This is a genomic window from Ulvibacterium sp. (assembly GCF_028285715.1).
GTDB lineage: Bacteria > Bacteroidota > Bacteroidia > Flavobacteriales > Flavobacteriaceae > Ulvibacterium.
Genome location: NZ_JANQOO010000017.1, coordinates 403,701 through 461,371, shown reverse-complemented (window position 1 = coordinate 461,371; position 57,671 = coordinate 403,701). Strand labels below are relative to the sequence as shown.

Below are 57,671 nucleotides of genomic sequence, written 5' to 3'. Positions count from 1 at the left end.
CCGTCTGGGTGATAACGCGGATATGGCCATGATAGAGTTGGTCGACTTCAATGAGCTCTATAATGCCGGTAAACCGAAGAAAAAATCCACCCGTAGGAGTAGAAGGGGTAAAGGAAGTAAATCCGAAACACCGCCCGTAGCCGTGATGGAGAACCCTACGGAATCAGAAGAAGTAATAGGAGCTGAAACCAAAGCGGATGATTCTGAAGAGTAAAATGTTAGTATATTTTAATATTTACAAAAGGATAGACTTTATAGTTTATCCTTTTTTTATGTTTATTTGTGAAACTAAAATAGAGCAGCACATATGAAGTACACATCCAGAAAAAAGGCATTATTGATATTGGCAGATGGAACCATTTTCCACGGAAAGGCAGTCGGTGATAAGGAAGGTACGGCATTTGGTGAAGTATGTTTCAATACAGGTATGACGGGTTACCAGGAAATATTTACGGATCCCTCCTATTTTGGACAGCTCATGGTTATGACCAACGCCCATATTGGAAATTACGGGGCGCATAGCGATGAAGTGGAATCCGATACAGTAAAGATAGCCGGTCTTATCTGTAAAAATTTTAGCTACGAATATTCCAGACCCGACGCCGATATGGGCTTGGAAGAGTTCTTGGATAAGAGTGACTTATTCGCAATTTCGGATGTGGACACTAGGGCACTGGTTAGTTACATTAGGGATAATGGTGCCATGAATGCCGTAATTTCCACGGATGTCGGAAATGTGGAAGCTCTTAAAAGTAAGTTGGCGGAGGTGCCAAGCATGGAAGGCCTGGAATTGGCTTCCCGGGTTTCTGCCAAGGAGGCCTACTACTACGGGGATGAGAATGCCGGCTATAGGATATCTGCCTTGGACATTGGTATTAAAAAGAATATTCTAAGGAATTTGGCAAAACGGGATGCCTATATAAAAGTGTTTCCTTACAACACCTCATTTGAGAAGATGGCCGAATGGAATCCCGATGCCTACTTCATTTCCAACGGGCCCGGAGATCCCGAACCGTTGACTGAGGCCATCGCTACGGCAAAGGAAATCATTAAAACGGATAAACCCCTCTTTGGCATTTGCTTGGGCCATCAGGTTATTGCCTTGGCCAATGGGGTATCCACCTATAAAATGCACAATGGACATCGGGGAATTAACCACCCTATCCTAAACTTACTTACCGGTAAGGGAGAGATTACCTCCCAAAACCATGGGTTTGCCATCAACCGGGAAGAAACCGAGAAAAACCCTGATCTGGAAATTACCCACGTGCATCTCAACGATCAGACCGTAGCGGGAATACGAATGAAAAATAAGGATGTTTTCTCCGTACAATACCATCCGGAAGCCAGTCCCGGACCTCACGATGCCGACTATCTTTTTGACCAATTTTTTGAAGTAATCAAGAAAAAATCACAACAAGCGGTATAGATTAAATAATAGTTATTTCATTTAGAATATTGCACTTTAAAACCTTAGGATAAGGGCTCCGTTTCGTATCTTTGCATTTTCAAAATCAATCCTAAAAACTAAAGAAAAATCAAATGAGTATCATCCTTAGTGTACATGCAAGACAAATTCTGGATTCAAGGGGAAATCCAACTGTAGAAGTAGATGTAATTACGGAGAATGGTGTTCTGGGAAGGGCTGCCGTACCTTCAGGAGCATCTACCGGTGAACATGAGGCAGTGGAGTTACGTGATGGGGGCAGCTCATTTATGGGAAAAGGTGTTAGCAAGGCCGTTGACAATGTAAATTCCGTAATTGCGGAAGAAATTTTGGGAACGTCTGTTTTTGAACAAAACGCGATCGATCAGGCAATGATGGCCTTGGATGGTACTTCCAATAAATCAAAATTAGGGGCCAATGCCATTTTGGGGGTTTCCCTTGCGGTGGCCAAGGCCGCGGCTAATGAATTGGGAATACCGTTATACAGATATGTCGGGGGGGTAAGTGCAAATACATTGCCTGTTCCGATGATGAATATCATCAATGGAGGCTCTCATTCCGATGCTCCTATTGCATTCCAGGAGTTCATGATAATGCCGGTAAAAGCCAAGGACTTTTCCCATGCCATGCAGATGGGGACCGAGATTTTCCATAATCTGAAAAAGGTACTACACGATAGGAATTTAAGTACGGCCGTTGGGGACGAAGGAGGATTTGCCCCTACTTTGGATGGTACCGAGGATGCCTTGGATACCATTGGCAAGGCCGTGGAGAATGCAGGATATAAATTTGGGGACGATGTAATGATTGCCTTGGACTGTGCTTCTGCGGAGTTCTATGAAAATGGCACATATGATTATACGTTATTTGAAGGCGATAAGGGAGCAAAACGCAGCTCAGGGGAACAAGCGGAGTATCTTGCCGAACTCTGTTCCAAATACCCTATTATATCCATAGAGGATGGAATGGATGAAAACGACTGGGACGGTTGGAAGCTTCTTACCCAAAAAGTTGGGGATAAGGTACAACTGGTCGGGGACGATCTTTTTGTAACCAATGTGGAACGACTTTCTCGTGGAATCGAAAATGGGATCGCCAATTCTATTTTGATCAAAGTAAACCAAATAGGAACACTTTCGGAGACAATAGCCGCGGTAAACATGGCCAAGAATGCGGGATATACTTCTGTAATGAGCCACCGTTCCGGGGAAACCGAGGACAATACCATTGCAGATTTGGCGGTAGCATTGAACACGGGCCAGATAAAAACGGGCTCCGCTTCCCGATCGGATAGAATGGCAAAATACAATCAGTTGCTTCGTATAGAGGAAGAGCTGGGAGATGTGGCCTTTTATCCACAGGAAAAAGCATTTAAGGTAAAATAAATTACCTTTTGTTAACCTAAGAAAAGCCTTCCAAACTGGGGAAGGCTTTTTCTTTGCAGTTTATGACCAATCTCATTACATATCTAATTCGCATTGCGTATATTTTGGCCTTATAATTTTTTTTAAATGAACAACTTCCTTTTTGTTGCTGCGGAGAACGATGCCATAGCCAATTGTAAGGCCGGCGGTATGGGTGATGTTGTTAGGGACGTCCCACGGCAGATTTCCGAAAGAGGGGACAAAGTACATATAATAGTCCCTTCTTATTCCAGACTTCATAGAGATGGAGGAACCTTAAAAACACGCCTTACTTTTCATCTGAGGGGAACCACTTATTCGGCAGAGTTGTATGAGGTAATTCCAAAGAAGGAGTTTAATAACCTTCACCATTACGTAATACATCATCCTGAAATAGAGGCGGGAGACATTGCACATATTTATCATAACAATCCCGTTGAACCCTTTTATACAGACTTCATCAAATATGCCATATTCTGTACCGCAGTATCCGAGGCCATTAAAGAGGATGCCTTTGGTAGTTTGGATATTATACATATGCATGATTGGCATTCTAGCCTAATGGTGTTCTTAAAGACCTACCATCCTGCCTATGAGACTCTAAAAAGGATACGATTTGTATATACCATTCACAACTTGGCGATACAGGGAATACGACCATTTGGTGACAATTATTCGTCACTGCAAAACTGGTTCCCTGATATTCCCATAGATTACGACAATTTAAAGGATTATCGATATCAGGATTGTGTTAACCTCATGGCCCTGGGCATTCGTCTTTCCGATGCCGTACATACGGTATCCCCATCTTACAAGGAGGACGTACTTTTGCCGAGTTCTCCCCCTGAATTTATAGGAGGTGAGGGTTTGGAAAAAGATTTAAGAAAGGCAGACGATGAAGGCAGGCTTTTTGGAATTTTAAATGGATCTAACTACAAAAACATCCGCACGGCCAAAAAAGGGAACATCTATCGCAATACGGTAAAGGCGCTCTTTAGATGGTTGCAGCAAGAATCGAAAAAATACAAAGCGGATTTCTTGGCACATACGGGGGAAAAGGTAATGGAGTTGGTCGATAATAGACCCAAATTCATCGTCTCCAGCGTGGCCCGTTTAACAGAACAAAAGTTCTATTTCTTTAAACGTTCGCCAGAAGCATTCATCGAAATCCTAAAGAAGTTGGAAAAGGTAGATGGTATCTTTATGCTTTTGGGGACCGGGGCTCCTGAGTACGAGGAACTGTTTAGGGGATTGAGCTATGAGTATAAGAATTTCATCTTTACCAATGGCCAATCGGAAGATCTGATCGATTCCATTTATTTGGAGACCGATCTGTATTTTATGCCCAGTCTTTTTGAACCTTGCGGTATTAGTCAAATGCTGTCCATGCGTAATGGAAATCCCTGTTTGGTACATGGAACGGGAGGCTTAAAGGATACCGTGGAGCATATGAGGACCGGATTTAGTTTTGGCGGTGATTCCTATGATGATAAAATCAATAATATGTTGCTGAGCTTTGATCAGGCTTTGGATGTCTTTCAGAACGATAAACCCAAATGGAAAAAGATGCAATCCGCGGCAAAAAAAATGAGGTTTACCTGGGAAAAATCCGTCGATGAATATTACAAGGTGCTCTATTTACTTTAGGCTTTTCCTCAGGTTTTTGATTTACTAAATGGGCTATGTTAATAATCTCCTAAAGGGAAAACCTTAATTGTTAAGATTCTCTCTTTTTCTTAAATTTACGGTCCTTTCTAATAATACTTAAATCAATCGAATGTCAGATAAAGCTACTCTGGAATATAATGGTAAAAAATATGAATTTCCGGTAACCGAAGGTACGGAAAATGAACTTGCGATAGACATTAAAACACTACGGTCCGCCACCGGGGGAATCATTACCCTAGATCCGGGATACAAAAACACGGGGTCTTGTGAAAGTGCCATTACTTTTCTGGATGGTGAAAAGGGTATTTTACGGTATCGAGGTTATTCCATAGAAGAGCTTGCCGAGAAGGCCGATTTTCTTGAAGTGGCTTATTTATTGATTTTTGGGGAGCTACCCAATAAAGAGCAACTTTCAAAATTCCACAATGACATTCGGGAAGAGTCCCATGTAGATGAGGAAATGAAAAAGATTTTGGATGGTTTTCCAAAATCCGCACACCCAATGGGAGTACTTTCTTCGCTCACCAGTGCTTTGGTTGCCTTTAACCCCTCTTCCGTGGATGTCTCTTCGGAGTCGGAGATGTACAAGTCCACAGTTAGGATTTTGGCAAAGTTTCCCGTACTTGTGGCATGGGCCATGCGAAAGAAAAAAGGATTGCCTTTGGACTACGGGGACGATACCTTGGGTTATGTGGAAAACATCCATAAAATGATGTTCAAACGGCCTAACAAAGAATACAGCAAAAATAAGATTGTAATTGATGCCTTGGACAAACTATTGATATTACATGCGGACCATGAACAGAACTGTTCTACGTCTACCGTACGTATTGTGGGTTCTTCCTTCGCCGGATTGTTCGCTTCAATATCCGCTGGTATCTCCGCGCTTTGGGGCCCATTACATGGAGGTGCAAATCAAGCGGTCCTGGAGATGTTGGAAGCTATTGAGGCAGATGGAGGCGATACCAAAAAATATATGGCCAAGGCCAAAGACAAAAGCGACCCGTTTAGGCTAATGGGTTTTGGGCATAGGGTATACAAGAATTTTGACCCTAGGGCAAGGATTATAAAAAAATCCGCTGATGAGGTCTTGGGCGATTTGGGAATCGAAGATCCTATTTTGGAAATCGCCAAAGGGTTGGAAAAGGAAGCTTTGGAAGACCCATATTTTGTGGATAGGAAATTATATCCCAATGTGGATTTCTATTCCGGGATTATCTACCGCGCCTTGGGTATTCCTACGGAAATGTTTACTGTAATGTTCGCTTTGGGTAGATTGCCCGGTTGGATTGCCCAATGGAGGGAAATGCGTTTAAAAGGAGAGCCTATTGGTCGTCCCAGACAGGTTTATATCGGCGAGAACCACAGACCATTTGTTGCCGTTGATTTAAGGTAATAGCTATTAATAGTTTCATAAGAGATAACCCTTATCGATTTCTTTGATAAGGGTTTTTTTATTGATTCCCGCTATCTGGGAATTCCTATATTTGCCAAAAATTATACAATGCTCCATCTTAATGTAAACGATGAAACCTCCCGGTTAAGGGCAGTGCTTTTAGGAACGGCAAGGAACAATGGTCCAGTGCCCAGACCAGAGAGTGCGTATGACCCAAAATCCCTTCAGCATATATTGGATGGTACGTACCCCAAGGAAGAGGATATGATAATGGAAATGGAGGCCTTGGCAAACGTTTTTAAGGCATACGATGTTGAGGTATTTAGGCCAGAGGTATTGGAGGACTGTAATCAAATTTTCTCTAGGGATATCGCTTTCGTCATAGAGGATAAACTGATAAAGGCCAATATACTTCCGGATAGGGAGGAAGAGTTTGACGCTATTTTACACGTATTGGAGTATATCCACCCGGATAATATTCTATATCCCCCTGAGGAGGTACATATTGAAGGTGGGGATGTGATGCCCTGGAACGATTATATTTTCATCGGCACCTACACGGGTCATGACTATCCGGATTATATCACCGCAAGGACCAACTGGGAAGGCGTGGAGTATATAAAGCAGATGTTTCCACATAAAAAAGTGAAGTCCTTTGAGCTTCGGAAATCGATTGCAAACCCAAAGGAAAATGCACTTCATTTGGATTGCTGTTTTCAACCTGTTGGAAAGGATAAGGCCATCATCCATAAAAATGGATTTTTAGTGGAAGAAGAATACCTTTGGTTGATGGACTATTTTGGAAAAGAGAATGTTTTTGAGATTACCGCCGATGAAATGTATTATATGTTTAGCAATGTATTTTCCATTGCTCCGGATGTTGTGGTTTCAGAACGCAATTTTACCCGTCTCAATGATTGGTTGCGAAACCAGGGCTTTACCGTGGAGGAAGTCCCTTATGCGGAGATTTCCAAACAAGGCGGGTTATTGCGTTGTAGTACCATGCCCTTGATCAGGGATTAAATGGCTTTTACATAAACAATGCCGTTAAAATGTCCATTTGAAGGTTTTCTGCCTTTTTCCGGATAGGTGATTCCATCATGGTGTTGAAATTGGTAGCGATGAAGACAATAGATGCCAAATCAGGCAAGTAGATCAAGACGCATCCTGCCCCGATCCCACCTCCTGAATGGCCCACGCCATACGTAGTTTCTAAATCATAAAAGGTTAGACCAAGCCCGTATTTTTGTTCCCCCTCATCGCTCAAGACCCATTCCTGCATGAGTTCAAGGGTTTTGGGCCTAAGTAATTTTCCAGAAATCAGGCCCTTAAAAAAAAGAATGGCGTCTTCGCTGGAAGTCACCATGCCATCATCCCCTTTCATTGAGGAAACATTGGCCCTTTGTAACTTTGAAATATTTGTCGGTAGGGCCTCCTGCAATACGTCCCAGTAGGCATCCACCAAATTCAAGTCTAAATCGATATTGTCTTTTGAGAGGACATAGGTGGATTTTAGCTTTAGCTTTTCAAATAGCTCCTTTTCCATGTACGTTATGTGGTTCCCGGTTATTTTGTCCGCAATCAACGCGAGAAACGCAAAATTGGTGTTGCGATAGGAGTATGTGCTACCAGGTTCAAAATCCAAGGACTTTCCTTCGATATACGAGAGCATTTCAGGAACGGTAAGTATGGTCAAGGGGTCTTGGATGATCCGGGATACCAGTAAAGGCTCCGTGCTATATTCCGGAAGTCCGGAGGTATGGTTCAAAAGCATTTTTAAAGTGATTTTCTCCGTATCCTTTATTGATGTTAACCAGGGGTGATCCAAATACTGAACAATTGGGTCCTCCAATTTTAGTTTTCCCTTTTCATACAGTTGAAGGATAACCACCGCCATGTAGGTCTTACTTATACTTTGTAAGTAATGTAAATGTTCCGTGGTAAGTGCAGTTTTGTTTTCGAGATTTGCAAAACCTTCCGCGTACGTCCACAATCCCATTTGTTCATTGTAGACAGCCAATGAAAGACCTGGAACCCCAAAATCGATGTATTTTTTGAGTACGCGTTTTACGGCCTCCTGTTTTTCGATTGGAAATCCTTTTTTTTGTGCAGAAAGGGAAATTGTTATCACCAACAACAATCCCAGAGTTTTAATCCTCATGTTCATAATGCATAGTTTTAGGCAAATATCTTATGAGAACCATGGGTTGTCCCAACCGTTTTGGGACGAATTGGATGAACTGTAGTATTTTCTGGGCTGGAGTGTAAAATGAAAAGGGTCAAAAACGGGGAGCCGTAATACTGAACCACTTTTTAAATTCTGGAGCGTTGGTTCTACTCACAACAGAGGTCTGGGTGGATGGCCCGAAATCAAACTCCACCAACAGCTTACCGTTTATTTCCTTTTTATACCCTTTAATCTGCTCTCTATGAACGATATACTTTCGGTTTAGCCGGAAGAAGTTTTCTTCGGGTAATACAGCGAATATCTTGTTTAGGGAGTCATCCAAAACAAATTGCTCCCCGGTTTTGGCCCTCAGGAAAGTGGCCCTATCCTCAACATAGAATATCGCTATCTGCTCAAACGCTATGTGTTTTGTACTATTTCCTAAAACTACGGAAAAACCTTTTGAACGTAATTCTTTGTCCTTGTCACGTAAGGACTGGGCCGTTAACCATTGATCATACAGGTAGAATCCAATATAAATACCATTAATGACCAAAATCCAAATAAAGAAGATAAACAGGTTGTAGGAGTAAAAGCTTATGGGCAAAGGGCCCTCCCCGAAAAGGGCGTTTATGATTTCAGTAGCCAATATGATAAAACCTTGGGCAATAAGGTTCGTGGCCAATATTTGTACTACAAGGCGTTGGACCAATGCTTTTTCATATGGTATTCTCTTGTCAAGCCAAAGGATGATCCACTTAATTAACCCCCAAGCGATATAACCCTGAACGGTATCTATAAAATAGGTGGTGTACGTATACCAGTCCCATCGAATTGTAGAGTAGGTAAGATGATAGTTGATGGTATTGATGATGGGTATCAAAATCAAGAAGAGCAGAACATCATTGTATTTACCCAAATATTTCGAGAGCATTTCGGTCTATTTAAGTCTAAAGATAACTACCAATCTTATTGTTACAAAGCTGGACTCAAGCCGATTCAATGAACCATTCGGAGGATTAGGTATGGATGGCAATCGGCATGGATAGCATAGCCATTTCCGGACATATAGAAAACTTTAACACCTGTTTTTTTGTTTACTAGACGAGTGGTCATATTTTTGTTCGTGGTTATAAGATCATGCAAAAGACTTTGAAACATGAAATAAAGGCGGACTATCTCTTGGAAAAAGGGATGGAACTACTTTGGTCCAAAGGGTATAACGCCACAAGTGTAAATGACATCGTCATGGCGGCGGATGTTCCTAAAGGCTCCTTTTATTTCTATTTTGACAGTAAGGAGGATTTTGCCATAAAGGCAATCGATAAGTATTTTCAGGCCCATTTTGCGCCGGCTAAGGAGATACTAATGGACAAAACGGTTTCACCGAAGCAACGTCTGCTGAATTTTCATGAATTTAGGTACAATGTGCTAAAAAATGAGATGGACTGCAAAATGGGATGTTTGGCCTGTAACTTAGGCAATGAAATGGCTGAGCACAATGAAAATATTAGAAAGGCTATTCTACAACGGGAAACGGCAATACAAGCCCAGATTACCGCGGTTGTGCAGGAAGCCCAGGAACTGGGCGAGATTAATCTCGATATGAACGCGGCGGACATCGTGGCGTTTTTTGAGGATGCAGGCAAAGGGGCTATGACCACCATGAAAGAAATGAAAAGTGCTTACCCTATCGATAATTTTATGAATATGGTACGAACTATCTTATTTGGATAATTTTTTTTACTATGTAATAGACGACTGGTCAATTATATCAGTAATAGATTTAGATAAGTTTTGTCTAAAAATTGTCCAAATCAATAAAATTAGATCGTCATAGGAGTATAAAACGGAAAAATAATTTTTTTTGAAGCCATTTGCACTTTAAATAGGCGACTGGTCAACTATTAAACTTTAAAACTATGAATGCATTAAAAAAAGCGGGGAATTCCGTAAACACTTTTGCCAAAAAATGGGCAGAGATTGTCATTAAGTTCAAATGGCCCGTAGTATTGCTGACCTTATTGCTGGCCGTTGGATTGGCCTCTCAAGGAAAGATGGAATTTGATGGGGACTATCACGTCTTCTTCAGCGAATCGAATCCCGAATTGGAGGCTTTTGATGCCCTTCAGGAAAAATATACCAAGGATGACAATATTGTAGTTGTTCTTGCCCCGGATAATGGCAATATTTTCACTAGGGAAAACTTAGTGGCCATTGAAGAGCTTACGGCAAGTGCCTGGAACACCCCGTACTCTTCCAGGGTTGATGCAGTTACCAATTTCCAGCACACCAGTGCTGTGGGTGATGATTTATATGTGGATGATCTCTCCTACGAATCCATTACCAAAACGGATGCGGAGATTCGGGAAATCAGGGAGAAGGCCTTGAAGGAACCTTTACTTTTACATCGAATCATTAACGAAAAAGGCAGTGTAACCGCAATCAATGTTACGGTACGCTTACCTGGTGTGGACAGTGCTGCGGAGATTCCCGAGGTTACTGTGGCCACCCGAAAAATGGTAGAGGATTTTAAGGCAAAATACCCTCAATTTCAGGTGTATACCACAGGTTTGGTCCCACTCAATACCGCTTTTTTCGAAGCGTCGCAAAGTGACTTGGCCCTTATCGGAATCATGTTGCTCATTGTCGTTATCGTCACCCTCATATTGACCCGGAATTTTTTCGCGACATTTTCCACACTTGTTGTCGTCCTATTTTCCATTTTGAGCGCAGTAGGTTTTGTGGGTCTCACCGGCATAAAATTAACACCGCCTTCTGCCGTATTTCCTACAATGATACTTACCCTTGCCGTAGCGGACAGCATCCATATCTTAATTACGATGTTACAGAAGGTACGTAGGGATGGGATGAATAAAAAAGAGGCACTTGTGGAAAGTATGCGCCTTAATTTTATGCCCGTTTTCATAACGAGTCTTACCACGGTGATCGGATTTCTTACCATGAATTTTGGTGATGTTCCTCCTTTCTGGCATTTGGGGAATATTACGGCCTTTGGAATGGCTATGGCTTTCCTGTATTCCACCACCACCTTGCCCGCACTTATGGCCATCTTTCCACTATGGAAGAAAAAGGTTGCGGTAAGGGAAGCGGAAAAAGTGGGGATGTACACCAAGTTAGGCCTTTTTGTGACTCGGCAACCAGCACGTATAACGGCAATTTCCTTAGCCATTATCGCGGGCCTTACCTATTTGGCGACCTTGAATGTATTCAATGATGAGTTTGTGGAATATTTTGATGATTCGGTACAATTTAGAAGGGACAGTGACTTTATAAACGATAATCTGACCGGTTTTTACAATGTGGAATTTTCCGTGGGAAGTGGAGAAAGCGGTGGAATCAACAATCCGGAATATCTCCAAAACCTTAATGCGTTTGAGGATTGGCTCAATGAGCAACCGGAAGTCGTACACGTAAATGCCTTTAGTGAAGTGGCCCGAAGGGTAAACCGCTCCATGCACGGAGACGACCAAGCCTATTACAGGGTACCGGAAAATAGGGAAGAAGCGGCACAGTTTCTTTTGCTATACGAGCTTTCTTTGCCTTTTGGTTTGGACTTGAACAATCAGATCAATGTGGACAAATCCGAAACTCGGGTAACCGCAACCTTAAAGAATATTTCAAGTGCCGAAATGATAGCCTTTTCAGGTCGGGCGGAGGAGTGGCTAAAAAACAATACGAATGAACCTATGCATTCTATCGGGGTAAGCCCTACCATGATGTTCTCCAAATTAGGGTTTAGACAAGCAGAAAGCATGTTCAATGGTAATATTATTGCCCTGATTCTGATTTCCTTGGTGCTGATGCTTGCCTTACGGAACTTTAGGCTTGGTCTGTTGAGCATTATTCCTAACGTTGCCCCTGTCTTGGTAGGTTTTGGAATCTGGGCCCTTTACAAGGGACAGATCAACACGGGAATGGTTATTGTTTTCGGAATGACCTTAGGTATTATAGTAGATGACACCGTACATTTTATGAGCAAGTTCTTACGGGCACGAAGGGAATTGGGATATGATGCCAAACAGGCGGTGATTTATGCCTTTGAGACGGTAGGCCGTGCCTTGGTGACTACTACCGTGGTGCTGATTTCCGGATTTGCGGTACTGTCTACATCATCCTTCGCCCTAAACAGTTACATGGCCCGGATTACCGTAATCATTATCACGGCAGCCCTTATCATAGATTTTCTCTTGCTTCCGGCGCTTTTGATTCTATTAAGTAGAAAAGAAGAAGTAGTTGATGCAATGCCGAATCAATTGAAACCAGAATTAAAGCCTAATAATTAGTATTCACCTTAACATAAATCATACAAAAATGAAAAAATCGATTTTGACCGTCGCGGCATTTTCCGCAATAAGTTGGGCCATTGCCCAGACACCTGAGGAAAGGGGATTGGAAATAGCAAAAGCTGCCGAACTTGCCGATCAAGGGTTTGGAAGTTCTTTGGTAGCACTTAAAATGATCTTAAAAAACAAAAATGGACAGACCAGTGAAAGGACAATGACAACTAGGACTCTGGAGCTCATAGAAGATGGGGACAAGTCGCTTATCGCATTCGATAGCCCTAAGGATGTTAAGGGAACCGCTACCCTGACCTATACACATAAAGTGGGTTCAGATGATCAGTGGTTGTACTTGCCTTCCATTAAAAGGGTAAAGCGGATTTCATCGAATAACAAATCCGGTCCTTTTGTGGGAAGTGAGTTTGCTTACGAGGACCTTTCCTCCCAGGAGGTGGAAAAGTATACCTATAAATTTTTGGAGGCAAAGGGTAATCTTCTTCTGGTAGAACAAGACCCTGTGGACCCCAAATCAGGTTATACACGTCGTATAGTTACCTATAATAAGGATAAGGGCTATCGCATTGAGAAAGTAGAATTTTACGATAGAAAAAATGCCTTGCTAAAAACTTTGACCTACAGTGATTATAAACTGTATAGAGACAAGTTTTGGCGTGCTGCCACCTTTAATATGGTAAACCATCAAAGCAACAAGGAAACCCTATTAAAGTTTGGTGAGTACGACTTTGGGGTAGCCTTTTCCGACGATGATTTTTCCCAAGTAGCCTTGCAACGGGCGGGGAGATAAATTTGATAGGGTAGGGCCGGGGACATGTTCACCAAACGGTTTTCGCAGTATCGATGGCGATAGGTGCCATTATGATTTCCGGCCCGACCTTTTCACAATAGAAGCAGATGAACAACAGCAAGGTATTCGGCATTCTATGCCTTATAGGATTTACCTTTGGGTTTGCCCAAAACGAGGATTCCGAAAAAAAAGTGGAACATGATCTGGAGTTGGAAATAGAAACGGAATACCGTTATTTTTTTGACCCCGGCCAGTTTGAGGGTCAGAAAGATCATTATCCTTCCTTGGCCTTTCGACCGGAATATTCGGCCTCATGGAACAAGGGTTATGAAAGTATCAATGCCCAAGGGTTCCTTAGACTGGATAGGGACGATGAGCGCACCCACTGGGATATTCGTGAGCTCTATTACCAAAAGGCAAAGGGGAACTGGGAATTGAATGTAGGCCTAAAAAAAGTGTATTGGGGGGTTATAGAGAGCAATCATTTGGTAGACATCATCAATCAGACCGATGCGGTGGAGACTTTTGATGGAGAAGAAAAGTTAGGGCAGCCCATGGTACAGTTTAGTTGGATTACGAACTCTTTGGGAACATTCGATTTCTTCTACCTACCCTACCACCGCAGGCGTACGTTTCCAGGGGAAAAGGGCAGATTGCGTTTTGGAATGGTTATCAATCAGGACGACTTGAATTATGAGAGTGGAGCTGAGGAATGGCGACAGGATTTTGCCGTCCGATGGAAACATTATTTTGGAATTTTTGATATTGGACTTTCCCATTTTTATGGGAATGGTAGAGAACCGCTATTTTTGTTCGAACCATCGGGTGCCATCAATTCCTTTTACCCCGTAATCCATCAAACGGGATTGGAACTTCAGGCTACACACAATGCTTTTCTATGGAAATTGGAATCCATTTATCGCCATGCCGAGGCACAGGACTTTTTGGCGCTGGCGGCCGGACTGGAATATACCTTTAGCAACATAGATGGGAATGGCCTGGATATTGGTGTATTGGGGGAATATCTTTATGATGAAAGGGATGAACTGGCCTTGACAGCTCTCCAGAACGATGTATTTTTTGGTAGTCGGATTGCCTTCAACGATAACGCGGATACTTCTATCCTGATTGGCGGTATTGCCGATTTGGAATCCAGTAGCAAAATTTTTAGCCTAGAGGCGTCAAGACGTTTTGGAAGCACCTGGACGGTTGAAGCGGAAGCCCGTATTTTTAGTACGATTGACGAAAATGAATTGATCTTTTCGAATTTTCGGGACGACAGCTTCCTTCGGATAGCTGTTTCCAAATATTTCTAAGGCCCCTGCTAGAACTAATGCGTGGACAGGGCCTTCAAAATATCTACGGCCTTATTTCCTTCCTTATGGGGAACAAAAATATGATCGTGGTAGTACCCCGCAATTACATTACAACTAATATTCTGCCCGGCCAAGGCCGTGGCCACTTTAGCGGTAAGTCCCTTGGCCTCCAAAGCAGAGTGAACGTTAAGGGTTATCCAAGCTGCGACGAACTCATAAGGGAGCCCATAAGCATCGGCTCTATCGCGTTCTAGGATAATCGTAATGCCTTCGCGCTCTTTGAATTCACATAAAATATCGGCTTTGTTTATGGTATTTGTAGTACTTACCGTTGAAAAGACATATGCTCCCGGGTTAAGTACAGGATCCATTTCATTGATCAGTTTTTTTAGACTAGTTTCTCCGGACATGGCATTGAAGTATTGATGAAAGAACGTCTTGAAACGTTTGGTGCAAAGGTTATTTTTTTTTGTTTAAATAGGATGACAGACCCTTAGAAAAATCATAATTTAGCCTCTTGTATTATGTGATTTTAATATAGCCTCAGAACCCCTTTAAACTACAATGAAACAGGTAACAAATACTATCCTGATGATTCGGCCGGTCGCTTTTCGTATGAACGAACAAACCGCGGTGAACAACTATTTTATGGAAGATTTGGAAGTTAATGACCAAACTATCAATTTTCGGGCCCAACAGGAATTTGATAATTTTGTGGCTATTTTACGCAGTAAGGGTGTAGAGGTAATTGTGGTGGATGACAAAAAGGAAATCGATACCCCGGACTCCGTATTCCCCAATAACTGGGTCTCCTTTCACGCTAATGGCACCGTTGCGATTTATCCTATGTTCGCTGAAAACCGGAGAAGGGAACGTCGTGAGGATATTTTTGACATTCTTGAGGAAAACGGATTTAGAATTGACACTATTCTGGACTATACCTCGGCAGAAGAGAAGGGGCTTTTCTTGGAAGGTACGGGAAGCATCCTGAAGGACCGCGTCCATCAAAAAGCGTATTGTGCCTTATCCGAGCGCGCGCATGAGGAATTGTTCATAGAATTCTGTGAGGATTTTGATTGTTTTCCTGTCATTTTTACGGCCAACCAGACGGTGAACGGGGAACGTCTACCCATTTATCATACCAATGTAATGATGGCCATGGCAGAAAATTTTGCGATAATCTGCTTGGATGCTATTGACGATAAGGGAGAGCGTAAGGATGTAACTACACATTTAAAAAGGGACGGCAAGGAAATCATCCCAATCACGGAAGAACAAATGCATCATTTTGCAGGGAATATGTTGCAGGTGATAGGTGCCGACAATCAGCGCTTTATGGTAATGAGCTCAGCAGCTTTTAAAAGTCTAAGACCTGATCAAATAAAGGCTATCCAAGCCCATTGTGACATTATTCATAGTCCGTTGGATACCATCGAAACATGTGGAGGCGGAAGTGCCCGATGTATGATGGCAGAAGTGTTTTTGCCACGGGCTTAGTTGTAATAAGCCATGCTCAGCAATATTTTTATTAGAACTATTGCTCCGAAACGTTTTGACTCTCGGCATTTTTAAGATTATTCCCCGTATAGAAGCAAAATTTAAATCGGATTACTGATATTTAAAACGGAATAACAAAATAATCTTTATCTGAGAAACTATGAGGCAAATGAAATTGCATATATTAATAATTAGCGCAGGCCTTCTCACTTTTGCCCCAACGTATGCCCAAATAAAGGTTGAGGACAAAAAAATCGTAAAGGTATTATCGTTCAATGTCCTTGGGGGAAGAACTACAAAAGGGGATTTTAACTTGGATGTGTTGGCAAAGCTTATAAAGAAGGCGGATCCAGATTTCGTGGCCATGCAGGAAGTGGACTATAAGGTAAACAGGTCCAAGAAGTATGATTTGGCCACAGAATTGGGTTGGAGAACCAGGATGGCCCCCCTATTTGCAAGGGCGATGTACTATGATGGCGGGGAATATGGCGAGGGAATCTTGTCCAAATTCTCATTTTTGAGCACTAGAAATGTGGCCTTGCCCTACATTCAAGGACAGGAACCACGGGCTGCTATAGAAATCGTGACCGAGCTACCTTCAAAAGATACCATTGCCTTTGTGGGTACACATTTTGCCCATGAGGGTACAGCAGGAAGGGAATTGCAGGCCAAGAAGATAAACGAGGTATTTTCCAAGAACAAGTATCCAACAATTTTGGCGGGAGACCTCAATGCCACTCCGGGGAGTGGACCCATTTCCATCCTTGAGGAAGTTTGGGAGGCAACCTATGATAAAGATAACCCCGAACCTACCCATCCTTCGGATAACCCAAGGATAAAAATCGATTATGTAATGTTTTATCCAAAAGACCGCTGGAAAATAATTGAGCGCGAGGTTATCAAAGATACTATAGCCTCCGACCATTGTGCGTATCTGGTCACTCTTGAACTAGTGAGCGAATAACAAAACGTTTAAAGGACCTAATTAGAGCAGTACGTTTAACCATATCTAACGGTAGAACGGCACTTTTATGAAAATTGGGCTTTGGGAAGAATCGAGGTATAGTCCAAATACTATCTTTGTTTCACCGCTTAGGAAGCAATTGAGGCATATTCTTATTGCGATATGTATTAATTATGTACTTTAGAAGTCGAACCGTTTTGAACACGAAAACTTATGACCAAAGCATATATCAAAAAATTTATCGCACTTCCCATCCTCATATGTACGATCGGATTGACTTCCTGCAAGGAAAAAAATGTTAAAAAGGAGGAGGTTAAAGAAAACCCCATAGAAGACCGTTTAAGAGCGGTACTTACTTTTTACGCGTCTTTTGATACCGGGGTCAACGCCGATTTTTCGATTGGAGATTCCCTAATGTATACCGTTGCCAACAGGGATTCCCTAGACGCTTCCAAGATTGGTCTGCACAAACCGGATATCAGTCGCCAAGAGGGCAAGGGCAGATATGGCTATGGGCTTCAATTCACAGAGCGGAGCAATGGATATATCTACTATCCCAGTACCGGGAACATAGCGTATAGCCAGAAGAATTGGAATGGGGCCATTTCTTTTTGGCTGAGTCTTGACCCTGCCACCGATCTGGAACCGGGTTATTGTGACCCCATTCAAATTACGGACGTGAGTTATAACGACGCCGCCATTTGGGTAGATTTTACAGAAAATAACCCTAGGGATTTTAGGTTAGGGGTCATCGGAGATCGAAATATTTGGAACCCCGATGGATTGGAAGATGAAGATGATCTTTTTCTACCGCAACTCGCACCTGTGAGTAATCCACCTTTTGCCAAAGGGGAATGGACGCATATACTCATCAATCTTTCCGGATTGAATACCGAAAATGGAAAAGCTTCCCTTTACATAAATGGGGAATTAAAAGGAGCAAGATCTAATATCACCGATTCATTTACCTGGGAATTAGATCGGTCCAATATCTACTTGGGGCTAAGTTATATTGGGTTTATGGACGACTTATCCATTTATAATAGGGATTTGACCGAAAATGAGATTAAGGCACTTTACTCCTTGGAAAATGGGGTTCAAACGATTTTGGAATAAGTGACGTTTTTTAAACTTCGCTTTCTTCTGAGTACTGTTCTTTGTCGGCGCACTGTAAGGAAAGGGGCTTTTCATTTTGTGTGCTTGGCCTGTTGTCCCGACCATGGCCTCTTTTTGCAGTGTTTTAAACCAGCTTTTACGGAACCCATTACTAATAATCGCCTCTCCAAATTTCCTTCAGAAAAACGCCGGTCATCACTACCATAAAAAAGGCAAAAGGTAAGGAGGTAATAATCAGAAGTTTTTGAACTGCGACCAAAACATCGATCTCCGGCTTGGCATTTCCCAATAGGATAAGGGCCAAGGTAGCCAGTAGAATAAAAATGGACCATAGGAGTCTGTGACTCTTGCGCGGTGTTCTTTTCCCGCGATCCGTAAACATGCTGAGCACAAAGACGGCCGAATCCACCGAGGTTACCAAAAAACTTATCAAGAGTAGAACGGTAGTCAGGTTAAGGAAGCTGGCCATGGGATAGTTTTCAAGAAACACAAAAATAGAGGAGAACACATTGCCGAACTCGTTGGAATACGTTCCCCAACTTTCTATCAATTGAAAGGCCGAGGTGCCAAAAACGGAAAACCAAAAAAAAGTGCCCAAGGATGGAATGATCAAAACTCCCAATAGCAGTTGGCGCAATGTCCTACCCTTGGAAATTCGTGCAATGAAGATACCGGTAAAGGGGGCCCAGGCCAACCAAAAGGCCCAATAGTAAAAAGTCCAATCCGTCAGGAACGCGATACCCGGATTATATTTGCCCCAAGCAAGGCTCATTGGGATAAAATCCAATACATATCGCAAAGTAGCTCTTGCCAAGTTGTTTAAAATACCACCCAAATCGCTTGTGATGAATACAAAGAACAATAAAAGCAGGGTGATTACGATGTTAAATTTTGAGATAACCTTAATACCTCTATCCACCCCCCGCCAAACGGAAAAGAAGGCAATTGCGGAAATCAGCATGGCAAGGAAAAGTGTCGTGGCCAAACCAAAACTGGACGAAAACAAATGGTTCAATCCCCCATTGATTTGAGCCGTTCCCAGCCCGATAGCCGCGATTAGACCAAAGACCGTAGTGAGTATGGTTATGATGTCAATCCCTTTTCTTGCCACTGTATTGGGAATGGTATCTTCTATCGCAGAACTGACCAAAACCTTTTTTTTCCGTACGAACAGGGCATACCCAATTACCATGGCAAAGAGCCCATAAAAGGCCCATGGCGTAAATCCCCATTGATAAAAAGTAAATTCAAGGGCCAAGATTTCCGGTCCCAAATCAGAAGGATATGGTGGATTTTGTAGCATAAAGACGGGCTCTTGAACGGCTCGCAATAGGATTCCCGCGCCCATCCCCGCGCTATATAGCATAGCCGTCCATGCCCAAAGGGAATGTTCCGGACTCTGATTTTCCTTTCCGAGCTTTATTTTTCCCAAGGGGGAAAGGGCCACTATTAGAAGCAAAAGCACACAACCCAGTCCCAAATACAGATAGAAATAACCAAAGTAATTCCGTACCCATACCGAAGCAGACTCTATCGCATTATAACTAGCTTCCGTTGCCAAAAAGACAATAGCGGAAAAAAGGAAGAGTACTCCCAACGAAAGCGTTAGTAAATAGTTCTTTTTGAAAGGTTTTAGCAGCTCGATTACAATACTATTTGGCCTTGGCAATATTTCGTATCATTCCTTCAAAGATAAAATAATGAAAGGGAAGTATACTGTACCAGTACAACCTACCCCACAGTCCTTTAGGTCTAAAAGTGGCCGTTTGGTGCAAAACGTTCTGCTCATCAATCTTAAATTCTAGCCAAGCTTCGCCAGGTAATCGCATTTCCGCAAAGAGCAACAGTCTTTTCGATTCCCTATCCGCCAAAAGTACCCGCCAAAAATCAAGGGAATCCCCCGGATAAATCTTATCCGGATGGGTGCGTCCCCTTCGCAACCCAACACCTCCATTGAGTTTATCCAAAAACCCTCGTATCCTCCAAAGCCAATTACCATAATACCACCCGGTGTTTCCTCCAATTTTCCAAATATTACGTAAAACCCTTTCCTCATCTTTAATTTTCAACCTTTTCTCATCCTTTAGGATGCCGTACTTTGGTACTTGGATATATTTTTCGAGATTTTTCTTAAAGCGACCGCTGACCATGCTGTCTTTCCAACTACTGACGACAAGGTTTTGTTCAATTTTTTTAAAGGCCATACCTATAGCCTCTTTATAGGTATGCGTGTTGATTCCTAGTAAGTCCTGTAGACGGCTGTCCTTTGCTATTACCTCCATTTTCATACTGTCCACAAGGTTTACGGCCAATTTATAAGAAGTGGAGGTTACAAAATACAGCCAATAGGAGGATAACTTAGGAGTCATTACAGGTACGGTAAGAATCCAATTTTTAAACCCCCGGACTTTGGCGTATTGTTTTAGCATTTCCTTGTAAGTGAGTATGTCGGGACCCCCAATATCAAAGGACTGGTCATAGGTGTCTTCCTTCCCGATAACTCCGGTGAGAAATCGAATGATGTCACGGATGGCAATGGGCTGTGTTTTGGTCAATACCCATTTTGGGGTGATCATAAAGGGCAATTTTTCACACAGGTCGCGAATAATCTCAAAGGAAGAACTTCCAGAGCCCACAATAATCCCCGCCCTAAGGACGGTAAGGCTAAATTTTCCCTTGTACAGAATGTCCTCAACATTTTTACGGGAACTTAGATGTTTGGATAGCTGGGTATCGTTTACAATACCACTTAAATACACAACCTGTTGCACTTGGCTCCCCGCCATATAGGAATTAAAGGTCCGGGCGGATAGTGCCTCTTTCTCATCAAAATCCGTGGTTGAGGAACTCATGGAGTGGATAAGGTAATATGCGATATCAATGTCCTTTGGTAGCAAATCCTGTTGAAATTCCTTTAGAAAATCAATCTCTACGATTTCAACAAGAGCCTTAGTATCCTCGTCAATGGACAGACGCCTTTTATCCCGTACGGCACAGACCACTTCATGTCCCAAATCCAATAACTGGGGCAGCAATCGCATCCCAATATATCCGTTGGCGCCGGTGAGCAGGATTTTCATAAATCCTCGATTGAAGTGGGTGCATTATCGGCCTTATAATCCAATAGCTTCTTAAAAAACTTTTGTACTGCCTTCGTGTCCGCCTGTACCTTAATAAAATGATGGTCCCGATAAATGGAATATTTGGCCAGATCTCCTTTGTATAGGGTCAATTTGTAATAGGGTATGATCAAGGCAAAGGTCTCCAGCAACGAGCGAAATCGGACGATAATCCCTTTGGGTCGCATTTCAATATTGCACTGATTTCGGTTATTATCCAAAATAAGCAGGTTATGGATTTCAATACTGGTTTCCGTAATGAACAGCCTCGGGGAACCAATCCCGCCCATCGCCCATCGCTCTTTTAAGGTAAAGGGCTTACCAACTTCCGAATCGATTTTCTCGGTTACTTTTTTGTCGTTATAGGATACGTTCAAAAGCATTGTTCCTCTTTTTTCATAGCTGTATAAAGTTACTGAAAACCGTACTTAAATGGGACAATACGCCGCTAAAAGCACAAAAAAATGTAGTTTTGCAGCCGCATAACCCAAGTTTTAATGGATATCCAAAACATTTTAGAAGGCAAGGTAAAGGAAGCTATAAGATCAGTTTTTGATGTCGAATTGCCTTCGGTTGAATTTCAACCTACCCGAAAGGATTTTGAAGGGGACATTACCATAGTGGTCTTTCCTATGCTGCGCTATGTAAAAGGGAATCCCGAACAAATCGGAAGGCAAATAGGGGAATTTTTGGAAGAGCAGGTGGTGGAAGTCTCTGGTTTTAATGTAATCAAGGGCTTTTTAAACCTGGTCATTGACGATAATTTCTATCTCCAGTTTTTCAATTCGGTTTACGATACGGAGAATTTCGGATACGCTACCAATGGGGATACTGATGCGGTCATGGTGGAATATTCCTCTCCCAATACCAACAAACCATTGCATTTGGGCCATATCCGTAACAATTTGTTGGGTTACTCGGTTGCCGAAATTTTGAAGGCATCCGGGAAAAAGGTATACAAGACCCAGATTATCAACGATAGGGGCATCCATATTTGTAAAAGTATGCTTGCCTGGCAACGCTTCGGTAATGGGGAGACACCAGAAACTACGGGATTGAAGGGCGACCAATTGGTAGGTAAATATTATGTAGCCTTTGATAAGGCGTACAAGTCCGAAATTGAAGAATTGATTACCCAAGGAGTCGAAAGAAGTACAGCTGAAAAAGAAGCCCCCATTTTGTTGGAGGCCCAAAAAATGCTTCGTAAATGGGAAGCTGGGGATGAGGCCGTAGTTGCTCTTTGGACCACCATGAATGGTTGGGTCTATAATGGTTTTGAGGAAACCTACAAAAATCTTGGGGTGGATTTCGATAAACTCTATTACGAAAGCGAGACCTATTTATTGGGGAAGGATGTGGTGGAGGACGGACTCAAAAAAGGTATTTTTTATAGGAAGGAGGACCAGAGTGTCTGGATCGATCTTACTGATGAGGGATTGGACGAAAAGATTGTCTTGCGCTCCGATGGTACAGCGGTCTATATGACCCAGGATATTGGTACGGCCCTACAACGGGTAAAGGATTATCCTGATATCAATGGAATGGTCTATACCGTCGGCAATGAACAGGACTATCATTTTAAGGTACTCTTTTTGATTCTTAAGAAGCTTGGATTTTCTTGGGCGGCCAATCTATATCATCTAAGCTATGGGATGGTTGATCTCCCCAGTGGAAAAATGAAGAGTAGGGAAGGGACCGTAGTGGATGCAGATGATTTAATGATGGATATGACGCGAACCGCTGCACAATTATCCGAAGAACTGGGCAAATTGGAAGGCTACTCGGATGCTGAAAAACAGGAGTTGTACACGGTAATTGGGCTTGGGGCCCTAAAATATTACATTTTAAAGGTGGACCCTAAAAAACGGATCCTTTTCGATCCTCAGGAATCCGTGGATTTTCAGGGAAATACAGGGCCTTTTATCCAATATACCTATGCACGTATACAATCCATACTGCGAAAGGCGCATAATATGGGTCTGGAATTCTCCGGTCCAGCAGATATAGATAGCTTACATTCCAAAGAAAAGGAATTGATCAAGCAGATTCAACTCTTTCCCGAGGTTATTGGTCTTGCTGCGGAGAATTATAGCCCGGCCCTTGTCGCCAACTATGTGTACGATTTGGTTAAGGAATTCAACTCGTTCTATCAACAGGTTTCCATTCTCGGAGAAGCTGATGAGCGCAAAAAAGTCTTTAGGGTACAATTATCCAAAAAGGTAGGGGAGGTTATCCAATCGGCATTCCAACTCTTGGGCATCCAAGTACCGGATCGGATGTAACCCAAACGGGTCCTCTCGTCAAAGTATGAATACGGTTTTTAATTCTTCGCTGCATTTAAAACCGTACCCGCAAACTAAAATTGGGAGTAATGCCCAAGGAAACATTTTCAATAGCCTCGACTTCTCCGGAATCGCTAATACGATAATAGGTGTTAAGGATGTTTCTCCGATCCGTAAAATTTAATACGGAGGCCCCTAGCGAAGCTTTTATACCCCGGCTCAGGTCAAATTCATAGACTGCAGAGGCATCTGCCCGCAAATATTCTGGCAACCTGCTACTATTGGGCTCTTGAAAGTTTATCCGATTGGGAAAAAAGGTGGTGTCTATCGGATTGTCGGGATCAGGTTCCGTGAAAGGTCGTCCTGTGCGATAATTTAGACCAATCCCAAATTTGAAGTCCTGATAGGTATAGGTGCCGGCAAAGGTAAAAGTATGGCGAATGTCCAAATTGTTGGGAAATTCGGACGGATTTATTTCGGGAAAAGTATAGGTGTTCACGTTATATGTATAGCTCAACCACGCACTGTAGTCAATGGTCTTTTTATTGATCAAGAACTCGATTCCCTTAACTTCATATTGTCCTATTTCCCCGTCAAACTGGTTTTGGTTTTGAAACCCTTGTGTTTCGGTGCTGATTCCTTTTACTTCCTTGTAAAAACCTTCTATGCCTACGTATAGTTTGGGATGATCATAGTTGAAACCGATAGAGGCCTGTTTGCTACGGGTAATGGGCAAGGAATCGTTGTCCGAGAGTATCCAACGTCTTTTTTCGATTCCCAGAAAATTCTGTTCCAAATCAATGACCTGGTTCGTGGCCTGGCTTTTAAATTCCCCTAAGAGTTCCGCTTTAAAATGTTTGGCCAAGGTATAGTTGATATTTAACCGGGGTTCTATAATCACCTTTTCAAAAGAGTCAAAGGTTTCCAAATCGCGGATATAATTGAGTCGGGCTCCTCCGCGGGCCATAAGTTTGGTATCTGTTGATTTATATTCAATTTCCGAGAAAAGGGAGTGGGCCCTGATTACACCTTTTACATTACTCCTGAACGGAGGCTGGGAAACATCGGCAATATTCCGAATACCGGTTTCAGTGAGTTGATAGCCATTTAGCCAATTCATGTCCTCATTAATCCGAAGGTGGGTATTTAATTTCAAGGCCGTTTCTATTACTTCGTTGTTCTGAAAGAGGATTTGTTGACCGTTGGCGGTACTATTTTCGGCATCCAGATCATAATTAGTATAGTATAGATTAAGATGGGAAGAGAATCTATCGGTCCACTGGCTCTCCAAGCTTCCGCCAAAGGAGATGTTGGTTTGATCCAAGGTACTTTGTGAACTTCTAAAACTATCCGTATTGGTTTCCTGATAGTCCAACCGATTATTGATGTTTATAAAGCTTAAGCGTACTTTTTGATAGGGATTGATATCATACAACAGCTTTCCGGTAAAATCATAAAAATAGAAATCGCTGTTTTGTGTTACGCGGGTGTCTTGGAAAACACGATTTACAAATTGACCATAGGTAGGGGTTTCCAAAAAATCGGTCAGAGAGCGTCGGGCGGAAAACTGAAAGCCCAACTTATCCGATATAGGCAGTTGACCATAAAGATCCCCTCCAATAAGGTTTAGGCCCCCTCCACCGGTAAAGGAATCCGGAACCTCATTTTTGGTGCGCATATCCAAAACCCCGCTTACCCCGTCGCCATATTGGGCGGAAGTCCCATTTTTGATAAGAATGATTCTATCCGTCAAGTAGGGATTAAAAGCGGAAATCAGGCCAAAAAAATGACCGGATTGATACATTTTAATACCATCCCACAACATGAGGTTCTGATCGTTGGTACCCCCGCGGATATTAATGTCCGAAACGGTCTCGTCTATACTTTTAATTCCCGGTAAGGCCTGTACGGTCTGCAATATATCCGGTTCCAGTAGCCCGGGAAGAATGCCAAACTCTGCCGTATTCATTTGGATGCTACCATCGGCCTCCTTTAATATTCCCGTGGTAAGGAATTGGTAAACGATTACTTCGTCCAGTTGCTGATAGAATTGAGCCAATAACAAGGTTTTGCAAGGATTGGCATCAATCAATTCCTCTGCTTTTACAAACAGGGTCTTAAATCCTAAATGTTTAATTTCCAATACAGCCTTTCTAGGAACATTGGTCAATGAAAATGAACCGTTCATATCGGTAATTAGCGCAATTTCGGAATCCAACACCTTTACGGTTGCACCTGTGACCGTGTTTTGCTTAAAGTTGTCCAAAACCGTTGCACAAACATCAACAGTACTACTTTTGTTTAGGGTGTAGTAGCGTTCGCTGAGCTGCTGAATCTTTAACTGTGTCTGAGCCTGAATGTCAGAAAGGATTTTCTGGAGTTCACTAGTTTCCGGTACAGTGATCTGAAGATTTCTGATATCCTCATCCACATAGGAAAATTTAACCTCGAATCGCTGCTCCAAGATTTGGAGATAGGAAATAAGTAGTGCGGTTTTGTCCGTTCCGTCCTGAGCACTACCGTTTTGTGCGAAAACCAGGAACAGTAAGGAAGTAAAAAAGAATATAAGGCGTTTAGGGTGCGTTTTCAGCATAGAACAGCACTTTATTCCCCTCTAATTTAAACTTTATTTGAGAGGGAACACTTATACTTTGTAACGCCAAATCTGCATTTGTGTTGCTAAAAGTGCCAGTATATAATTGATTTAAATCGATATTTTTGGTTTCAACGGTAATATTGTGCTGTCTTTCAAATTCATCCAAAACATATTGTAATGGAATACTTCTAAAGGAACTTTCATTGCTCATCCAGGAAGGTTGGGAAATATTGACCACCTTGCCCTTGGCAATTTTACCATCAATGGCTAGAAAGGAATCACCAGCTGGGAGTTTGGTTTCTGCGCCGTTAAAAGTAACGCTAACTAGACCCTCGTAGCAGGTGACCTCAAAAAAACCGTTGCGGTTTTCAACGTTAAATTGTGTTCCCAAAACGGCCACGGTACCATTCTCCGTGGAAACCGTAAAGCGCTTTCCCTTGGCCACCTTAAAAAAGGCCTCACCCCTTAGGGATATGTTGCGTTCCTTGTCCCATGCCTTTTCACTATAGGAAATTTGAGAATCGGCATTCAATACAATTTCGGAATTGTCAGGAAGTACAACTTCCTTGTTTTCCGCAAATTGAGTGGAAATACTCTCATCCAGGGAATTCAAATAGAAGTATGAACCTGCAAGCAACACGACAATGGCCGCCGCTATTCGTAAAAACTTTCGGAACGGATGTAGTTGTACTACTTTTGGAGTTGTAAGCTCTCGCTTGTTCTTCAAAGCATTGAACGCTTGGTCCATATTAAAATCAGGGCCTTCCAATGTACCGGAGGCCTCGAGAATCTTCTGATAGGTAGCGTACTCGTCGGATTTTTTAAACTCCGCGAGCTCCTCTTCAGATAGTTCGTTGTTCAGCCATTTTGCCAAGTAATTTTCTTGCATGATTTCTAGCTTTATACCTTAATAACAATTTACTGCGAAAAAACCCTACCTCGGTAGGGCAATGGGTTATTGATTTTAATGTCGTTATTCACAATTTGCTGTACCATGCCTATGATTTTCTGATTCGCTATACGTAAATTTTACATCCTAATCCCAAATCCCAAATCCCAAATCTCAAATCCCATCGATTTTTTCACGAAGTGTTTTCAATGCCAAATGCATTCGTTTTTCTATAGCCTTTACACTTACGCCCTCCATTTCAGCAATTTCCGCATATTTTTTACCGTCGATCCGATTCAATAAAAAAACCGTACGCTGGTTCTCCGGTAAACTGTCCAACGCTTGGTCCAATTTTTGTTTAAATTGGTTTTCCTCCATTAAAAATTCCGGTGATTCGTTGGTACTGCCCAATGACTTGTCCGCATACTTTAAACGTACCTTTTCGGCCTTAATAACATTAAGGTAGAGATTGTTTGCAACGGTATATACATAGGACTTTGCCTTTTGCGGGGTTACCTTGGCACAGTTTTCCCAAAGCTTTAGGAAGGCCTCCTGAACGGCATCATATGCCTTTTCCTCATTTCCGAACTTATAATATATGTAGTTAAAAACCGTTTTGGAATTAGCTTTGAAAAGCGAACTAAAGACGGCTTCCTCGCATACATTATCCTGGGATTCAGTTTTCAATGGGTTGGTTTTGCGTCAAAGATATTTGAAAAAATCGAAAATAAAGTAGGGTATTTTTCAAATGGATTGTTTTAATGGGGAACGAACAAAAAAATCCAAATCGTTATGAGAAAGTTTTTGAATTACGCACTATACACCTGCCTACTCATGATTGCGCTTACCTTTTCTTCCTGCCAAACGGAATATGAGGAACTTCCGGGAGAGAACGAACAGGAGACCATAATGGCCAGTTCATCTACGGCCCAACTGGTTGAAAAGACCGTTTCCAATGATGGATCTTTTGACAATATTGTGGATGGTTCCAGTTGTTTTAACGTCCGTTTTCCGTATACCGTTGAGGTAAATGGATTGGAATTGACCATTGATGCAGTTGAAGATCTTGAGCGAATCGAGGAAATCTTTGATGCCCTGGATGATGATGAGGACATTTTGGAAATCCTTTTTCCCATTACCATTACCTTGGGCGATTTCACCGAGATTACCATTAATGGGGAGGGAGATTTACGCGAATGGGCAGAACAATGTATTGAAGGCGGCGATGACGATGATATAGAATGTATAGATTTTGTATACCCGATCACCTTGTTCACTTTTGACATTAACAAACAACAGACCGGAAATGTTACGGTAGAAAGCGATATGGAAATGAGACGCTTCTTTGCCGGATTGGATGAGGAAGACCTTATCAGTATTGAATTTCCGGTGACCTTGAAGTTGTATGATGGTTCGGAGATAGTCGTTAGTTCCAATGCCGAGTTGGCCAATGCCATAGAGAATGCCAAAGAAGCCTGTGATGAAGACGATGATAATGACTATAATGATGATGATTTTGACGAGGAACGATTGGATTTCTGCCTAACCCAATGCTCTTGGTTGGTTAAGGATGTGAGAAGGGGTGGTATGGACCAAACCGATCAATATTTCGAATACCTTATGAATTTTGAGGAAGATGGTAGCGTAACCGTTAGGGATAGGGAAGGTAATAACTTGGAGGGAACTTGGAGTACCCGTGCAAGTGATAACGGTGCCCTATTAAAGTTGGAGTTTGATGTACTTGTGGACTTTAGCTTAGAATGGTTGGTTTATGAAATTGAAGATCATACGATAAAATTGTATGCCGATGAAGGAAATAGGATTATTATGAAACAACTTTGCGTTGAGGACAATGACCCTGATGGTTTGCGAGAAATACTTCGAGAGTGTTCTTGGATTATAAAAAGAGTCAAGAACAATGGTGAGCATTTGAACAGGTTGTTAGGATTTGAATTTTCCTTTATGCTAGATGGTACCGTGACCTTAAGTGGTGATGACACCATTTCCGAAGGCACTTGGGCCATTACTACCAATAATCAAGGACGTTTGGTCATGGCCATTACCATGGGCAACGAGCCAGGAGTAAGTTTTGAATGGTTATTATCAGACATGAAAGACAGGTACCTGAAATTCAATGTAGAAGGAACCTTTTATGAATTGGTCTTGATTAGAAATTGTGAAGGCGAGGATGATGATGACGGGGATGTCAGTTTTATTAGGGATTTGTTCAGCGATACGGAATGGGACATCGCTCTATTCTCAGAGAATGGAGATGATACCACCGAAGCTTACGCCGATGTTACCTTATTCATTGACGATGATGGGAGTCTTGAGGTTAGAAATGCCAATGCCGAGGTTATCAGTAACGGAAGATGGTTTTTATTTCGCAACACCGAAAATCGTTTAGAATTAATAATCGCCTTTGGCGCAGGAAGTAACTTCTATCAGTTAGCCAATGACTACATCATAATGGAAGTAGATGAAAACCGCTTGGATTTGAAGCATGAGAATGATGATAATGGATACGACGAATTGGTACTGGAAAGAATAATGCAATAATTAGGAACCTCCCCGATGCCTTTGTATCGGGGATTTCCTTTTCACCCTTACCAAACATGAACCCATGAGAAAAGTAATTAACCCCTTATTGTTAAGTTTTGCATTGGTTTCCTGCAGTACCGATGAAAACAATGGGGATAATGAAACCATAGTTGTCAATGCAGAGGAGGTAAAAGCCATAATAACCGATGGTGAGTGGCGAATAACCTTTTATGCCGATTCCGATGTTGATGATACGGATAACTACAATGGGTATGTGTTTACGTTTAATGTAGATGGGACTTTGGGAGCTACAAATGGCAGCACGTCACTCTCCGGCGCTTGGTCCATAACAGAATCTGAAAACAACGATACTGATGAAAGGGAACGTGATGTAGACTTCAACATTTTTTTTGCTTCCCCGGATATTTTTGAAGAATTGGCAAATGATTGGAATATCCTAAACTATAACGACGCCAAAATGGAACTTTGGGACACTAGTGTTGATGATGGAAGTACGGATTACCTCAATTTTGAAAAGACTTAATGCCTTTTTTGCCCCATATCCCTAAAAAAGCGTCCACCGAAAGATGGATGCTTTTTTGCTTTATTACCCTTATATAGCTTGCAAGGTCCTGTTTCCATGGACATATCAAAATATATTGACCCCAGCTTTGTTTCTGTGCTTTCGTCGAGCTTATCCCTTTCACATATTTTTCCTTTCAACATCCCGTCTTTACCTAGGTAATTCTTAAATTTGCTTTTCTTCAAAAAGGATGTAAGACAATGTTCGATAACTTGAGTGAAAAGCTGGATAAGGCCCTTCATGTTCTTAAAGGACATGGACAGATAACGGAAATTAATGTTGCAGAAACCACCAAAGAAGTTCGGAGGGCCCTGTTGGATGCAGATGTCAATTTTAGGATAGCCAAAGAGTTTACGAATCGGGTAAAGGAAAAAGCCTTGGGCAAGAATGTATTGACTACCCTGCAGCCTGGCCAATTGATGGTAAAGATCGTAAAGGACGAACTTACGGAGCTCATGGGTGGTGAGACCGAGGGTATCAATCTTTCGGCGCATCCTTCCGTAATCCTAATGTCCGGTCTTCAAGGCTCGGGTAAAACTACATTTTCTGGAAAACTGGCCAACTTTCTCAAGAATAAAAAATCAAAGAAACCTTTGTTGGTGGCCTGTGATGTATATCGTCCTGCGGCCATAGACCAATTGCATATCGTGGGAGATCAAATCGGGGTCGAGGTGTATTCGGACCGGGAAAATAACGATCCCGTGGCGATAGCCAAAGCCGGCATTGCCCAGGCAAAGGCCAATGGACATAATGTGGTTATCATAGATACCGCCGGGCGATTGGCGGTAGACGAGAAAATGATGACGGAAATCTCGAATATCCACGCTGCCATACAACCGCAAGAGACCCTTTTTGTAGTGGATGCCATGACCGGTCAGGATGCCGTAAACACGGCAAAGGCCTTTAACGATGTCCTGAATTTTGATGGTGTCATCCTTACCAAGCTGGATGGGGATACCCGCGGTGGTGCGGCCATTTCCATAAAATCCGTTGTAGATAAACCAATTAAATTCATTGGTACAGGTGAAAAGATGGAGGCTATAGATGTTTTCCATCCCTCGCGAATGGCCGACCGTATTCTGGGTATGGGCGATGTAATTTCATTGGTTGAACGGGCCCAGGAGCAATTTGATGAGGAAGAGGCGAGGAAAATCCAGAAGAAGATTGCCAAGAATAGGTTCGGGTTCGATGATTTCCTGAGCCAGATTCAACAGATAAAGAAAATGGGGAACATCAAGGACCTTATGGGTATGATTCCAGGCGCTGGCAAGGCTCTAAAAGGTATGGATATTGACGATGATGCCTTTAAACATATCGAGGCCATTATCCATTCCATGACCCCAGATGAACGCGCAAATCCCTCCAAACTGAACGCAAGCCGTAAAAAACGGATTGCCCGTGGTAGTGGTCGTACCATTCAGGATGTCAATCAATTGCTTAAGCAATTCGATCAAATGGGAAAAATGATGAAAATGATGCAAGGTGGCGGCGGCAAAAAAATGATGCAGATGATGGGTGGTATGAAGGGATTACGATAAATGGTTCTTTTGGAGGCCTGTAAATTGAATTGATTCCCAGATCAATGATTAAGCTGCAATGCACGGTGAAGAAGTTCGTCGACTTATTAAGTTACATGATTACTAATTCGGGCAAATTTGGAGTTAAGGAACAAAAAGTACTGCAACTGCCTATTGAATGCTATATAAATGACAATTCTTGATGGAAGGGCAATCTCCAACAAAATAAAGGAAGAAATAGCCCAAGAGGTTATCCGGATAAAGGAACTTGGTGAAAAGGTACCCCATTTGGCGGCGGTACTCGTAGGCAATGATGGGGCGAGTCTAACTTATGTGGGCAGTAAGGTAAGGTCCTGTAAGAAAATCGGGTTTGAATCCACCCTTATCCATTTGCCGGAAGAAACCTCGGAGGAAGAATTACTCCAAAAGGTAGAACAACTAAACGCGGATGATACCATAGATGGTTACATCGTACAACTGCCACTGCCCAAGCACATAGATGAGGAAAAAGTATTGATGGCCGTACATCCGGACAAGGATGTGGATGGTTTTCATCCGACCAACTTCGGCAAAATGGCCTTGGATATGGAGACCTTTATTTCGGCTACACCTTTTGGAATAATGGAGTTGTTGAAACGCTACGAAGTGGAAACGGAAGGCAAACACGCTGTAGTCATCGGTCGTAGCCATATTGTGGGTAGGCCCATTAGCATACTGATGAGCCAAAAAGGGAAAGCTGCCAATTGTACGGTAACCCTAACCCATAGCCGTACCAAGGATATCAAGGCATTGACCTTGCAGGCGGATATTGTGGTATCTGCATTGGGTGTGCCCCATTTCTTAAAGGCAGATATGGTAAAGGAAGGTGCTGTGGTCATAGATGTGGGGATTACCCGGGTACCGGATGAAACGCGGGAACGTGGCTATTACATCACCGGAGACGTGGATTTCGAAAATGTATCCAAAAAAGCATCCTTCATAACACCTGTTCCTGGCGGCGTAGGTCCTATGACCATCGCCATGCTGTTAAAAAATACCTTGTTGGCCAGAAAGCGCCATAGAAGTAAAGCTGACTGATTTAATTATCATAAAGGTGTGTTGGGCTAAATCAGAACGACGAATCCCTATTTTAGTATAAAAGAACGAGGTTTTTGTCTTTCGCCGTTTGTGTACTGTCGTTTGGGGTCAATACATCCAAATCGTTACTGTCATCATAACTGCAACTTCCCATTCCCAGTATCATAGCCAAAATAAGCCCAATGTAAATTAGTTTTTTCATAGCTGACAATTTAGTAGGTGTCCTTATCGAGCTACCGTAATATAATAACGGCGAAAGTCGTCATTTGGTATTTGATGGTTAAGGGGAAATCAGTACCTTTTACGGGAATTGACTGTAAGTTTTTAGTCAAGGAATTCCATATTCTTCGGGACATAGTATGATACGATTGCAATTGAACGTCACAAATGGCAAGCTTGAATCAAAAAATAGGTTGGGACCTGTTTTTTCAAGACTATGTCAAAGTTTTTTTTTGTTTCTTATCGCAGCCATTTTTTTAGTGTCAGAAGGATATGCCCAGCGACCCAAGCTTATCGTTACTACCGATATTGGTCAAGATCCGGACGACCAGCAATCTTTTATAAGGCTTTTACATTATGCCAATGAGTTTGACTTCAAGGGATTCATCGCCAATGCTGATTCAAATTACGATCATGAACCCCCATTGCTACGCGATGATATTCTTCATGATCTCATCTCAAAATATGGATTGATACAGCATCGGTTAAAATCGCACGCCCAGGATTACCCCACTGCGGATTATCTGCATTCCCTTGTAAAAAAAGGGTGTAATAAAAACGGCGCAAAAGTACCGGTCTCCACTTATGTGGGACCTGGCAATGATACGGAAGGTTCGGACTGGATCATTGAGGCGGTCAAGCAGTCATCCGGACCTGTAAATATTGCCGTATGGGGCGGTGCTTGTGATTTGGCACAAGCGCTATGGAAAGTTAGGGAGACGGCTACAAGCGAAGAATTGGAGCTATTCATAAAAAAACTTAGGGTATACTTTATAGGGAAACAAGATTCATCCAACGACTGGATTATCAAAGAGTTTCCAAAGCTATGGCTAATATTGGCACTCGACCCGTCTGGGGACAAATGGGCCTCGTCCTATAGGGGCATGTTTCTCGGAGGAGATATCTCATTGACCTCACGGGACTGGCTAAAGGCGAATATCATTGGGAAAAACCCACTGGCCAATGAATATCCTGATAGAGCTTATACTGGAGGTGAAGGACGCAATCCGTATATGGCAATGAAGGAGGGAGATTCTCCCGCTTGGTTGTATTTTCTTTCCAATGGACTCAATTTTCCCGATTATCCCCATTGGGGAGGATGGGGTGGTCGTTTTCAACAAGAGCGCCCGGGTTTTTTTCGGGATGTTGAGGACAAGTATTTCGATAAGGAAAAAGGGGCTTTTACAACCTCATCCATGGCGACGGTGTTTCGATGGCGATCCGATTTTCAGAATGATTTTGCCGCAAGGGTACGGTGGGGGTCGGGGGATCAGTCGAAGATTAACCATGCCCCAATCCCCATAGTTTCCAATTATGTGGATGATGCCTATGTGGAAATTCCAATAGAAGTAGGTGACAAAGTAATTTTGGATGCCTCAAAATCCGAGGATCCAGATGGAGATAATTTGTACTTTGATTGGTTTGTTTATCCGGGTACGGAAACCTTTCTGGGTACTGATAATGGTATTCTTGGCACAGGGGATACATCGAGAGTTTTGGTCGATGTTCCTGAGACAACCAAGGGTCAATCCATTCGTATTGTCCTGAGGGTGGTCGATGATGCCGAAATTCCCTTAACGGGTTACAAGAGAATTGTTTTAAAAGTAAAGGATTGATTCATGAACCCTCAAGAACCAGGTAAATTTGAGCTTATGCAAAAGCACCTCTTTTTTCTTATAATGTTACTCATTATACTAACGGGTTGCCAATTGGGAGTAGAAAAAAAATCGAAAATGGCCATTAACGTATCTTTCCCTGAAACCACATCTAAAGAGAAATTGGATGGAAGGCTTCTTCTAATGCTATCGAATAAAGAGGGGGACGAACCTCGTTTTCAAATCAATGCCGGCCTAGGCACCCAGATTATTTTTGGAATGAACGTGGAGGGGATGGGAGCCGATGAAGTACAAACTTTTGATACTACGGTTTTTGGGTTTCCCTACAGCAGCTTGGCCGATGTGCCTCCTGGAGAATACCAGGTCCAGGCGCTTTTACATAAATACGAAACCTTCAATCTGTCCACGGGTCATACGGTAAAACTGCCCATGGATAAGGGTGAGGGACAACAATGGAACAAATCCCCGGGTAATCTATATAGCAAACCGTTTACAGTTACCATTACCGAAGATGGCACTACGGACATCAATGTAGTCATGGATCAGGTGATTCCCGCTATCGAAGAACCAGAGGATACGGAATGGGTAAAACATATCAAAGTAAAGTCCGAGAAGCTTTCCGAATTCTGGGGAAGGGATATGTATCTGGGAGCCCACGTGCTTTTACCGAAGGGATTTAAGGAGCATCCTGAGGCCAAATACCCTTTAATGATTTTTCATGGACATTTCCCAAGGGATTTTGGTGGATTCCGGACCACTCCCCCCGACCCGGATATGGAACCGGAGTACTCCGATAGGTTTGGTGTGGCAGGCTATAATATCGTTCAGGAACAAGAGGCCTATGATTTTTATAAACGGTGGAACGAACCTGATTTTCCACGATTTCTTATTATTGAAATTCAACATCCCACTCCTTATTATGATGACTCCTACGCCGTAAACTCTGCCAGTCAAGGACCTTATGGCGATGCCATAACCTATGAGTTGATTCCTCATATAGAACGGACATTTCGTGGAATAGGCGAAGGCTGGTCACGTTTTTTATACGGCGGTTCCACTGGAGGTTGGGAAGCCTTGGCCGTACAGGTAAAATATCCTAGGGAATACAACGGTTGCTTTGCCGCTTGTCCGGACCCTATCGACTTTAGGGCCTATTGCTTGACCGATATTTATCAGTATAAGAATGCCTATTTTTATGAGAGTGACCACAAGCCCTTGGAAGTTCCGGGCCATCGGGACTATCTGGGACATGTCCGGATTACGGTTAAGGAGTATAATCATTTAGAGCTTGTTTTGGGCGATAAAAGTCGCTCTGGCCAGCAGTGGGATATTTGGGAAGCCACCTACTCCCCCCAGGCAGAGGATGGTTATCCGCTACGACTGTGGGACAAGATGACGGGCGACATAGATCATAAGGTGGCCGAATATTGGAAGGAGAATTATGATTTGCGCCATATTCTGGAACGAGATTGGGGGAAATTGGGAAAAGACCTAAAGGGAAAAATCCATATTTACTGCGGGGACATGGACAACTATTACCTGAACAACGCCGTCTATTTGATGGAGGATTTTCTGGAGCGTACAACCGACCCCTATTATGAGGGCGAAGTGCTCTACGGGGACCGTGCGGAGCATTGCTGGAATGGTGACCCGGAACAGCCCAACCATATATCGCGTTTGCGATACAACAGCATGTATGTACCTAAAATTATGAAACGCATTGCGGAAAGTGCACCAAAGGGAGCGGATTTAAGCAGTTGGCGCTATAAATAAGATGTAAATGAACACCACGAACAAAGTAGCATGGGCGGTATTTGCCATTTTGGCCATCGTTATTGGGCTTTATCCTTTGCTATATTTTTTTCTTGATAGGGAATTCGGGTTGTTGGCCTCCAAGGAAGATGTGTTACTTTCCAACGTGTTTTGGAACATCGGATTCTACGGTCACATCCTGTTCGGTGGCTTGGCTCTATTGGTGGGCTGGGTACAATTCAGCAAAAGATTAAGAAATGCCAACCTTAAGCGACACCGTGTAATTGGCAGAATATATATTATTTCGGCTATGATCAGCGGGGTTTGTGCCGTCTATATCGCTTTATATGCAACAGGAGGCGTTATCTCCACCCTAGGCTTTATGAGTTTGGGTTTCCTTTGGCTCTTTTTTACAAGCAGGGCCTATCTCGCGATTCGCAAGGGAGATTTACCCTTGCATCAAGGCCTAATGATATATAGTTATGCGGCCTGCTTCGCCGCTGTGACCTTACGGATTTGGTTGCCATTGTTGACCATCATTTTTCACGATTTTACGCTAGCCTATCGTATAGTGGCATGGTTATGTTGGGTGCCTAATATTATATTCGCATTTTTTTGGGTGCGAAGGAGAGGTTTGCAATTGGGATAAACATTTGGACTTCATGGCGTCCTAACGATTAAAAATAAAAGTATGAAACCTTTTTTTAGCCTTCTTCTATTTTTTGTTTCTGTTACGGTTTCCGCCACGGAACGATGGGAGATTTTTGAAATAGAGCTGACAGGACCAAAAGTGGAAAACCCGTTTACCGAAGTTTGGGTCCAGGCCGAATTTCAATACAAAAACTTCCGGTATCATGTGGATGGATTTTATGATGGTGACCAAACCTACAAAATACGGTTTATGCCGGAACATGTTGGACAATGGACTTACATCATAAAAAGCAATTCTCCCGAAATGAACGATAAAACGGGAAGGTTTAGGTGTACCCCGGCAATGGCAAATAATCATGGGCCGGTATCGGTGAGGGATACCTTCCATTTTAAATATGCGGACGGCACTCCCTTTTATGTCCTGGGTACTACGGCCTATGCCTGGATACACCAAAAAGAACAACTAAGGCAAGAAACGCTAAAAACCTTGGAGAAGGAGGCCTTTAATAAGATCCGAATGACGGTAATGCCCAAATATTACGGTAGATATGTTTCCAACGAACCGGATTTGTATCCTTTTATGGGTTCACCGGAATCAGGTTGGGATCGTACCCGATTTAATGTGCAGTTTTTTCAGCACTTGGAACAACAAATAGGGGAGCTCAAGAAGCGGAATGTTGAGGCCGATGTTATCATATTTCACCCCTATGATAAAGATGCCTGGGGCTTTAGCAAGGGCAGTGTGGAGGAAAATGTATTCTATCTAAAATACTTGGTTGCACGTCTGGCCGCATATCGAAATGTATGGTGGTCCATGGCCAATGAATATGATGTGATGCATAAGCCGGAATCCGAATGGGAAATTTACTTTAAGGAACTTATGGCCAGGGACCCGTACCAACATCTAAAATCCATTCACAATGGTAAATCCTGGTACAATCATTCTAACCCTTGGATAACCCATTTGAGTGTGCAGACCCCATATTTGGAAGACACCCAAAAATGGCGGGAGACCTACCTAAAACCTGTTATCAATGACGAATTTGTCTATGAAGGCAATGTTCCGTTTGATTGGGGAAATCTCACGGCAGAGGAAACTGTAAACCGTTTTTGGACCATATATTGCCGTGGGGGATATGCTTCACATGGGGAAACTTATATACATCCGGATAACATTTTATGGTGGGCCAAGGGAGGTCGATTATATGGGCAAAGCCCTAAAAGATTGCAGTTTCTGGCACAAATCATGAAAGAGGCCCCGGAAAAGGGACTGACACCCATACATACCCAGTGGAACAAGGAAACCTATCTGTTCAAAAACAGTGAATACTTTTTGTTTTATTATGGCAATAGTCAGCAGGCCGGCGCACGGCTTAAACTTGCAAAGGATAAAAAGTACAGTATTGAGATTATCGATGCATGGAACATGACTACCGAAAAGTTACAGGAAACCTACAGCGGTACGGTGGAAATTCCACTTCCCCAAAGGCCTTATATGGCAGTAAGGGCCGTTGCACAATAATGACCCATTAACCACAAAAATGACTCAAACCAATTTAGTAGAAGGCGAATGAAATATATAGGACTAATACTAGTGATTCTTACAGGTACTTTGATAATGTCAATGAAAGAAAAAGAAAACCCGCGTCCCCGAGTATTCGTATTTACGGATGTAAACGTTGATTCCGGCGACCCGGATGATAGACAGTCGTTGATACATCTCTTATGGTATGCCGATGAATTGAAAATAGAGGGCATTGTACCAGATCGATGGAACGCCAAAGGTTATGAGGCCTGTGAAATGGTCCTTGAAGCGTATAAAAAGGATTATAAAACACATGGCTTCAAGGGTTTAGGATATCCCGATTCCGAATACATTCAAACCAAAATCGCTAAGGATACCTTGGATGCCGTACAGCTTTTTTCAAAGGCCGCTTCCATAGAGGACAGTCCACTTTATGTTCTGGTATGGGGCAATATGGAAGTTTTTTATAAGGCTTTGGAACAAAACCCCCATTTGGGAAAGAATATTCGTTTGATTACCATAGCGACCGGATTAATGATGGAACAGCATATTCCGGAAATGCCCCCAAGCTGGGAAAGGTCAGCTCCCTGTAAACAATTGAATTGGAACGGCTTTGGCAGGGATAAGGTGTATAATGACTCTAGATTTGATACGATGTGGTGGTTGGAAATCAATTGGACCTATGCCGGGATGTTTACCGGGAAACAGCCAGAAGAAATGTTTCAAAAATTATTAAAATATGGAAATCTGGGAAAACATGTCAAGGAAGTAGTCAAAAATCATGATTGGGCCCAATATTTTCGCGTAGGAGATACCCCATCGGTTCTATATGTTTTGGATCCGGAGAACCCTTTGGCCGATCCCACCCATGGAAGCTGGGCCGGAAAATTTATAAGGCCTTTTCCAAATGAAAGGCCCAATTACTACACCGACGATTATGGATCTATAGCTTGGAATTATGAGGACCCATGCCTAACCTGGGAAAACCATACCAAGGTGGATGCCTATGCCAAAAGTACCCTGGAAGAAAGAAGACCGGAAATGTACGAGGAGCTCTTACGTAAGTTAAATGGACTATATGGGAAAGAATAGCCTGAAAACGATATTTTGTAATCTCTTAGGCCCTAAAAGTAAATAGGCACCTTTCATTATTGAGAAGGATCAAAGGTGCCTTTTTTTGGGCCTAGGTACACACCAGTTTTTCCAAATCCCACATGAATGAAAATTCCAAGGACAAAGCAAATATGCTATTGGGATTGATAGAATATGGATTTTTCTTTAAGGAACAATGGGGTTTGTCAAAACGAATATTCACTATATTGTAGATTTTCAATCAAGATTAGAGAACATGAAGAAATTATACCTCTATTTACTACTCAGCTTAACAATTTGTTCATCCGCCATTGCACAATCGGGAAAGGTCTATGATAATCTAAAGATGACCAGTAAAATCCTGAATGGGGAACGCAACTATGCGGTGTATTTACCTCCGGATTATGAGAGTTCTGAGCGTAGTTATCCCGTACTATACCTGTTGCATGGCGCAACGGATAACCATACAGGATGGGTACAATTCGGGGAAGTGCTTCATATTACGGATAAGGCCATTAAAGAGGGTAAGGCAACCCCTATGGTTATCGTAATGCCAGATGCGGATACCGGTCAGATGGGTTATTTTAATGCGGGGGATTGGAAATATGAGGATTTCTTTTTTGAGGAATTCATGCCCCATGTCGAAAAGAAGTATCGTATTAAGGGAGAAAAGCGTTATCGCGCCGTAGCCGGACTTTCCATGGGCGGCGGAGGCTCATTTATGTATGCCTTGCATCACCCGGAATTATTCTCATCGGCCTGTCCTTTGAGCGCCTATGTAGGGCCGTTGACCATTGAAGATTTAAAGCGACGCATTGCCCGAGGTGACAAAAAATATTCAAACAAGGAAATCGAGGAGTATTTTCAAAAACACAATGCCCTAAATTTATTGGAAAGTGTTCCTCTTGATGATGTTAAGTCCGTCCGCTGGTATATTGATTGTGGTGACGATGATTTCTTGTACGAAGGCAATAGCCTAGTCCATATAGCGATGACCAAAAAGGAGATTCCACACGAATATCGTGTAAGGGACGGGGGGCATAGTTGGACCTACTGGCGTGAGGCCCTTCCGGAAGTGCTTCATTTCGTATCACAGGCCTTTCACCAATACTGATTTCATATGAGGGAAAAGATAATAGTATTTTCAGTTTTATTCGTCTTGGCCTTAGGTCCCGGGTTCTCGCAGGAATACCATACCATTTCGAAAAAGGAACTTCGAAGCAAAATAGAGGGGTATTGGTTGGGCCAATTGGTAGGGAACTATATGGGTTTTCCATTTGAATTCGTCTACAGCGCTGATCCGGCACCCATTTTCATTGATAGATATTACAACGTCACGGATTCCGCTGGAATCAAGATGAACCACACCGATCGGCGGGGCAACGTCAATATTTTTGCGGACGCCTTGGGCGGGGCTTGGAGCGATGATGATTCGGATATCGAATTCGTTACCCTGCATGCCGTGGAGGAACATGGGTTGGATATTAATTACCAAGAAATTACGGATGCCTGGAAAAAACACATCAACCGTTTTATTTGGGTCAGTAACCGTAAGGCACGGGACCTTATGGAAGAAGGGCTTGTTGCCCCTGATACGGGTAAAAAGGAGAACAACCCCTATTGGTATGCCATAGACCCCCAACTGGTGAACGAGATCTGGAGCGCTTTTTATCCGGCTATGCCGGATAAGGCCGTTGAGCGTGCCGAGTGGAGTGCTAGGATTACCAGTGATGATTGGGGTACCCACCCCACCATGTTCTATGCGGCTCTTTACAGCGCGGCTTTTTATGAGAAGGACATAACTAAATTGTATGACATCGGGATGTCCTATATTCCAAAGGACAGCCCATTTTACAAAGGTTTACAGGATGTCAAAAAATGGCATGGGAAAAATCCGGATTGGGAGACCACCCGCGAACTTATAAAGAATAACTACTTGGCATATCCAGAAGTGGTAGAAGATTCTTTTTACCAAGAGGTCTCTGCAATGGTCAATGGACTCTGTGGGGCCATGGCCATACTCTATGGGGAGGGAGATTTTATAAAAACTACTGGAATAGCGGTTTCCGCCGGATATGATTGTGACAACCAAGGGGCCACCTGCGCCGGTTTGATCGGGGTATTGCAGGGTGCCGATTGTATTCCTAGGGAATTGACGCACGAAATGGGTTACAATGAAAAATGGGAGGCTCCCTTCAACAACCAGTACATCAATTATTCACGGGATGGCCTACCCAATCTTACCTATATTTCGGATATCATAGACCGAATCCTGGCTATCTCCGAAACGGCCATTTTGGAAAATGGCGGAGAGAAAATGGAAGAAGACGGCATAACCGTCTATCACATCAAGACCTAAAATGGATAGAAAGCGAATCATTGCCCAAGTAATAGCGGCCATACTGCTCTACACGGTCATTTCCTTGATACTGGAAAAAGAGTACACACAGTCTATTATTCTCCGGGAATTGGGTGAAGGATTAGTATTTGGAGTTATTTACGGACTCTTTATCTGGATACGGGAAAAGTGGAGAAAAAAAGAGGGCTCCTAAAGGAATCGGTAAATCTGCTACAAAGGAATACAGATTTATTTGGCAAATAACTGCTCCAAGTCCTTGAAGGCCTTGAATTCCAACGCGTTTCCGGCGGGATCTAAAAAGAACATGGTCGCCTGTTCGCCTACCTGACCGTCAAAACGGATATAAGGCTCAATGATGAATTTAACACCTTTGCTTTTTAACTCATCGGCAAAGGGCCTAAACGTTTCCCAAGGTAAAACAACCCCATAATGGGGAACAGGTACGTCATGGCCATCCACTGGGTTATGATGTAAGTGGGCAGTCTCCGACTTTGGTTTGTAATGAATTACCAATTGATGCCCAAAGAGGTTGAAATCTACCCAATGGTCGCTGCTTCTACCTTCCTCGCAATTAAGCACGTTCCGATAGAATTTTCGGCATTCCTCCAGATTATGAACCGGAATGGCGATATGAAAGGGCGACACATTTGGCATATCCTAAAATTTGGTCCCTCTTTCTTAAGAGAGAATCACGTTTATAAATGTAACCCTTTCCTAGGACTTCAAGAAATCTATGATTTGTTCGTTAAGATAGTCTTGATGCATGGAATGCCCTAAACCGCGGGTCCGGATAAATTGACTGCCTTTCCAACGGGCATGGACCTTTTCTGAAGCGTGAAAAGGAGCCAGGATATCCAATTCATCATGGAGTAAGAGCCCTTTCTTGGTATTGTTTTCTACAAATTTGGACGAGGAAAAATCACGTACCTGGAAACCGAACCGTTCAAAAATGTAGTTTTCAAAAGCTTTTAACACTCTAGTATTGAAGCCCAATAGTTTCTGATAATGTTCCAGGATTTCATGAAATTCGGAAGGGGATCCAATGGTCACAATTTTTTCTACCTCCGAATGGGAATGTTTGCTTTGGTTGTATAAAATGGTCATACCCCCTACGGAATGCCCAATAAGATGAATAGGATTAAACGTCTTTATCATGTGCTGCAGACAATCTGCATAAAGTGGTACATAGAGCATTTTTCCGGAAGAGTGTCCATGTGCCGGGGCATCAAAGGCGAAAACATTGTAATCCGAATTCCGCAACTTGGCAATCAAATTGCGCCAACGGAAGCTATTGCTTTCCCAACCATGTACTAACAGTACGGTCTCCTTGTTTCCGGGCCAGTGATATGTCTGCAGTTGATGTCCCAAAGTATCCTCAATCGAGTATTTTGCTTTTTCCAGATAATCCGATTGTTGTGGCAAAACCCGGCCCTTGCGAACCGTGCAAAAAAGATTGAATGCCTTTTCTGCCGTCTTTTTTTTTGAAAAAAGGGAGAGGATATTAAAGTAAGCACCATATAACCTGGGGAGAAGTTTATTAAATGTCTTTTTCATAAAAATGATATAAGTAACTTTTTGTAACTTACTCTTTCAAAGAAACTAAAATATACATTTGTTTTATGACAAAAAAGAGGTTGTAAAGCAATAACCAAGTATGGAAATGGAAACTATTACTGACAATGAGAAGGTTAGGGTGGCAAAGAAAATAAAAAAAATGTTTGGACATATAGACCAGCGGACGGCGGAATACTGTCCGATTCGGGATGTCATGGCCTTGGCCTCGGATAAATGGAGTATTCTTATTGTGCTCTATTTGGGGTATTATCCCATACTTCGCTTTAATGAGCTTAAAAAAAAGGTATATGGGATTTCCAATAAGGTATTAAGCGAAAAATTGAAATTTTTGGAAACCGATGGTTATCTATCCCGTACCCTATATCCGGAGGTCCCCATACGGGTAGAATATGAACTGACCGATTTCGGACACTCCTACCTACAGAAATTGTTGGACCTTACCGAATGGGTTACCCAGTACAGCGAAACTATCCTGGAAAATCGCAAGAGGGCCGGAAAAATGGCAAATTAGGCGTTTACACCTGAAACGAAAAAGCCAAAACTAAGTGACTTATTTGATTTTGAGTTTAAGTTCGTGGGTTCAATCCCATCCTATCATCATGTACTTAATTTTGGCGTCGTCCGGTATTTGAACGGCCTCAATATTTACGCTGGAAGCGTAGCGCAGACTCGATGGGAGTTCTTCCTTGCTTATGGTAAAGTAGGCGTCACTATCCTTTAGAAGAACCAGTACATTATTCATGGAAGTGATAATCTTCTTGATTTTGTGTTTTTCCTTGATATCCTTAAAAGTACTTTGAATGCCCACACCCTTTTCGGTGAGATACCTAGAGTCTTCAATACGCACATTTTCAATAATGGGGATGCTGTCCGAACTAGGTGAAAGCGTTAATAGGTGTTTGCCACCCTTTTCGAACACTTTGATTCGTTTGGCCTTATTGGCGAAATTTAGGGTGGTAGTATCCTTTGCTATGGAGTCTGTCGCAAAAATTAATTCCACATCTCGCGCTAAACTCCCCTTTTCTAACTTGCCGACCTGGTTTTGGGTAATCAAAAAAGTAGTGTCCCTTTCTTTTTCACAAGCCCCTATGAAAACCATACAAACAACAATACAATATACGATACGCATTATCGGATAACTTTTTTCAATACACCCAGTACCCCGCGGATAAAGGTGGCACTGGTAAGCACTTTCACGACCGGGTTTTGACGTGTACTCCTACGAGTGGTGGTACGTCTGCGGGTAGGCTGGTTTCTTTCCTTTTCGGCCAAGACCTCTGCTTTCTCTATTTTTTCGTTCAATATTTCATAAGCACTTTCGCGATCGACTACTTCGCCATATTTCTTTACCAGTTTGGAACCACTGATTACATCTTTCAGCTCACTTTCGGTAAGCACGTCCATGCGGCTCATTGGGGCCCGTAGCAAGGTAGCGGCCAGTGGGGTAGGGCGCCCTTTTTCATCCAAGGCGGAAATTAGGGCTTCCCCTATCCCAAGTGAGGTCAAGACCTCTTTGGTATCATAATATTCGGACTCGGGATAGTTTTCCGCCGTCAACTTTATCGCCTTTCTGTCCCGGGCGGTAAAGGCACGGAGGGCATGTTGTACCTTTAGCCCTAATTGCGCCAGCACCTCGTTGGGTACATCGGTTGGGTTTTGTGTCACAAAATAAAGACCTATACCTTTGGAGCGTATCAGTTTTACGATACTTTCTATTTGTTCCAAAAGGGCCTTGGACGCCTCCTTGAAAATGAGATGGGCCTCATCGATGAACAATATCAACTCCGGTTTGTCACTATCGCCCTGTTCCGGGAAAGTAGCATAGATCTCGGCCAAAAGGCTCAACATAAAAGTGGAGAAAAGTTTGGGCCGATCTTGGATATCCGTAAGCCGTATGATGTTGATATAGCCCCTTCCTTCCTCATTGATTCGGGTTAGGTCCTCCACTTCAAAAGATTTTTCGCCAAAAAACAGATCGGCACCTTGCTGTTCCAACTCTATAATCTTTCGCAATATGGTACCTGTAGAACTTGTGGAAATACGTCCGTATTCCTTTTGAAATTCTTTCTTCCCTGTTCCGGTAGCGTATTGCAGTACTTTTTTAAAGTCCTTTAGGTCCAGTAGTGGCAGTTTATTGTCGTCACAATATTTAAACACCACCGATACGATACCCTCTTGGGTTTCGCTTAAGTCAAGAATCCGGGATAAGAGCACGGGACCGAACTCTGATACTGTAGCCCGAAGTTTTACGCCATCCTGTTCGGAAAGGGATAAAATTTCCACTGGAAAGCGTTTTGCTTCAAAGGGAAGGCCAATTTTCTCATGACGTTCGTCTATTTTTGGATGCCCTGGACTGGGCTGTGCAAGACCGCTTAGGTCGCCTTTCAAATCCATCAAAAGTACCGGAACACCTTGGTCGGATAAATTCTCGGCCAATACCTGTAGCGTCTTTGTTTTTCCGGTCCCGGTGGCCCCGGCAATAAGCCCATGTCGGTTCAAGGTTTTTAGGGGTACCTTAACATGCGCTCCGGTTACCGCCTCCCCTTCCAACATGGCAGCACCCATAGTGATAAAGTCGCCTTTGGTCGTATACCCCTTTTCGATATGGGTAAAGAATTGGTCTTTGCTACTCATCCGGTCAATTTTGCCCTAAAAATAGGCATTTTTATGCGTTTAAGTATTGGTTTCCTTGGGTTTATTGCCATATGTCGTAGGAACCGATTACCAAATTCAGTATGGGTAAATGGCTTGGCAAAATCGCAAACTCGAAATTTGTTTGTTATGCAATCTACGTACTCTAAGAAGGATATATTATTGAATCGCTAAACTTTGGTGTACTGAATTTGTGTTTTGGAACCTAAGGGACGTATCTTTGCCAAATGGTTAAAGATGAGGTAATGACCCTAGTAGACAAGGGATTGATGCTCCCCTTGATGGAGGAATTCTATACTATTCAAGGAGAAGGTTACCATAAAGGTACTGCCGCGTATTTTATTCGGGTAGGCGGTTGTGACGTGGGCTGCCATTGGTGTGATGTGAAGGAAAGCTGGAATGCAGATCTACATCCGCCCACAGCGATTGAAAGTATAGTGGAAAAAGCCGCAGAACATTCGGATACCATAGTTGTAACCGGTGGGGAACCCTTAACTTGGGACATGTTACCGCTTACCCGTGCGCTAAAGGGAAAAAAATTGAAGACCCATATAGAGACTTCCGGGGCCTATACGTTAACAGGGATATGGGATTGGATCTGTCTTTCACCAAAAAAAAATAAACTACCGCAACCGGAAATCTATGGTGTTGCCCATGAACTAAAAGTCATTGTTTACAACAAACACGATTTCATCTTCGCGGAGCAGGAAGCCGCAAAGGTGAACGAAAACTGCATTCTATACCTGCAGCCAGAATGGAGCGTTCGTGAGAAGACAATTCCGTTGATCGTGGATTATGTGATGAAAAACCCCAAGTGGATCGTGTCCTTACAAACGCATAAGTACTTGAACATTCCATAATCCAAGCAGGGATTAGTAAAGTTATTGGATTTTGGAACCTTCCAATGGAAAACGCCTTAACTATCTCCCACCATTGGATTGGAGGTCTAAAATGCATTCCGGATCTAGGTTGGGAACGATTAGGGACCCATTGGCCGCCCTGGTATCCAATAGTTTTAGAATACTTGCTCCACTTAGGGAGCAGGCGGATTTAATTTCACCAGATTTGCCGGCCAGGGCCCTTTTAAAGCTTGGACTTCCAAATTGGAGTTCTGCCCGCATTAAACAGCCTTCTACGTTACAATGGTTTGGGGCGTCCGGGTCTTCATGGTTATTGATTGGGTCGGTGCCTAGATCTACCAGTCCAAACAGGTGGCCAAATTCATGTTCCAGCGTTGCTGTTTCCACATCGGTAATGGTAATAAAAATACTCTGGGCCGCCAAGCTCCAAACGGTACCCTGATGAATGATCATTGAGGTATTCCGGTATACGGCCCCAAGGGTAACCAAACCTTCTTCCTCGTCGTCGTCATCGGCCGGGGCATCCGCAAAATAAATATAGATGGCAAGGGTATCCCCCTCGTTATAGGCCGTTCTATTGTCACTTTCCAATTGAGCAACTTCCTGTAAGGTCAATGTCTCTTCATCCGGGGATGGTAGTTGCGTATAAACAAGCTCTATGTCCTGTTTAAAGGTTCTTAATCTTAGAAAATTCACAAAGTTCTCAATGGCCCTTGGGGTAGGCCTAAAACCTGTGACATAGGCTATTTCAATTTTGAGTTTGGTAAAGTCGTCGTTGGAGAGAATATCGTTTGCCGACGCTCCAGTTGGTAAAAGATTACCCGATCTGTCTATGGGAGGTTGGGTATCGGGCCCATCATCATCCGAACTGTTGGAACATCCTAAAAGCAAAAGGCTTAAAGCGGATAATACCCAAACGGCACTAATTTTCATGACAATTTTTTGTATGAATATAACGCAAAAAACGTACCCAACTGTATTTAAAAGCGGTCAAAGTACACTTAATTTGGCTAAATAGTCGTAGTGTTCCCCATTACTTACGAGTTCGCAGATCATTCCATGGATTTTGGCTGCTTTTTTTAATGTGGCGTAATCCAGGTACAACCAATAAAATGGAAGTCCTCTTTTTCCTTTGTATTCCAAGGTAAATTGAATTTCACCGTAATACGAACTGCTTTTCGGGAGCCATATTCCACCATCTTCATCGGCATCGTACATATAAATGATGTCACTGGAATCCAACAGAATCTGGCCGTATGGTTTCAATAAGGATTTCAGATGCATAAAAAAAATATCCAGATTTTGAAGCCTCCCAATAATACCTATTCCGTTCATTAACAATAAAAGCGTATCATATTTTTGGGTATGGTCCAGAATATCGCTGTATGCCGTTTTTTTGACTCCCCTGGATTTACAGGTTTCAACGGCACCCTTGGAATAATCCAATGCTGTAACTTCAAATCCTTGTTGTTGTAGATAGAGGCTATGACTTCCTGTGCCACATCCAATATCCAAAACTTCACCAAAACAAAGGTCCAAGGCTTTTTGTTCAAGAACCGGCATGTTGTCATAGTCCCTAAAGAGATAGGGCAGGGGCAAGGTATCCTTAATATTCAAAGAAGAATATGTAACAATATCCTCGGTATAGCGTCCAATTTGAAAATCCAATAAGGCTTTGCCAAAGATATCTTCCATTATTAAGGTTTAGTTTGCCACAAAAATGGTGTATTTATAGATTTCTTGGCTAGTTTTGACGGACGATTTAATAGACATGCAGGAAATACTGAGACAGCTTCCGCAGAAGGCGAAGGAAAAAAGCGCAGAAAACATGAAGTTTTTTGCCCGTTTAAAAAAAAGACCGCCCAAAAACTTGGATTATGTAATGCAGGAACTCCATGAATTGGAGTTTGAGCGTACCGATTGTCTACAATGTGCCAATTGCTGCAGGACCACCGGTCCACTTTTTACGGATGCCGATGTCGTACGAATTTCAAGACATTTAAAATTGAGGCCTAAAAACTTTATTGCAGAATATTTGCGTATGGATGAGGAAAACGATTATGTGTTACAGCAGCTACCTTGTATTTTTTTGGGGGCGGACAATCACTGTCTTATTTACGAAGTACGTCCCAAGGCCTGTAGGGAGTTTCCACATACGGACCGAAAAAAGTTTCATCAGATTAGTCACTTGACCCTAAAAAATGTGGCCATTTGTCCGGCCGCCTTTTCCATTGTGGAGAAAATGAAGAAATCAATAGACAATGGATGATGGCAACACAGTGTTTCAAACGTATTTTTATAAAATAAGTCTACGAACTTTACTTAAGTATCCTAAACAATAGATAGCAAAAACCATTTTTTATAAACACTAAAACCAAAATTACTTGATGAAGACAACAGCACTTTTGGCATTCTTGTTTCTATATGGAACCGTAAATGCGCAGATTAATGGAAGTCTAATGCAATACCCGGACGTCTCGGATTCCGAGATTACTTTTGTGTATGGTGATGATGTGTGGATAGTTCCAAAGTCCGGTGGTACTGCCAGTAAACTAAGCTCGCCAAAGGGAATTGAGCGCTACCCAAAATTTTCACCGGACGGAAGTATGATTGCGTATACCGCCAATTATAACGGAAACAGCGATGTATACGTTATTGGGACCACTGGTGGAATACCAAAACGCCTTACCTATCACGGAATGTTTGATCGTGTTTTGGGTTGGAACCCGGATGGAAAGTCAGTATTGTTCTCTTCTTCAAGGGAAAGTGGGCGTCAACGCTACAGTCAGTTTTACACCGTTCCTGTAAATGGAGGGGCTCCCCAAAAATTGCCCGTGCCCTATGGGGAGTATGCCTCGTTTTCACCAGATAGTCAAAAGATCGCTTATACGGACCGGTCCCGAGTGAATAGAAATTGGAAAAGATACCGCGGTGGAACCGCACCTGATATTCTTGTTTTTGATTTGAATTCCTTTCAGACCATAAATATTACCAAGAACAATGCAAATGATGAACTGCCTATGTGGAAAGGGGAGACCATTTATTATATGTCCGATAACGGTCCCAATAAAAGGAACAATTTGTGGAAATATGATATTGCCGGTAAGACCAACGAACAGTTGACCAATTTTACGGATTTTGACATTACTTTTCCTGAAGCGGGTCCTTCCGATATCGTTTTTGAGGCAGGTGGAAGGCTTTATTTGTATAACCTTTCCTCAGGTAATACATCGGAGGTCAATATCCGGTTAATCTCCGATGAGAAAGGGCTTATTGCAAAGCAAAAGAATGTAGCCTCGTTTATGCAGTCCGCTACGCTTTCCCCGGATGGGAATAGGGTTGTCGTCCAAGCCAGGGGCGAATTGTTCGATCTTCCGGCAACAAAAGGTTTTGTAGCCAATTTAACATCCAGTTCCGGAACAGCTGAAAGAAAACCCTCTTGGTCACCGAATGGAAAGTATTTGGCCTATTGGAGTGATGCTACTGGGGAGTATCAGTTGACATTGCACGATATGACGGGTAATCAAAAGCCCAAAACCGTTACTGATTTTGAAAATGGGTTCAATTATACCATATATTGGTCTCCGGACAGCAAAAAGATCGTTTATGTAGATCAGTCCATGTCCATAAACTATATCGACGTTAATACTGGACAAAAAGTAAAGCTAGATCAAGGCAAATATATGTTTGAAGGTGGTCTACGCGATTTCCGGGTCTCCTGGTCCCCGGACAGTAAATGGATTGCCTACGGCAGAGGTATCGATAATCCTTCTACGTCGGCAATTTTTCTTTGCAATATCGATACCAAGAGCGTATCTCAGCTTACATCAGGATTTTATTCTGACGGATCACCCGCATTCAGTAAGGATGGCAAGTATCTATTTTTTACAACAAACAGAACTTTTCAACCGGTATATTCAGATTTGGACAATACGTTTATCTACCCGAATACTACCAATATCGCCGTGGGCACTTTAGACGGGTCTACACCTTCTTTACTGGAAGTAGAGAATGATGCCTTTGAAGCTCCTAAAAAAGAAGAAGACAAGAGCGGGGATAACGGCAAGTCCAAAAAGAAGAAAAAGAGTAAGGATAATGAGAAATCCGCGGATAAGACCCAAACCTCAATTAAAATCGCCGGGTTTGAAAATCGCGTGGAATTGTTGGAGGTAGCGCCAGGCAACTTGGACGATTTAACAGCTGTTGACAATAAACTATTGTTTGTGCGCTTTCCCAATTCCGGTTCACCGGAAGGGGCATCCCCTTCATTGGATTATTTCGATTTTGAAGAAAAAGAGGTCAAGACCATTGTATCGAACGTATCAAATTATGAGGTCTCAGCCGATGGAAAGAAAGTATTGGTAATACAGGATGAAAAGTTGGCCGTCCTTAATATAGATGCCGATCAAAAAATAGACGATACCGTTCCCACCCAGGAAATGACTATGACCGTGGTGCCCAAGGAAGAATGGAAACAAATTTTTAATGATGTTTGGAGGTTCGAACGCGATTATTTCTATGACCCAAATATGCACGGTGTAGACTGGGATGCTATGAAATCACGTTACGGGGCGCTGATAGATCAAGCCAACTCCCGAAATGACGTTAATATAATTATAGGCGATTTGATTGCAGAGCTAAATGCGTCCCATACCTATACCGGTGGTGGCGATATTGAAAATGCGGACAGAATAAATGTTGGCTATTTAGGGGCGGATATTGAGTTGGAAAATAATCGGTATCGTATTAAAAAGATTATTTCTGGGGCCCCGTGGGACGCGGAAGTAAGGTCTGCATTGGCAAAACCCGGTGTGGATGTTAGTGAAGGAGATTATATTTTGGCCGTAAACGGGGTTCCATTGGATACGAATAGGCCCCTATCTGCCGCCTTTCAAGGTTTGGCCGGTGCCACGGTTCAGTTGACGGTAAATAAGACACCATCGTTTACCAATGCCAAAAAGGTACTGGTAGAGACCATGAGGTCCGAGACAAGACTGCGCCATTTGTCATGGATCGAGAATAACCGTCAACGTGTGGCCAAGGCCACCGATGGAAGAATAGGGTATATTTATGTGAGAAGCACAGGACTGGATGGCCAAAATGAACTGGTAAGACAATTCTATGGACAAATGGGCAAGGAAGGTATGATCATAGATGAAAGATTCAATAGCGGAGGACAAATTCCGGATAGGTTCGTCGAATTGTTGGACCGGAAACCATTGGCGTTTTGGGCGGTTAGGGATGGTAAGGATTGGGCATGGCCCCCTTCCGGGAACTTTGGCCCCAAAGTAATGCTCATTAATGGTTTCAGTGGGTCCGGAGGGGATGCTTTTCCTGATTATTTTAAAAAGAGAGGTCTTGGGCCATTGATAGGTACCCGTACCTGGGGAGGGTTAATTGGTATTTCCGGTGCGCCTAGTTTAATTGATAATGGCGGTATTACCGTGCCCACTTTTAGAATGTACAACCCAAAGGGGGGCTGGTTTAAGGAAGGTCATGGAGTAGATCCGGATATAGAAGTGATAGAGGATTTCCAAAAGCTGGCCAATGGAACCGACGTACAATTGGAGGCTGGTATTCAGGAAGTTCTGAAACTGATAAACCAAGGAAAAAGTTTTAAGACCCCGCAGAGACCGGCCTATGAAAAACGGAATTAAGTATCAATAAATCAGGTATTTTTTCCTGATTTTTTGGAATTTTTCCAAATCAGGTTGCCATCCTGCCTTTATTTCATCCTCGGTGCGTCCGGCTTCTATTTGTTGTTGCAACGTTTCCGTTCCGGCATGTTTGGTAAAGCCATTGGTGTTGAACACTTTATCCTTATCGTCGGCGTTCATATAGGCGTCCAGAAGCCATTGTAGGGAGACCTCGTTCATTCTGGGCTGTTGGGATAAGTCCTTTCCATAACAGACTTTCCCATTTTCCTTGGGATTTTTGGAACCGAAATTAGGTCTTGGCCAATATTTGAAACTGTATTGCGAATTATCCAAAAAGGAGGCACCGTAACGTTGAAATTGGAATTCAGTACCTCTTCCGGCATTGATGTTGGTGCCTTCAAAAAGCCCAAGACTAGGATAAAGGTTAATGGCCGTATCATTAGGTAGGTTCGGAGAGGGCCGGATGGGGAGACTATAAGCCGTCTGGTGGGTGTAGTTTTCCAAGGGAACAACAGTAAGGTCCGCCCGTACGCCGTCGGTAAGCCATCCCTCCTCGTTGATCATTTTTGAATATTCACCAATGCTCATGCCATAGACCAAGGGGATTTCCGTCATACCCAAGAACCCGGTATGCGCCGTTTCCATGGTAGGTCCGTCTACATAATGCCCATTGGGATTAGGCCTATCCAGGACTATTAAGGGAATATCATTCTCTGCGCAGGCTTCCATGACCAACTGTAAAGTAGCAATGTATGTATAAAACCGTACCCCGACATCTTGAATGTCAAAAAGGATGATGTCCAAGTTTTCCAGATGCTCCGGCGACGGTTTTCGGTTTTTGCCATAGAGCGAAATCAGGGGTAGCCCCGTTTTGGTATCCACACCGTCCTTTACCTTTTCCCCGGCATCGGCCTGACCTCTAAAGCCATGTTCCGGAGCAAAGACCTTTTCGATTTGAATTCCGAGTGCAAGTAAGGAATCTACCAGGTGGACATGGGATGGTGTCGCTTCGTTCCTTTTGTCTTTAAATAGTACACTGGTCTGATTGGCCACAACCGCTACTTTTTTTTCTTGGAGCAACGGGAGGTATTGTTCAGTCCTATTTGCCCCGACCACAACAGGAGGTGTTTGACTGGAGGCATTTTTTAACTCGGTTTCATCCGCTGTGGCCTTTTGTGACCTATCAGCGTTTCCACAGGCCGAGACCATCAAAAACCATAATAAAAATGTACTTTTGAGCTTGGAGAAAATCACCATCTTTTGAATTTTGAGTATTTCATTGCCAAAAGGCTCATTACCGGTAAGGAACATAAAGTTAGTATTTCCGCACCGATAATAAAAATAGTGATAGCTGCAATCGCTTTGGGCATCCTTATGATGTTGATTGCCATTGCCACGGGACAGGGCCTTAAGGAAAAAATCCGTGAGAAGGTATCGGCTTTCAACGGTCATGTACAGATATACAATTATGACAATAATAACTCCGAGGTTTCCGTGGTCCCCGTTTCCTTGGAGCAGGACTTCTATCCAGAATTTAAATCAGTAGACGGAATTTCCCATGTACAGGCGGTGGCCAGCAAGGGAGGAATCATACGTACAGAGGAAACCTTTGAGGGAATTATTGCCAAAGGCGTTGGTGATGATTACAACTGGGAAGTTTTTAAGGAATATTTGGTGGATGGTCGATTGCCCGACTTCACGGGTAAACTGAATGATGAGGTATTGCTTTCACGCCGAATGGCCAGTAGGTTGCGATTCAATATAGGGGATTCCTTTTTTGCCTTTTTTTTAAAGGACGGGGATGCCTCAAAAGTGCCAAATCAACGCAGATTTGAAATAACCGGTATTTATGACAGCGGTTTTGAGGAAATAGATAGCAAATATGTTTTTGTGGATATTCGCCATATTCAGCGCATGAACAAGTGGACGGAGAACCAAGTTGGAAATTTTGAGATTTTTCTGGATAGCTTTTATGATATAGATGAAAAGGCCAGTGAAATATATGGCAAGACCCTTTCCAATCTGGATACCCAGACCATCACCAGCAAGTACTTCAAGATTTTCGAATGGATCGGTCTTTTCGATTTCAACATTGCCCTGATCATAGGTATTATGATCATCGTAGGCGGTATCAATATGATTACGGCCCTTTTGGTTTTGATTCTGGAGCGTACACAAATGATAGGTATTTTAAAGGCCTTGGGATCCCCAAACTGGAGCATACGAAAGGTCTTTTTGTACAATGCCGCCTATTTGATTGCGGTAGGTCTACTTTGGGGAAATGTCATAGGTTTGGGCCTGTTATGGGTACAGCACAGGTTTATGGTTTTTAAGTTTCCCAATCCGGAGGAATACTATATAGAGTATATCCCTGTTCATATGGATTTGCCAACAATACTCCTTTTAAATTTAGGGGTATTGGTATTGTGCCTTTTGATGCTTTTGTTGCCTTCATATGCCATTACGAAAATCACTCCGGTAAAGGCGATACAGTTCGAATAGTCATAAGTTTTAAGGTTTGACCCGATATTGCTTAGGGGTCAACTTGAACTTGAATTTAAACTTGAGTTTGAACGTAACATTTGTGTTTGAGCTTGAATAGGTTCTCCTTATCTTTGGCACCGCATGGAATACGCCAAAAATATACTCGATACCATAGGGGATACCCCCTTGGTAAAAATTAATAGACTTACCACGGAATTGCCTTGTCTGGTATTGGCCAAATACGAAACATTTAACCCCGGAAATTCGGTAAAGGACCGCATGGCCCTTAAAATGATAGAGGATGCCGAATCTTCCGGACTCATTAAACCTGGGGGTACCATAGTGGAAGGCACCTCGGGAAACACAGGAATGGGATTGGCCTTGGCAGCGACTGTTAAAGGATATAGGCTTATATGTGTCACCACGGACAAGCAGTCCAAGGAAAAAGTGGATATACTAAAGGCCATGGGCAGTGAGGTCCACATTTGCCCAACCGATGTAGCACCGGATGATCCCAGAAGCTACTACTCCACCGCAAGAAGACTGGCAGAGGAAATTCCCAACGCCTGGTATGTAAACCAATATGATAACCCGTCCAATGCCAAGGCGCATTTTGAAAGTACTGGTCCGGAAATCTGGGCACAGACCCAGGGAGCGGTCACCCATTTTGTGGTAGGTGTAGGAACCGGAGGAACCATATCAGGGGTGGGGAGGTATTTAAAATCCAAAAACCCCAATATCAAGGTTTGGGGTGTGGACACCTACGGTTCCGTTTTCAAGAAGTACCATGAAACGGGCATTTTTGATAAAAACGAAATCTACCCGTATGTGACGGAGGGCATCGGTGAGGATATTTTACCCAAAAACGTGGATTTTGATATCATAGATGGTTTTACCAAGGTCACCGATAAGGATGCGGCGGTCTATACACAGCGCTTGGCTAAGGAAGAGGCCATGTTCTTAGGGAATTCCGCAGGAGCGGCCATTAAAGGCGTTCTACAGCTTAAGGAACACTTTAAGGAGGATGATTTAGTAGTAGTTCTTTTCCACGATCATGGAAGCCGCTACGTCGCCAAAATGTTCAATGACGACTGGATGCGCCAACAGGGGTTTTTGGAATAGTTTTGGTATCTTGAAAACAAAATTCGTGTATGAAGATTAAAGGGTATTCCTTTCTGTTAATTCTGGGATTTTTGATTCTTCCCTTACATTCCCAAAAGCTCAAAAGAACTGAAAAAAAAATTATCACCTCGGTTGAAAAGAATAATGCATCAGCTATTGATTTTTTGGAAAAAGTGGTCAATATCAATAGTGGCACTCTCAATTTAGGAGGTGTAAAAAAGGTAGGTGAAGCTTTTCGGAATGAATTGGACGGTTTGGGCTTTAAGACCACTTGGGTTTCCATGCCGGACCAGATGAACCGTGCGGGCCATTTGTTTGCGGAAACTTCGGGAGACCGCGGCAAAAAAATACTTTTAATTGGACACCTCGATACTGTATTTGAAGAGGATAGCCCCTTTCAAACCTTCAAAATGGTCAACGATAGTAGTGCCCATGCTCCGGGCGGCAATGATATGAAGGGAGGCAATGTTATTGTTCTTTACGCATTAAAGGCTTTAAAGGAAAATGGGCTTTTGGAAGATGCACATATAATTGTAGCCTTTACCGGTGATGAGGAAAGCACTGGTAAACCCCTAGAAATTAGTCGAAAGGACTTGATTGAGGCGGCAGAACGTTGTGATATCGCCTTGGGCTTTGAAACTTCTACCGGATTTAATTATGCTACCGTGGCCCGTAGGGGCGCTTCGGGCTGGGAGTTAAAGACTACTGGTCAACGCGCCCATTCCTCAGGTGTTTTTAGTGAAAGGACGGGGGCAGGTGCCATTTTTGAGATGTCCCGTATCCTAAATGCGTTTTATGATCAGGTTAGGGGAGAAGAATACCTCACCTTTAACCCGGGAATAGTATTGGGAGGCACCTTTATCGATTACGACATAAAAACAGGTAAAGGTGATGCCTTTGGCAAAAGCAACGTGGTATCCCAGACAGCGATGGTCAAAGGAGGGCTCCGATTTATGTCCGAGGAACAAAAGGAAAGGGCAAGAAACAAAATGCGCGAAATCGTTGCGAATCATTTGCCCCAAACCAAGGCGGAAATTAGCTTTATCGATAGTTATCCGGCCATGGAACTTACCGAAGGGAACCAAAAACTCTTGCAGCTACTGAATCAGGTAAGCTTGGATTTGGGTCAAGGGGAGGTTTTGGCCTATGATCCTGGAAAACGCGGCGCAGCCGATACCTCCTTTGTGGCGGAATACGTGGATTGTCTAGATGGATTGGGCGCTATGGGATCGGGAGCCCATACCCCCGAGGAAACGGTCAACTTAAATACTATCGAGGCCTTGACCAAACGTACCGCAATTTTAATCTATAGGCTCATAAACCAGTAATGATGATTCAGCTACAACTAAAAAACCAAGTCGTTAAAATCGATGCCGGGGAACTCGTAAGTTATCAGATGAATGGTCATCAATACATCCAT

At 42.9% G+C, this 57,671-nt stretch carries 51 protein-coding genes (2 of these 51 cut by a window edge); 34 read left to right on the top strand and 17 right to left on the bottom strand.

Features of this window, described 5'->3' with window-relative positions:
• The 6 genes from rplQ to Q0993_RS08980 form a co-directional block, all read left to right on the top strand.
• Positions 1-214, top strand: partial view of a 50S ribosomal protein L17 gene (rplQ, locus tag Q0993_RS09005; protein WP_299532044.1) — the end only. The gene continues 326 nt to the left of window position 1, outside the view; the window shows 214 of its 540 coding nt (coding positions 327-540); the start codon falls outside the window, past its left edge; its stop codon occupies positions 212-214.
• Positions 215-307: 93 nt separating this feature from the next.
• Positions 308-1,429: a glutamine-hydrolyzing carbamoyl-phosphate synthase small subunit gene (gene carA, locus Q0993_RS09000; protein WP_299532042.1), complete on the top strand. Its 1,122-nt coding sequence runs from the start codon at positions 308-310 to the stop codon at positions 1,427-1,429.
• A 113-nt stretch (positions 1,430-1,542) separates the two neighbouring features.
• Positions 1,543-2,832: a phosphopyruvate hydratase gene (eno, locus tag Q0993_RS08995; protein WP_299532041.1), complete on the top strand. Its 1,290-nt coding sequence runs from the start codon at positions 1,543-1,545 to the stop codon at positions 2,830-2,832.
• Positions 2,833-2,958: 126 nt separating this feature from the next.
• Entirely contained in the window at positions 2,959-4,497 is a 1,539-nt protein-coding gene (locus Q0993_RS08990) for a glycogen synthase (protein ID WP_299532039.1), read from the top strand.
• Positions 4,498-4,627: 130 nt separating this feature from the next.
• A complete protein-coding gene (locus Q0993_RS08985) occupies positions 4,628-5,914 on the top strand; it encodes a citrate synthase (protein WP_299532037.1) in 1,287 nt (428 codons plus the stop codon).
• Positions 5,915-6,022: 108 nt separating this feature from the next.
• A complete protein-coding gene (locus tag Q0993_RS08980) occupies positions 6,023-6,937 on the top strand; it encodes a dimethylarginine dimethylaminohydrolase family protein (protein ID WP_299532035.1) in 915 nt (304 codons plus the stop codon).
• Between the two features lie 7 nt (positions 6,938-6,944).
• Here the strand turns inward: Q0993_RS08980 and Q0993_RS08975 are convergent, their stop codons facing one another.
• Together Q0993_RS08975 and Q0993_RS08970 are read right to left on the bottom strand one after the other, a co-directional pair.
• The gene (locus Q0993_RS08975; protein WP_299532033.1) at positions 6,945-8,081 is read right to left on the bottom strand and encodes a serine hydrolase; all 1,137 of its coding nucleotides are present in this window, start codon (positions 8,079-8,081) and stop codon (positions 6,945-6,947) included.
• A gap of 112 nt (positions 8,082-8,193) precedes the next feature.
• Entirely contained in the window at positions 8,194-9,015 is an 822-nt protein-coding gene (locus Q0993_RS08970) for a LytTR family DNA-binding domain-containing protein (protein WP_299532031.1), read from the bottom strand.
• Positions 9,016-9,221: 206 nt separating this feature from the next.
• Here Q0993_RS08970 and Q0993_RS08965 point away from each other — a divergent pair, with 206 nt between their 5' ends.
• The 4 genes from Q0993_RS08965 (at position 9,222) to Q0993_RS08950 (ending at position 14,506) form a co-directional block, all read left to right on the top strand.
• On the top strand, positions 9,222-9,818 hold the full coding sequence (locus Q0993_RS08965; protein ID WP_299532029.1) for a TetR/AcrR family transcriptional regulator: 597 nt from the start codon (positions 9,222-9,224) through the stop codon (positions 9,816-9,818).
• A gap of 185 nt (positions 9,819-10,003) precedes the next feature.
• Positions 10,004-12,388, top strand: coding sequence for an efflux RND transporter permease subunit (locus tag Q0993_RS08960; protein WP_299532026.1), 2,385 nt, complete (start codon positions 10,004-10,006; stop codon positions 12,386-12,388).
• 28 nt (positions 12,389-12,416) lie between these two features.
• The gene (locus Q0993_RS08955) at positions 12,417-13,190 is read left to right on the top strand and encodes an outer membrane lipoprotein-sorting protein (RefSeq protein WP_299532023.1); all 774 of its coding nucleotides are present in this window, start codon (positions 12,417-12,419) and stop codon (positions 13,188-13,190) included.
• Between the two features lie 107 nt (positions 13,191-13,297).
• A complete protein-coding gene (locus Q0993_RS08950; RefSeq protein ID WP_299532021.1) occupies positions 13,298-14,506 on the top strand; it encodes a hypothetical protein in 1,209 nt (402 codons plus the stop codon).
• 14 nt (positions 14,507-14,520) lie between these two features.
• On the opposite strand, the gene Q0993_RS08945 is transcribed toward Q0993_RS08950, so the two are convergent.
• A complete protein-coding gene (locus Q0993_RS08945) occupies positions 14,521-14,916 on the bottom strand; it encodes an ACT domain-containing protein (protein ID WP_299532019.1) in 396 nt (131 codons plus the stop codon).
• Positions 14,917-15,070: 154 nt separating this feature from the next.
• Between Q0993_RS08945 and ctlX the strand changes: the two genes are divergently transcribed.
• The 3 genes from ctlX (at position 15,071) to Q0993_RS08930 (ending at position 18,083) form a co-directional block, all read left to right on the top strand.
• Complete coding sequence (ctlX, locus tag Q0993_RS08940; RefSeq protein WP_299532016.1) at positions 15,071-16,003, top strand: citrulline utilization hydrolase CtlX; 933 nt, start codon at positions 15,071-15,073, stop codon at positions 16,001-16,003.
• A gap of 169 nt (positions 16,004-16,172) precedes the next feature.
• Positions 16,173-16,967: an endonuclease/exonuclease/phosphatase family protein gene (locus tag Q0993_RS08935; protein WP_299532014.1), complete on the top strand. Its 795-nt coding sequence runs from the start codon at positions 16,173-16,175 to the stop codon at positions 16,965-16,967.
• Positions 16,968-17,180: 213 nt separating this feature from the next.
• Complete coding sequence (locus Q0993_RS08930) at positions 17,181-18,083, top strand: LamG-like jellyroll fold domain-containing protein (RefSeq protein ID WP_299532011.1); 903 nt, start codon at positions 17,181-17,183, stop codon at positions 18,081-18,083.
• A gap of 151 nt (positions 18,084-18,234) precedes the next feature.
• Here Q0993_RS08930 and Q0993_RS08925 read toward each other — a convergent pair whose 3' ends face one another.
• The 3 genes from Q0993_RS08925 to Q0993_RS08915 are packed head-to-tail and all read right to left on the bottom strand — an operon-like array spanning position 18,235 to position 21,585.
• On the bottom strand, positions 18,235-19,752 hold the full coding sequence (locus tag Q0993_RS08925) for a BCCT family transporter (RefSeq protein WP_299532009.1): 1,518 nt from the start codon (positions 19,750-19,752) through the stop codon (positions 18,235-18,237).
• Positions 19,736-21,163 carry an SDR family oxidoreductase gene (locus Q0993_RS08920; RefSeq protein WP_299532006.1) on the bottom strand — a complete coding sequence of 476 codons (1,428 nt, stop codon included), beginning with the start codon at positions 21,161-21,163 and terminating at the stop codon, positions 19,736-19,738. Before Q0993_RS08920 ends, Q0993_RS08925 begins: the two co-directional genes overlap by 17 nt.
• On the bottom strand, positions 21,160-21,585 hold the full coding sequence (locus tag Q0993_RS08915) for a hypothetical protein (RefSeq protein ID WP_299532004.1): 426 nt from the start codon (positions 21,583-21,585) through the stop codon (positions 21,160-21,162). Before Q0993_RS08915 ends, Q0993_RS08920 begins: the two co-directional genes overlap by 4 nt.
• A gap of 114 nt (positions 21,586-21,699) precedes the next feature.
• Between Q0993_RS08915 and argS the strand changes: the two genes are divergently transcribed.
• Positions 21,700-23,484, top strand: a complete 1,785-nt coding sequence (gene argS, locus Q0993_RS08910; RefSeq protein ID WP_299532002.1) for an arginine--tRNA ligase — start codon at positions 21,700-21,702, stop codon at positions 23,482-23,484.
• A gap of 55 nt (positions 23,485-23,539) precedes the next feature.
• Here argS and Q0993_RS08905 read toward each other — a convergent pair whose 3' ends face one another.
• The 3 genes from Q0993_RS08905 to Q0993_RS08895 form a co-directional block, all read right to left on the bottom strand.
• Positions 23,540-26,077, bottom strand: coding sequence for a carboxypeptidase-like regulatory domain-containing protein (locus tag Q0993_RS08905; RefSeq protein WP_299532000.1), 2,538 nt, complete (start codon positions 26,075-26,077; stop codon positions 23,540-23,542).
• Positions 26,058-26,969 carry a FecR family protein gene (locus tag Q0993_RS08900; protein ID WP_299531997.1) on the bottom strand — a complete coding sequence of 304 codons (912 nt, stop codon included), beginning with the start codon at positions 26,967-26,969 and terminating at the stop codon, positions 26,058-26,060. Before Q0993_RS08900 ends, Q0993_RS08905 begins: the two co-directional genes overlap by 20 nt.
• 174 nt (positions 26,970-27,143) lie before the next feature.
• Positions 27,144-27,656 carry a sigma-70 family RNA polymerase sigma factor gene (locus Q0993_RS08895; protein WP_299531994.1) on the bottom strand — a complete coding sequence of 171 codons (513 nt, stop codon included), beginning with the start codon at positions 27,654-27,656 and terminating at the stop codon, positions 27,144-27,146.
• Positions 27,657-27,761: 105 nt separating this feature from the next.
• Between Q0993_RS08895 and Q0993_RS08890 the strand changes: the two genes are divergently transcribed.
• From Q0993_RS08890 to folD, 4 genes are all read left to right on the top strand, one after another.
• Entirely contained in the window at positions 27,762-29,528 is a 1,767-nt protein-coding gene (locus Q0993_RS08890) for a hypothetical protein (RefSeq protein WP_299531992.1), read from the top strand.
• Between the two features lie 64 nt (positions 29,529-29,592).
• Entirely contained in the window at positions 29,593-30,054 is a 462-nt protein-coding gene (locus Q0993_RS08885; RefSeq protein ID WP_299531990.1) for a hypothetical protein, read from the top strand.
• 239 nt (positions 30,055-30,293) lie between these two features.
• Complete coding sequence (ffh, locus tag Q0993_RS08880; protein WP_299531988.1) at positions 30,294-31,631, top strand: signal recognition particle protein; 1,338 nt, start codon at positions 30,294-30,296, stop codon at positions 31,629-31,631.
• Between the two features lie 168 nt (positions 31,632-31,799).
• A complete protein-coding gene (gene folD, locus Q0993_RS08875; protein ID WP_299531986.1) occupies positions 31,800-32,687 on the top strand; it encodes a bifunctional methylenetetrahydrofolate dehydrogenase/methenyltetrahydrofolate cyclohydrolase FolD in 888 nt (295 codons plus the stop codon).
• A 52-nt stretch (positions 32,688-32,739) separates the two neighbouring features.
• On the opposite strand, the gene Q0993_RS08870 is transcribed toward folD, so the two are convergent.
• A complete protein-coding gene (locus Q0993_RS08870; protein WP_299531984.1) occupies positions 32,740-32,889 on the bottom strand; it encodes a hypothetical protein in 150 nt (49 codons plus the stop codon).
• Between the two features lie 250 nt (positions 32,890-33,139).
• Here Q0993_RS08870 and Q0993_RS08865 point away from each other — a divergent pair, with 250 nt between their 5' ends.
• The 8 genes from Q0993_RS08865 to Q0993_RS08830 all read left to right on the top strand — a co-directional run bounded on the left by Q0993_RS08865 (position 33,140) and on the right by Q0993_RS08830 (position 42,094).
• Entirely contained in the window at positions 33,140-34,522 is a 1,383-nt protein-coding gene (locus Q0993_RS08865) for a DUF1593 domain-containing protein (RefSeq protein WP_299531982.1), read from the top strand.
• Between the two features lie 117 nt (positions 34,523-34,639).
• Positions 34,640-36,295: a hypothetical protein gene (locus Q0993_RS08860; RefSeq protein ID WP_299531980.1), complete on the top strand. Its 1,656-nt coding sequence runs from the start codon at positions 34,640-34,642 to the stop codon at positions 36,293-36,295.
• A gap of 7 nt (positions 36,296-36,302) precedes the next feature.
• The gene (locus Q0993_RS08855) at positions 36,303-36,923 is read left to right on the top strand and encodes a DUF2306 domain-containing protein (RefSeq protein WP_299531978.1); all 621 of its coding nucleotides are present in this window, start codon (positions 36,303-36,305) and stop codon (positions 36,921-36,923) included.
• A gap of 42 nt (positions 36,924-36,965) precedes the next feature.
• Positions 36,966-38,447 carry a DUF5060 domain-containing protein gene (locus tag Q0993_RS08850; RefSeq protein ID WP_299531976.1) on the top strand — a complete coding sequence of 494 codons (1,482 nt, stop codon included), beginning with the start codon at positions 36,966-36,968 and terminating at the stop codon, positions 38,445-38,447.
• Between the two features lie 102 nt (positions 38,448-38,549).
• Positions 38,550-39,542 (top strand): nucleoside hydrolase-like domain-containing protein, encoded by a 993-nt coding sequence (locus Q0993_RS08845; RefSeq protein ID WP_299531973.1) that lies wholly within the window; start codon positions 38,550-38,552, stop codon positions 39,540-39,542.
• 256 nt (positions 39,543-39,798) lie between these two features.
• Positions 39,799-40,656 carry an alpha/beta hydrolase-fold protein gene (locus Q0993_RS08840; RefSeq protein WP_299531971.1) on the top strand — a complete coding sequence of 286 codons (858 nt, stop codon included), beginning with the start codon at positions 39,799-39,801 and terminating at the stop codon, positions 40,654-40,656.
• Between the two features lie 6 nt (positions 40,657-40,662).
• On the top strand, positions 40,663-41,901 hold the full coding sequence (locus Q0993_RS08835) for an ADP-ribosylglycohydrolase family protein (RefSeq protein ID WP_299531969.1): 1,239 nt from the start codon (positions 40,663-40,665) through the stop codon (positions 41,899-41,901).
• 1 nt (position 41,902) lies between these two features.
• Positions 41,903-42,094, top strand: a complete 192-nt coding sequence (locus Q0993_RS08830; RefSeq protein ID WP_299531967.1) for a hypothetical protein — start codon at positions 41,903-41,905, stop codon at positions 42,092-42,094.
• 35 nt (positions 42,095-42,129) lie between these two features.
• Here Q0993_RS08830 and Q0993_RS08825 read toward each other — a convergent pair whose 3' ends face one another.
• Positions 42,130-42,555 carry a VOC family protein gene (locus Q0993_RS08825; RefSeq protein ID WP_299531965.1) on the bottom strand — a complete coding sequence of 142 codons (426 nt, stop codon included), beginning with the start codon at positions 42,553-42,555 and terminating at the stop codon, positions 42,130-42,132.
• Between the two features lie 60 nt (positions 42,556-42,615).
• Positions 42,616-43,455, bottom strand: a complete 840-nt coding sequence (locus Q0993_RS08820) for an alpha/beta hydrolase (protein ID WP_299531963.1) — start codon at positions 43,453-43,455, stop codon at positions 42,616-42,618.
• 106 nt (positions 43,456-43,561) lie between these two features.
• Between Q0993_RS08820 and Q0993_RS08815 the strand changes: the two genes are divergently transcribed.
• Positions 43,562-43,987, top strand: a complete 426-nt coding sequence (locus Q0993_RS08815; RefSeq protein WP_299531961.1) for a helix-turn-helix domain-containing protein — start codon at positions 43,562-43,564, stop codon at positions 43,985-43,987.
• Between the two features lie 69 nt (positions 43,988-44,056).
• Here the strand turns inward: Q0993_RS08815 and Q0993_RS08810 are convergent, their stop codons facing one another.
• Positions 44,057-44,605, bottom strand: coding sequence for a hypothetical protein (locus Q0993_RS08810; protein ID WP_299531959.1), 549 nt, complete (start codon positions 44,603-44,605; stop codon positions 44,057-44,059).
• The gene (locus tag Q0993_RS08805) at positions 44,605-46,110 is read right to left on the bottom strand and encodes a helicase HerA-like domain-containing protein (protein WP_299531957.1); all 1,506 of its coding nucleotides are present in this window, start codon (positions 46,108-46,110) and stop codon (positions 44,605-44,607) included. Before Q0993_RS08805 ends, Q0993_RS08810 begins: the two co-directional genes overlap by 1 nt.
• A 245-nt stretch (positions 46,111-46,355) precedes the next feature.
• Between Q0993_RS08805 and Q0993_RS08800 the strand changes: the two genes are divergently transcribed.
• Positions 46,356-46,988, top strand: coding sequence for a 7-carboxy-7-deazaguanine synthase QueE (locus tag Q0993_RS08800; RefSeq protein WP_299531955.1), 633 nt, complete (start codon positions 46,356-46,358; stop codon positions 46,986-46,988).
• A 60-nt stretch (positions 46,989-47,048) separates the two neighbouring features.
• Here the strand turns inward: Q0993_RS08800 and Q0993_RS08795 are convergent, their stop codons facing one another.
• Both Q0993_RS08795 and Q0993_RS08790 read right to left on the bottom strand, forming a co-directional pair.
• Complete coding sequence (locus Q0993_RS08795) at positions 47,049-47,921, bottom strand: hypothetical protein (protein WP_299531953.1); 873 nt, start codon at positions 47,919-47,921, stop codon at positions 47,049-47,051.
• Between the two features lie 57 nt (positions 47,922-47,978).
• The gene (locus Q0993_RS08790) at positions 47,979-48,683 is read right to left on the bottom strand and encodes a bifunctional 2-polyprenyl-6-hydroxyphenol methylase/3-demethylubiquinol 3-O-methyltransferase UbiG (protein ID WP_299531951.1); all 705 of its coding nucleotides are present in this window, start codon (positions 48,681-48,683) and stop codon (positions 47,979-47,981) included.
• 76 nt (positions 48,684-48,759) lie between these two features.
• Between Q0993_RS08790 and Q0993_RS08785 the strand changes: the two genes are divergently transcribed.
• Entirely contained in the window at positions 48,760-49,257 is a 498-nt protein-coding gene (locus Q0993_RS08785; RefSeq protein ID WP_299531949.1) for a YkgJ family cysteine cluster protein, read from the top strand.
• A 118-nt stretch (positions 49,258-49,375) separates the two neighbouring features.
• Positions 49,376-52,645, top strand: coding sequence for a S41 family peptidase (locus Q0993_RS08780; RefSeq protein WP_299531948.1), 3,270 nt, complete (start codon positions 49,376-49,378; stop codon positions 52,643-52,645).
• A 3-nt stretch (positions 52,646-52,648) separates the two neighbouring features.
• On the opposite strand, the gene Q0993_RS08775 is transcribed toward Q0993_RS08780, so the two are convergent.
• Positions 52,649-53,902, bottom strand: a complete 1,254-nt coding sequence (locus Q0993_RS08775; protein WP_299531947.1) for a DUF1343 domain-containing protein — start codon at positions 53,900-53,902, stop codon at positions 52,649-52,651.
• Between the two features lie 3 nt (positions 53,903-53,905).
• Between Q0993_RS08775 and Q0993_RS08770 the strand changes: the two genes are divergently transcribed.
• From Q0993_RS08770 to Q0993_RS08755, 4 genes are all read left to right on the top strand, one after another.
• Positions 53,906-55,147 carry an FtsX-like permease family protein gene (locus Q0993_RS08770; protein WP_299531945.1) on the top strand — a complete coding sequence of 414 codons (1,242 nt, stop codon included), beginning with the start codon at positions 53,906-53,908 and terminating at the stop codon, positions 55,145-55,147.
• A 123-nt stretch (positions 55,148-55,270) separates the two neighbouring features.
• The gene (locus Q0993_RS08765) at positions 55,271-56,251 is read left to right on the top strand and encodes a PLP-dependent cysteine synthase family protein (protein WP_299531944.1); all 981 of its coding nucleotides are present in this window, start codon (positions 55,271-55,273) and stop codon (positions 56,249-56,251) included.
• 29 nt (positions 56,252-56,280) lie between these two features.
• Positions 56,281-57,579, top strand: a complete 1,299-nt coding sequence (locus Q0993_RS08760) for a M20/M25/M40 family metallo-hydrolase (protein ID WP_299531943.1) — start codon at positions 56,281-56,283, stop codon at positions 57,577-57,579.
• On the top strand, positions 57,579-57,671 hold the 5' portion of the coding sequence (locus Q0993_RS08755; protein ID WP_367279597.1) for an aldose 1-epimerase. It continues 687 nt past the right edge of the window; only the first 93 of its 780 coding nucleotides appear in the window; it begins with the start codon at positions 57,579-57,581; its stop codon lies beyond the right edge, outside the window. Before Q0993_RS08760 ends, Q0993_RS08755 begins: the two co-directional genes overlap by 1 nt.

Excerpts from the sequence above, each read along its gene's own strand:
- carA (WP_299532042.1), top strand. The coding sequence starts at position 308 with ATGAAGTACACATCCAGAAAAAAGGCATTATTGATATTGGCAGATGGA.
- eno (WP_299532041.1), top strand. The coding sequence starts at position 1,543 with ATGAGTATCATCCTTAGTGTACATGCAAGACAAATTCTGGATTCAAGG.
- Q0993_RS08990 (WP_299532039.1), top strand. The coding sequence starts at position 2,959 with ATGAACAACTTCCTTTTTGTTGCTGCGGAGAACGATGCCATAGCCAAT.
- Q0993_RS08985 (WP_299532037.1), top strand. The coding sequence starts at position 4,628 with ATGTCAGATAAAGCTACTCTGGAATATAATGGTAAAAAATATGAATTT.
- Q0993_RS08980 (WP_299532035.1), top strand. The coding sequence starts at position 6,023 with ATGCTCCATCTTAATGTAAACGATGAAACCTCCCGGTTAAGGGCAGTG.
- Q0993_RS08975 (WP_299532033.1), bottom strand. The coding sequence starts at position 8,081 with ATGAACATGAGGATTAAAACTCTGGGATTGTTGTTGGTGATAACAATT.
- Q0993_RS08970 (WP_299532031.1), bottom strand. The coding sequence starts at position 9,015 with ATGCTCTCGAAATATTTGGGTAAATACAATGATGTTCTGCTCTTCTTG.
- Q0993_RS08965 (WP_299532029.1), top strand. The coding sequence starts at position 9,222 with ATGCAAAAGACTTTGAAACATGAAATAAAGGCGGACTATCTCTTGGAA.
- Q0993_RS08960 (WP_299532026.1), top strand. The coding sequence starts at position 10,004 with ATGAATGCATTAAAAAAAGCGGGGAATTCCGTAAACACTTTTGCCAAA.
- Q0993_RS08955 (WP_299532023.1), top strand. The coding sequence starts at position 12,417 with ATGAAAAAATCGATTTTGACCGTCGCGGCATTTTCCGCAATAAGTTGG.
- Q0993_RS08950 (WP_299532021.1), top strand. The coding sequence starts at position 13,298 with ATGAACAACAGCAAGGTATTCGGCATTCTATGCCTTATAGGATTTACC.
- Q0993_RS08945 (WP_299532019.1), bottom strand. The coding sequence starts at position 14,916 with ATGTCCGGAGAAACTAGTCTAAAAAAACTGATCAATGAAATGGATCCT.
- ctlX (WP_299532016.1), top strand. The coding sequence starts at position 15,071 with ATGAAACAGGTAACAAATACTATCCTGATGATTCGGCCGGTCGCTTTT.
- Q0993_RS08935 (WP_299532014.1), top strand. The coding sequence starts at position 16,173 with ATGAAATTGCATATATTAATAATTAGCGCAGGCCTTCTCACTTTTGCC.
- Q0993_RS08930 (WP_299532011.1), top strand. The coding sequence starts at position 17,181 with ATGACCAAAGCATATATCAAAAAATTTATCGCACTTCCCATCCTCATA.
- Q0993_RS08920 (WP_299532006.1), bottom strand. The coding sequence starts at position 21,163 with ATGAAAATCCTGCTCACCGGCGCCAACGGATATATTGGGATGCGATTG.
- Q0993_RS08915 (WP_299532004.1), bottom strand. The coding sequence starts at position 21,585 with ATGCTTTTGAACGTATCCTATAACGACAAAAAAGTAACCGAGAAAATC.
- argS (WP_299532002.1), top strand. The coding sequence starts at position 21,700 with ATGGATATCCAAAACATTTTAGAAGGCAAGGTAAAGGAAGCTATAAGA.
- Q0993_RS08905 (WP_299532000.1), bottom strand. The coding sequence starts at position 26,077 with ATGCTGAAAACGCACCCTAAACGCCTTATATTCTTTTTTACTTCCTTA.
- Q0993_RS08900 (WP_299531997.1), bottom strand. The coding sequence starts at position 26,969 with ATGCAAGAAAATTACTTGGCAAAATGGCTGAACAACGAACTATCTGAA.
- Q0993_RS08890 (WP_299531992.1), top strand. The coding sequence starts at position 27,762 with ATGAGAAAGTTTTTGAATTACGCACTATACACCTGCCTACTCATGATT.
- Q0993_RS08885 (WP_299531990.1), top strand. The coding sequence starts at position 29,593 with ATGAGAAAAGTAATTAACCCCTTATTGTTAAGTTTTGCATTGGTTTCC.
- ffh (WP_299531988.1), top strand. The coding sequence starts at position 30,294 with ATGTTCGATAACTTGAGTGAAAAGCTGGATAAGGCCCTTCATGTTCTT.
- folD (WP_299531986.1), top strand. The coding sequence starts at position 31,800 with ATGACAATTCTTGATGGAAGGGCAATCTCCAACAAAATAAAGGAAGAA.
- Q0993_RS08870 (WP_299531984.1), bottom strand. The coding sequence starts at position 32,889 with ATGAAAAAACTAATTTACATTGGGCTTATTTTGGCTATGATACTGGGA.
- Q0993_RS08860 (WP_299531980.1), top strand. The coding sequence starts at position 34,640 with ATGGCCATTAACGTATCTTTCCCTGAAACCACATCTAAAGAGAAATTG.
- Q0993_RS08855 (WP_299531978.1), top strand. The coding sequence starts at position 36,303 with ATGAACACCACGAACAAAGTAGCATGGGCGGTATTTGCCATTTTGGCC.
- Q0993_RS08850 (WP_299531976.1), top strand. The coding sequence starts at position 36,966 with ATGAAACCTTTTTTTAGCCTTCTTCTATTTTTTGTTTCTGTTACGGTT.
- Q0993_RS08845 (WP_299531973.1), top strand. The coding sequence starts at position 38,550 with ATGAAAGAAAAAGAAAACCCGCGTCCCCGAGTATTCGTATTTACGGAT.
- Q0993_RS08840 (WP_299531971.1), top strand. The coding sequence starts at position 39,799 with ATGAAGAAATTATACCTCTATTTACTACTCAGCTTAACAATTTGTTCA.
- Q0993_RS08835 (WP_299531969.1), top strand. The coding sequence starts at position 40,663 with ATGAGGGAAAAGATAATAGTATTTTCAGTTTTATTCGTCTTGGCCTTA.
- Q0993_RS08830 (WP_299531967.1), top strand. The coding sequence starts at position 41,903 with ATGGATAGAAAGCGAATCATTGCCCAAGTAATAGCGGCCATACTGCTC.
- Q0993_RS08825 (WP_299531965.1), bottom strand. The coding sequence starts at position 42,555 with ATGCCAAATGTGTCGCCCTTTCATATCGCCATTCCGGTTCATAATCTG.
- Q0993_RS08820 (WP_299531963.1), bottom strand. The coding sequence starts at position 43,455 with ATGAAAAAGACATTTAATAAACTTCTCCCCAGGTTATATGGTGCTTAC.
- Q0993_RS08815 (WP_299531961.1), top strand. The coding sequence starts at position 43,562 with ATGGAAACTATTACTGACAATGAGAAGGTTAGGGTGGCAAAGAAAATA.
- Q0993_RS08810 (WP_299531959.1), bottom strand. The coding sequence starts at position 44,605 with ATGCGTATCGTATATTGTATTGTTGTTTGTATGGTTTTCATAGGGGCT.
- Q0993_RS08805 (WP_299531957.1), bottom strand. The coding sequence starts at position 46,110 with ATGAGTAGCAAAGACCAATTCTTTACCCATATCGAAAAGGGGTATACG.
- Q0993_RS08800 (WP_299531955.1), top strand. The coding sequence starts at position 46,356 with ATGGTTAAAGATGAGGTAATGACCCTAGTAGACAAGGGATTGATGCTC.
- Q0993_RS08795 (WP_299531953.1), bottom strand. The coding sequence starts at position 47,921 with ATGAAAATTAGTGCCGTTTGGGTATTATCCGCTTTAAGCCTTTTGCTT.
- Q0993_RS08790 (WP_299531951.1), bottom strand. The coding sequence starts at position 48,683 with ATGGAAGATATCTTTGGCAAAGCCTTATTGGATTTTCAAATTGGACGC.
- Q0993_RS08785 (WP_299531949.1), top strand. The coding sequence starts at position 48,760 with ATGCAGGAAATACTGAGACAGCTTCCGCAGAAGGCGAAGGAAAAAAGC.
- Q0993_RS08780 (WP_299531948.1), top strand. The coding sequence starts at position 49,376 with ATGAAGACAACAGCACTTTTGGCATTCTTGTTTCTATATGGAACCGTA.
- Q0993_RS08775 (WP_299531947.1), bottom strand. The coding sequence starts at position 53,902 with ATGGTGATTTTCTCCAAGCTCAAAAGTACATTTTTATTATGGTTTTTG.
- Q0993_RS08765 (WP_299531944.1), top strand. The coding sequence starts at position 55,271 with ATGGAATACGCCAAAAATATACTCGATACCATAGGGGATACCCCCTTG.
- Q0993_RS08760 (WP_299531943.1), top strand. The coding sequence starts at position 56,281 with ATGAAGATTAAAGGGTATTCCTTTCTGTTAATTCTGGGATTTTTGATT.